Source organism: Dyadobacter psychrophilus, from assembly GCF_900167945.1.
GTDB classification, from domain to species: domain Bacteria; phylum Bacteroidota; class Bacteroidia; order Cytophagales; family Spirosomataceae; genus Dyadobacter; species Dyadobacter psychrophilus.
Window position 1 is genome coordinate 1 of the sequence record NZ_FUZA01000006.1, and the last position, 57,671, is coordinate 57,671.

The 57,671-nt window shown below is 44.7% G+C and carries 52 protein-coding genes, 1 tRNA gene and 1 riboswitch (1 of these 54 running past the window's edge); of the genes, 33 read left to right on the forward strand and 20 right to left on the reverse strand.

The features are described 5' to 3' along the window. From B5X68_RS19995 to B5X68_RS20060, 15 genes are all read left to right on the forward strand, one after another. On the forward strand, positions 1–287 hold a 287-nt coding region (locus B5X68_RS19995), incomplete at its 5' end, for an integrase core domain-containing protein (RefSeq protein WP_141110366.1). Positions 288–290: 3 nt separating this feature from the next. Next, positions 291–1,859, forward strand: a complete 1,569-nt coding sequence (locus B5X68_RS20000; protein WP_082216562.1) for a hypothetical protein — start codon at positions 291–293, stop codon at positions 1,857–1,859. A 22-nt stretch (positions 1,860–1,881) separates the two neighbouring features. After that, entirely contained in the window at positions 1,882–2,979 is a 1,098-nt protein-coding gene (locus B5X68_RS20005) for a T9SS type A sorting domain-containing protein (protein ID WP_082216563.1), read from the forward strand. A gap of 123 nt (positions 2,980–3,102) precedes the next feature. After that, entirely contained in the window at positions 3,103–3,486 is a 384-nt protein-coding gene (locus tag B5X68_RS20010; RefSeq protein WP_141110367.1) for a hypothetical protein, read from the forward strand. 326 nt (positions 3,487–3,812) lie between these two features. Continuing rightward, positions 3,813–5,627 (forward strand): translational GTPase TypA, encoded by a 1,815-nt coding sequence (typA, locus tag B5X68_RS20015; RefSeq protein WP_082216565.1) that lies wholly within the window; start codon positions 3,813–3,815, stop codon positions 5,625–5,627. A 293-nt stretch (positions 5,628–5,920) separates the two neighbouring features. After that, positions 5,921–7,195: a Glu/Leu/Phe/Val family dehydrogenase gene (locus B5X68_RS20020; protein ID WP_082216566.1), complete on the forward strand. Its 1,275-nt coding sequence runs from the start codon at positions 5,921–5,923 to the stop codon at positions 7,193–7,195. A gap of 203 nt (positions 7,196–7,398) precedes the next feature. Beyond that, complete coding sequence (locus B5X68_RS20025) at positions 7,399–8,490, forward strand: sensor histidine kinase (RefSeq protein WP_082216871.1); 1,092 nt, start codon at positions 7,399–7,401, stop codon at positions 8,488–8,490. A gap of 28 nt (positions 8,491–8,518) precedes the next feature. Continuing rightward, the gene (locus B5X68_RS20030) at positions 8,519–8,818 is read left to right on the forward strand and encodes a Dabb family protein (RefSeq protein WP_082216567.1); all 300 of its coding nucleotides are present in this window, start codon (positions 8,519–8,521) and stop codon (positions 8,816–8,818) included. A 218-nt stretch (positions 8,819–9,036) separates the two neighbouring features. Continuing rightward, complete coding sequence (locus B5X68_RS28685) at positions 9,037–9,351, forward strand: hypothetical protein (RefSeq protein WP_141110368.1); 315 nt, start codon at positions 9,037–9,039, stop codon at positions 9,349–9,351. 78 nt (positions 9,352–9,429) lie between these two features. Beyond that, positions 9,430–11,070, forward strand: coding sequence for a fatty acyl-AMP ligase (locus B5X68_RS20035; protein ID WP_082216568.1), 1,641 nt, complete (start codon positions 9,430–9,432; stop codon positions 11,068–11,070). 107 nt (positions 11,071–11,177) lie between these two features. Beyond that, positions 11,178–11,426 (forward strand): acyl carrier protein, encoded by a 249-nt coding sequence (locus B5X68_RS20040; protein ID WP_082216569.1) that lies wholly within the window; start codon positions 11,178–11,180, stop codon positions 11,424–11,426. Positions 11,427–11,474: 48 nt separating this feature from the next. Next, a complete protein-coding gene (locus B5X68_RS20045) occupies positions 11,475–12,668 on the forward strand; it encodes a cytochrome P450 (RefSeq protein WP_082216570.1) in 1,194 nt (397 codons plus the stop codon). Positions 12,669–12,675: 7 nt separating this feature from the next. Further along, positions 12,676–14,085, forward strand: a complete 1,410-nt coding sequence (locus B5X68_RS20050) for an MBOAT family O-acyltransferase (RefSeq protein WP_082216571.1) — start codon at positions 12,676–12,678, stop codon at positions 14,083–14,085. Between the two features lie 33 nt (positions 14,086–14,118). Next, the gene (locus B5X68_RS20055; RefSeq protein ID WP_082216572.1) at positions 14,119–15,090 is read left to right on the forward strand and encodes a hypothetical protein; all 972 of its coding nucleotides are present in this window, start codon (positions 14,119–14,121) and stop codon (positions 15,088–15,090) included. A 10-nt stretch (positions 15,091–15,100) separates the two neighbouring features. Continuing rightward, on the forward strand, positions 15,101–16,483 hold the full coding sequence (locus B5X68_RS20060) for a high affinity choline transporter 1 (RefSeq protein WP_082216573.1): 1,383 nt from the start codon (positions 15,101–15,103) through the stop codon (positions 16,481–16,483). A 5-nt stretch (positions 16,484–16,488) separates the two neighbouring features. On the opposite strand, the gene B5X68_RS20065 is transcribed toward B5X68_RS20060, so the two are convergent. The 3 genes from B5X68_RS20065 to B5X68_RS20075 all read right to left on the reverse strand — a co-directional run bounded on the left by B5X68_RS20065 (position 16,489) and on the right by B5X68_RS20075 (position 19,000). Beyond that, positions 16,489–17,490, reverse strand: a complete 1,002-nt coding sequence (locus B5X68_RS20065; protein ID WP_082216574.1) for a quinone oxidoreductase family protein — start codon at positions 17,488–17,490, stop codon at positions 16,489–16,491. 52 nt (positions 17,491–17,542) lie between these two features. Beyond that, on the reverse strand, positions 17,543–18,121 hold the full coding sequence (locus B5X68_RS20070; protein ID WP_082216575.1) for a TetR/AcrR family transcriptional regulator: 579 nt from the start codon (positions 18,119–18,121) through the stop codon (positions 17,543–17,545). A gap of 84 nt (positions 18,122–18,205) precedes the next feature. Then, positions 18,206–19,000 carry an SDR family NAD(P)-dependent oxidoreductase gene (locus tag B5X68_RS20075; protein ID WP_082216576.1) on the reverse strand — a complete coding sequence of 265 codons (795 nt, stop codon included), beginning with the start codon at positions 18,998–19,000 and terminating at the stop codon, positions 18,206–18,208. A 56-nt stretch (positions 19,001–19,056) separates the two neighbouring features. On the opposite strand from B5X68_RS20075, the gene B5X68_RS20080 reads away from it, so the two are divergent. Next, positions 19,057–19,935: a PIG-L family deacetylase gene (locus B5X68_RS20080; protein WP_082216577.1), complete on the forward strand. Its 879-nt coding sequence runs from the start codon at positions 19,057–19,059 to the stop codon at positions 19,933–19,935. A 13-nt stretch (positions 19,936–19,948) separates the two neighbouring features. Here B5X68_RS20080 and B5X68_RS20085 read toward each other — a convergent pair whose 3' ends face one another. The 5 genes from B5X68_RS20085 to B5X68_RS20105 form a co-directional block, all read right to left on the reverse strand. Further along, entirely contained in the window at positions 19,949–20,719 is a 771-nt protein-coding gene (locus B5X68_RS20085; protein ID WP_082216578.1) for a class I SAM-dependent methyltransferase, read from the reverse strand. Next, positions 20,716–21,636, reverse strand: a complete 921-nt coding sequence (locus B5X68_RS20090; protein WP_082216579.1) for a glycosyltransferase family 2 protein — start codon at positions 21,634–21,636, stop codon at positions 20,716–20,718. The genes B5X68_RS20085 and B5X68_RS20090 overlap by 4 nt, the downstream gene beginning before the upstream one ends. Then, positions 21,633–22,730 carry a DegT/DnrJ/EryC1/StrS family aminotransferase gene (locus tag B5X68_RS20095; protein ID WP_082216580.1) on the reverse strand — a complete coding sequence of 366 codons (1,098 nt, stop codon included), beginning with the start codon at positions 22,728–22,730 and terminating at the stop codon, positions 21,633–21,635. Before B5X68_RS20095 ends, B5X68_RS20090 begins: the two co-directional genes overlap by 4 nt. Beyond that, the gene (locus tag B5X68_RS20100) at positions 22,727–23,113 is read right to left on the reverse strand and encodes a sugar 3,4-ketoisomerase (protein ID WP_082216581.1); all 387 of its coding nucleotides are present in this window, start codon (positions 23,111–23,113) and stop codon (positions 22,727–22,729) included. Before B5X68_RS20100 ends, B5X68_RS20095 begins: the two co-directional genes overlap by 4 nt. Positions 23,114–23,361: 248 nt before the next feature. After that, positions 23,362–24,561 (reverse strand): hypothetical protein, encoded by a 1,200-nt coding sequence (locus tag B5X68_RS20105; RefSeq protein ID WP_082216582.1) that lies wholly within the window; start codon positions 24,559–24,561, stop codon positions 23,362–23,364. Between the two features lie 150 nt (positions 24,562–24,711). Here B5X68_RS20105 and B5X68_RS20110 point away from each other — a divergent pair, with 150 nt between their 5' ends. Both B5X68_RS20110 and B5X68_RS20115 read left to right on the forward strand, forming a co-directional pair. Beyond that, the gene (locus tag B5X68_RS20110; RefSeq protein WP_141110369.1) at positions 24,712–25,257 is read left to right on the forward strand and encodes a hypothetical protein; all 546 of its coding nucleotides are present in this window, start codon (positions 24,712–24,714) and stop codon (positions 25,255–25,257) included. A 92-nt stretch (positions 25,258–25,349) separates the two neighbouring features. After that, positions 25,350–26,459: a hypothetical protein gene (locus B5X68_RS20115; protein ID WP_082216584.1), complete on the forward strand. Its 1,110-nt coding sequence runs from the start codon at positions 25,350–25,352 to the stop codon at positions 26,457–26,459. 108 nt (positions 26,460–26,567) lie between these two features. Here B5X68_RS20115 and B5X68_RS20120 read toward each other — a convergent pair whose 3' ends face one another. From B5X68_RS20120 to rocD, 5 genes are all read right to left on the reverse strand, one after another. Then, positions 26,568–29,666 (reverse strand): AAA family ATPase, encoded by a 3,099-nt coding sequence (locus B5X68_RS20120; protein ID WP_082216585.1) that lies wholly within the window; start codon positions 29,664–29,666, stop codon positions 26,568–26,570. 3 nt (positions 29,667–29,669) lie between these two features. Then, complete coding sequence (locus tag B5X68_RS20125) at positions 29,670–31,184, reverse strand: GH3 auxin-responsive promoter family protein (RefSeq protein WP_082216586.1); 1,515 nt, start codon at positions 31,182–31,184, stop codon at positions 29,670–29,672. A gap of 109 nt (positions 31,185–31,293) precedes the next feature. Further along, positions 31,294–31,548: a GlsB/YeaQ/YmgE family stress response membrane protein gene (locus B5X68_RS20130; protein ID WP_082216587.1), complete on the reverse strand. Its 255-nt coding sequence runs from the start codon at positions 31,546–31,548 to the stop codon at positions 31,294–31,296. Between the two features lie 64 nt (positions 31,549–31,612). Further along, positions 31,613–33,007, reverse strand: coding sequence for a S41 family peptidase (locus B5X68_RS20135; protein WP_082216588.1), 1,395 nt, complete (start codon positions 33,005–33,007; stop codon positions 31,613–31,615). A gap of 6 nt (positions 33,008–33,013) precedes the next feature. After that, positions 33,014–34,267: an ornithine--oxo-acid transaminase gene (rocD, locus tag B5X68_RS20140; RefSeq protein WP_082216589.1), complete on the reverse strand. Its 1,254-nt coding sequence runs from the start codon at positions 34,265–34,267 to the stop codon at positions 33,014–33,016. A gap of 174 nt (positions 34,268–34,441) precedes the next feature. Between rocD and B5X68_RS20145 the strand changes: the two genes are divergently transcribed. From B5X68_RS20145 to B5X68_RS20165, 5 genes are all read left to right on the forward strand, one after another. Continuing rightward, complete coding sequence (locus B5X68_RS20145; RefSeq protein ID WP_082216590.1) at positions 34,442–34,675, forward strand: addiction module protein; 234 nt, start codon at positions 34,442–34,444, stop codon at positions 34,673–34,675. Then, positions 34,675–34,977 carry a type II toxin-antitoxin system RelE/ParE family toxin gene (locus B5X68_RS20150; protein WP_082216591.1) on the forward strand — a complete coding sequence of 101 codons (303 nt, stop codon included), beginning with the start codon at positions 34,675–34,677 and terminating at the stop codon, positions 34,975–34,977. Before B5X68_RS20145 ends, B5X68_RS20150 begins: the two co-directional genes overlap by 1 nt. Before the next feature lie 45 nt (positions 34,978–35,022). Beyond that, positions 35,023–35,119, forward strand: a riboswitch (TPP riboswitch). A 37-nt stretch (positions 35,120–35,156) separates the two neighbouring features. Further along, positions 35,157–37,607 (forward strand): TonB-dependent receptor, encoded by a 2,451-nt coding sequence (locus B5X68_RS20155; protein WP_082216592.1) that lies wholly within the window; start codon positions 35,157–35,159, stop codon positions 37,605–37,607. A 28-nt stretch (positions 37,608–37,635) separates the two neighbouring features. Continuing rightward, complete coding sequence (gene hemE, locus B5X68_RS20160) at positions 37,636–38,661, forward strand: uroporphyrinogen decarboxylase (RefSeq protein WP_082216593.1); 1,026 nt, start codon at positions 37,636–37,638, stop codon at positions 38,659–38,661. 12 nt (positions 38,662–38,673) lie between these two features. Further along, the gene (locus tag B5X68_RS20165; RefSeq protein WP_082216594.1) at positions 38,674–39,204 is read left to right on the forward strand and encodes a D-glycero-alpha-D-manno-heptose-1,7-bisphosphate 7-phosphatase; all 531 of its coding nucleotides are present in this window, start codon (positions 38,674–38,676) and stop codon (positions 39,202–39,204) included. Here B5X68_RS20165 and B5X68_RS29370 read toward each other — a convergent pair. Continuing rightward, a complete protein-coding gene (locus B5X68_RS29370; RefSeq protein WP_262485877.1) occupies positions 39,201–39,329 on the reverse strand; it encodes a hypothetical protein in 129 nt (42 codons plus the stop codon). The two genes, B5X68_RS20165 and B5X68_RS29370, sit on opposite strands and share 4 nt — an antisense overlap. A gap of 111 nt (positions 39,330–39,440) precedes the next feature. Beyond that, complete coding sequence (locus B5X68_RS20175) at positions 39,441–40,922, reverse strand: type III PLP-dependent enzyme domain-containing protein (protein WP_082216596.1); 1,482 nt, start codon at positions 40,920–40,922, stop codon at positions 39,441–39,443. A 455-nt stretch (positions 40,923–41,377) separates the two neighbouring features. Between B5X68_RS20175 and B5X68_RS20180 the strand changes: the two genes are divergently transcribed. The 5 genes from B5X68_RS20180 to B5X68_RS20200 all read left to right on the forward strand — a co-directional run bounded on the left by B5X68_RS20180 (position 41,378) and on the right by B5X68_RS20200 (position 48,197). Next, positions 41,378–42,004, forward strand: coding sequence for a TetR/AcrR family transcriptional regulator (locus B5X68_RS20180; RefSeq protein WP_229208498.1), 627 nt, complete (start codon positions 41,378–41,380; stop codon positions 42,002–42,004). Beyond that, the gene (locus tag B5X68_RS20185) at positions 41,994–43,361 is read left to right on the forward strand and encodes a TolC family protein (protein WP_229208499.1); all 1,368 of its coding nucleotides are present in this window, start codon (positions 41,994–41,996) and stop codon (positions 43,359–43,361) included. Before B5X68_RS20180 ends, B5X68_RS20185 begins: the two co-directional genes overlap by 11 nt. Positions 43,362–43,411: 50 nt before the next feature. Then, the gene (locus tag B5X68_RS20190; protein ID WP_082216598.1) at positions 43,412–44,548 is read left to right on the forward strand and encodes an efflux RND transporter periplasmic adaptor subunit; all 1,137 of its coding nucleotides are present in this window, start codon (positions 43,412–43,414) and stop codon (positions 44,546–44,548) included. A 55-nt stretch (positions 44,549–44,603) separates the two neighbouring features. Further along, a complete protein-coding gene (locus B5X68_RS20195) occupies positions 44,604–48,035 on the forward strand; it encodes an efflux RND transporter permease subunit (RefSeq protein ID WP_082216599.1) in 3,432 nt (1,143 codons plus the stop codon). 88 nt (positions 48,036–48,123) lie between these two features. Further along, positions 48,124–48,197 (forward strand) — tRNA-Pro (locus B5X68_RS20200). 230 nt (positions 48,198–48,427) lie between these two features. Here the strand turns inward: B5X68_RS20200 and B5X68_RS20205 are convergent. The 4 genes from B5X68_RS20205 to B5X68_RS20220 all read right to left on the reverse strand — a co-directional run bounded on the left by B5X68_RS20205 (position 48,428) and on the right by B5X68_RS20220 (position 51,225). Continuing rightward, on the reverse strand, positions 48,428–49,297 hold the full coding sequence (locus tag B5X68_RS20205) for a DUF4595 domain-containing protein (protein ID WP_082216600.1): 870 nt from the start codon (positions 49,295–49,297) through the stop codon (positions 48,428–48,430). A gap of 277 nt (positions 49,298–49,574) precedes the next feature. After that, positions 49,575–49,781, reverse strand: coding sequence for a hypothetical protein (locus B5X68_RS20210; protein WP_082216601.1), 207 nt, complete (start codon positions 49,779–49,781; stop codon positions 49,575–49,577). A gap of 242 nt (positions 49,782–50,023) precedes the next feature. After that, a complete protein-coding gene (locus B5X68_RS20215) occupies positions 50,024–50,515 on the reverse strand; it encodes a globin domain-containing protein (RefSeq protein ID WP_082216602.1) in 492 nt (163 codons plus the stop codon). A gap of 203 nt (positions 50,516–50,718) precedes the next feature. Further along, complete coding sequence (locus tag B5X68_RS20220; protein WP_229208500.1) at positions 50,719–51,225, reverse strand: globin domain-containing protein; 507 nt, start codon at positions 51,223–51,225, stop codon at positions 50,719–50,721. 174 nt (positions 51,226–51,399) lie between these two features. Between B5X68_RS20220 and B5X68_RS20225 the strand changes: the two genes are divergently transcribed. The 4 genes from B5X68_RS20225 to B5X68_RS20240 all read left to right on the forward strand — a co-directional run bounded on the left by B5X68_RS20225 (position 51,400) and on the right by B5X68_RS20240 (position 56,754). Beyond that, complete coding sequence (locus B5X68_RS20225; RefSeq protein ID WP_082216603.1) at positions 51,400–52,173, forward strand: LytR/AlgR family response regulator transcription factor; 774 nt, start codon at positions 51,400–51,402, stop codon at positions 52,171–52,173. Further along, entirely contained in the window at positions 52,158–55,196 is a 3,039-nt protein-coding gene (locus B5X68_RS20230; RefSeq protein ID WP_082216604.1) for a ligand-binding sensor domain-containing protein, read from the forward strand. Before B5X68_RS20225 ends, B5X68_RS20230 begins: the two co-directional genes overlap by 16 nt. A gap of 495 nt (positions 55,197–55,691) precedes the next feature. Next, positions 55,692–55,937 carry a hypothetical protein gene (locus B5X68_RS20235; RefSeq protein WP_082216605.1) on the forward strand — a complete coding sequence of 82 codons (246 nt, stop codon included), beginning with the start codon at positions 55,692–55,694 and terminating at the stop codon, positions 55,935–55,937. 115 nt (positions 55,938–56,052) lie between these two features. After that, entirely contained in the window at positions 56,053–56,754 is a 702-nt protein-coding gene (locus B5X68_RS20240; protein WP_082216606.1) for a WD40/YVTN/BNR-like repeat-containing protein, read from the forward strand. Positions 56,755–57,011: 257 nt separating this feature from the next. Here the strand turns inward: B5X68_RS20240 and B5X68_RS20245 are convergent, their stop codons facing one another. Continuing rightward, entirely contained in the window at positions 57,012–57,413 is a 402-nt protein-coding gene (locus tag B5X68_RS20245; RefSeq protein ID WP_082216874.1) for a DoxX family protein, read from the reverse strand. A gap of 117 nt (positions 57,414–57,530) precedes the next feature. Here B5X68_RS20245 and B5X68_RS20250 point away from each other — a divergent pair, with 117 nt between their 5' ends. Continuing rightward, positions 57,531–57,671 carry the beginning of a winged helix-turn-helix transcriptional regulator gene (locus tag B5X68_RS20250; protein WP_082216607.1) on the forward strand. The gene runs 198 nt beyond the window's last position, so the window shows 141 of its 339 coding nt (coding positions 1–141); it begins with the start codon at positions 57,531–57,533; the stop codon falls past the right edge of the window.

Consider the following 57,671-nt stretch of genomic DNA (forward strand, 5'->3'; position numbering starts at 1 on the left):
CGAAGGATTTTGCAATTTGGTGTGCAGCTAGGAATATCGAAACTCGGTTTATCCAACCAGGAAAACCCACGCAGAATGGGTTCATTGAACGGTTTAATAGGCTTTACAGAGAAGCAGTATTGGACGCCTATTTATTTTTCGACCTTGACCAGGTCAGACAATTAACAGCGGAGTGGATCGAAGAGTATAACCAGCGAAGACCTCATGAAGGACTCGGCAATATGACCCCTTTTGAATGGAAAGAATTGCTGCTGAAAAAAGAAATACAACAACAAATGGCTGTCTGAAAAATGGGGTACATACATGACATTGATAAATATGCCTTCAACTGCATTCTGCCCACAGATCAGGTTGTTCTAAAAAGAAATGTTGTAACAACTCGGTACGCCTGTGAATCGGTTGCGTTAAATGCAATTGTCGCCAGTATAACACCACCAAAAGCCGCGCCAGTTTGGCAGAAGGCATCACAAGCTGGCTCTGGAGGCGCTAATCTGTCCGTTGGAAAAGCGAGTGTTAATCCATACTACGCATTTTACTATGCCGAAGACATGAAATGCTACAACACTACGAATTCTACCGCATCACTCTTGATATCGAAGGTTGATGCTCAGGTTTCTATAAAGCAATCGTCCATAACAAATAAGTGCCCCTATGCTTATGCTGAATTAATAAGCGCTGTAAACCTGGAAAACTCTCCCTATAATAGCTATAAAGAAGAAATTCGATGGTTTAATAATAATAGCCATCAAGGTTTGCCGGTAGATCTTTCCCAGGCAACGACTCCTGGAGATTACTATGCCTTCTTTTATAACTATATAGATAATTGCTATTCTGTTGATATTTCGACTGCAAAAGTCAATGTATCTTTTAAAAGCTGCCCAGCAGGCACTGCCCAGGTTGCTTTGTCAAGTACAACTGCCGTAAACACTTGCCCAGCTACGACAGTTAACCTAAATAACATACCAGTTACGAATCAGCCTCCACTTACGTCGCTTGTATGGTACACCGATACCGAGCACAAATACGAAGTTGCTGATCCAACGAAAGCAGGCGCGGGCACTTACTATGCTTTTTTCAAAGATAACGCAACAGGCGATTTCAACACCCATTTTTCCACGTCAGCATTAACCGTATCGATCAATCCGTGCGAGACCAAAGTCAATTTAAACCTGAAAGTCTTCCTCCAAGGCGCAACGACACAAGAAAACGGTGTGGCAACGATGCGGAATGATTTGCAGAAATTCCCAACAAGCCCTTCAACTTACGGGCTGCTTCCAACCCAAGATCCTTACGGCGGAGGGGAAGTGTTTGCAGATATCAACAGTCTTCCTGGCGAAAATAAGATTGTTGACTGGGTGAAAGTAGAGATTCGAAGCATGCAAAATCCATCATCGATCTTTGAATCTAAGAGTCTTTTGCTCAGATCAGACGGAAGTGTAGTAGATAAGGATGGTCTTGCTCCAAAGTTTAATCCACAGCTTGGAGGTGTACGAATAGCAGTCAAACATAGGAACCATTTGGCTGTCATTGGATTAGGGATAGTTTCCTTCAATGCTGGCACTATTAACTATGATTTTTCTGCGGATTTATCTAAGGCTTACCAAGTTGTAGCAAAACCACAAATGATTTTGAAAAGCGGCGTATGGTGTATGATTGGCGCTGACACTAACTCTGACTTCTTCGTAGACTCGGGAGATGTTCCTTTCTTCAAGAATGCCTTTAAAGCAAATCTAACGAAGACTTATCACAATACTGACTTGAATATGGATGGTGTCGTTGACAGCGCAGATGTAACCATCTTTAATAACAACTTCAAGACAGGCTACTATTCAAGCATGACAAAATATTTAACGAATTAACAACCTATAACACTATTAAGATATGAATTTGACTTTTAAAAGATCATCATTACTATTTGCACTGATCCTTTTTGCAAACATGCTCAGGGCTCAAACAATTGATCTTCAATTCCAAAATACGTCCTTGTCTCCTGATGGATTGACTTACAAATTCGATGTATGGGCATTTCAAGGTCAGGGATACAACACTGCCAACCCCGATGAAAGCAACTGGCAAGGAATGAACATTCGCGCAGATATCAATGTGCCCGCTGGCGTTACAATTACTACTGCGACAATTGCTAGAAATTTCACATACACTTCGTTAGGAGGAGTGTCTTTTCCTGCACCAGGTGACGTTGTGGTTGACAAAAACAGTTTCAGCATTAATCTTTTGCGAGACGAGGATCAAAGTGATATTCCAGCCGGGACTGGATGCATGCTGGGAACTGTAACCATAAATTTCTCTGGTGCAGTGCCTGCTTCAAATACGATAACGGTTCGTCCTTTTGACATTAGCGAGTTACAGGGTGCATATACTTCATTCTGGGCGAATCTTGATGGATCTGTAATTAGAAGAATTTTCCAAACATTCCCAGTCGGTCAAAGCCTCCCAGTTAATCTTACCTCATTTGACTTGAACACGGAAGGTTCAGCGGTTAATTTGATCTGGGCTACTACAACAGAGACGAATAGTGACCGATTTGATGTTCAGCGTAGTTCTGACGGCAAAGAATGGAGCATCATTCAAAGCGTTCTGGCAAAGGGTGAGAGCAATTCTAAAGCGGAGTATTCAGCTATTGATGCTAATCCGATTGATGGCGATAACTTATATCGCTTGCACATGATTGATAAGGATGGAACAAGTGCATACAGCCGCGTTAGGAGTGTAAAGTTTGAGGGTGTCGCTACATATATGTATCCTAACCCGGTTTCAGAAGAGTTAATTATCAAAGCGGCCGATTGGACCAAAGTTGCAAATGTTCAGATTATTGCGGCAAATGGCAAAGCTATTTACCAATCTTCTGGCAAGCCATCGCCAAATGTTAACGTCAAGAATTTACTGAATGGAATTTACTTGGTGCGTTTAACAAACACAAACGGTTCTGAAACAACTCATAAGATCGTGGTAAACAATTAGTAAATGAGCTAATGTTTACACTGGCCAGACTCGATGAATTTAACAACGAAACGAGTTTGGCCTTTATAAAGCTCTTAGAACCTGAGATTAGCGGAATTAACTATACTTGTAAACCAGATTGTTATGGTAAAGCGAATCCTGTTGTTTTGCATGGCACTCTTTGTCACTACATCTTGCGATAAAGACAAAGACCAGCTTTGCGTTGCTCCTGCTTTCAACAAAAATATAATTGGAACCTGGACAGGCAATTTTGAATCTAATCCAAAGATAAAGCAAGACGTTTCCTTTTCAAACACCGGCGTATTCGAAGATACGGGCGGATTGCTTTTTGGGAATCAGAATGAATCTGCACTAGCCTGGATATCCAAGGGAGATTCTCTTAAAATCACGGGTAAGTTTAAAAATAAGGGAACTAAGGTCTATTCTTTTTTATCTCTTACCAACACCTGCGACTCCATTGTGCTGGACGTCGAAGGAATCGACAAAATATTTCTTAAAAGGAAATAAGATAATGCAGGTTTTTCATTAAGTGTGTTGAAGTTAAAAGGAGGCGCCATTTTGGCGTCTCTTTTCTTTGTGTTATACCCGGTAACGCGAAAATTAGGAATTGTAACCATCCAATAATTAAAATAACTTTTTGCACTTCTCTCATTATGAACTGCCTTTTTCGGCAGGTAACAATAAATTAATTGTAAAATACTGTTATTCAGCAGAAAAAGTCCGTACATTTGCACCCTATTTGACAAAAAATCAGTCAAACTAAAAGCAAAACGGTTCACTGCCGGTTTTAAGCCACCGAAAAGAAAAGCCGTAAACAATTGATCTATAAAACAATGCAAGCCATTCGTAACATCGCAATCATTGCGCACGTTGACCACGGTAAAACTACATTGGTTGACAAAATCATTCACGCTTCAAAGTTATTTCGCGATAACCAGGAGTTTGATGACCTAATCCTTGATAATAATGATCTTGAAAGGGAGCGTGGAATCACTATCACTTCTAAGAACGTATCGGTGCGTTACAAAGACGTAAAAATCAATGTAATTGATACACCAGGTCACGCAGACTTTGGTGGTGAAGTGGAGCGCGTACTTAAAATGGCGGATGGCGTTTTGTTGCTTGTTGATGCATTCGAAGGCCCAATGCCACAAACACGTTTCGTATTGGGTAAGGCAATCGGCCTTGGTTTGAAGCCAATCGTGGTTGTAAATAAAGTAGATAAAGAAAACTGCCGCCCGGAAGAAGTTCAGGAGAATGTATTCGACCTGATGTTTAACCTCGGTGCAACCGAAGATCAGCTTGATTTCGTAACGGTTTATGGTTCGTCGAAACAAGGTTGGATGGGTCCGGATTGGCAAAAACCAACAGATAACATTACTTTCCTTCTTGATACGATTATCGAATCGATTCCCGCTCCGGTAATTGATGAAGGAAATGCACAAATGCAAATTACCTCTCTTGACTACAATGCATTCGTTGGTCGTATCGCAATCGGTCGTGTAAAACGCGGCACTTTGAAAGAAGGCGCGAACATGATGCTTTGCAAAGCTGATGGTGTTTTCAAGAAAGTTAAAATCAAAGAACTACAAATATTTGAAGGCCTTGGCCGTGTGAAAGTTGCGGAAGTTACTGCTGGTGATATTTGCGCAGTTACGGGTATTGAAGATTTCGAAATCGGTGATACGCTCGCAGACGCAGAAAATCCGGAGCCACTTCCAAGAATCGCGGTGGATGAGCCTACAATGAATATGCTTTTCACGATTAACAACTCTCCTTTCTTTGGTAAAGAAGGCAAGTTTGTAACATCACGTCACCTTCGTGATCGTCTGATGAAAGAGACTGAAAAGAACCTTGCACTTCGCGTGGAAGCAACAGATACAGAAGATAAATTCCTTGTTTTTGGACGCGGTATCCTTCACTTGTCTGTATTGATTGAAACAATGCGCCGCGAAGGTTATGAATTGCAACTTGGTCAGCCTCAGGTTCTTTTCAAAGAAGACGAAAAAGGCGAGCGCCTTGAACCAATCGAAACATTGGTTGTAGACGTGCCAGAATCAACAGCTGGTAAAGTGATCGAGTTGGCAACACAGCGTAAAGGTGAATTGCTGATCATGGAACCGAAAGGCGATTTACAACATCTTGAATTCGAAATTCCTTCAAGAGGTTTGATCGGTTTGCGCTCGAATGTCTTGACTGCAACGCAGGGTGAAGCTGTTATGACACACCGTTTTAAAGAATTCGGAACATTCCGAGGACCAATTCCAGGGCGTATCAGCGGTTCGATCATTTCTAAAAATACAGGTCCTGCAACAGGATATACCATTGATAAATTGCAGGATCGCGGACGTTTCTTCGTTGAGCCGGGTGATGAAATCTACGGTGGTCAGGTAATCGGTGAGCACAATCGTCCAAATGACATTGTTGTTAACTTGCAGGAAGCGAAAAAACTGACAAACATGCGTGCATCAGGAACAGATGATGGTTTGCGGATTGCTCCAAAAATCAATTTCTCTCTTGAAGAATCGATGGAATATATCCAGAAGGATGAGTATCTGGAAGTTACGCCTCAGAGCATGCGTATGCGCAAAATATATCTGGAAGAAAACGATCGTAAACGTAATTCCGGAAAGATGGAAATGGCTTAACAACCATTTAGCATTATATTGAAAGGAGGCATAAATTTTATGCCTCCTTTTTTATTTTTTGCGAATTCAGATTTTGAAGAAACCCTTTCAGGAAATTTGGAATAATCGGTGAAAGTAAGGCCATAATTTTAAAGATCGCTTTGTGCATAAAACATTCTACTTATTTGCATTTTTTATACTATTTCAAGATTAATTGGTTTTTTATTTTTATAAAATATAATCAATTATGTTTGTAGTAGCTAATAGATATTATTCATTAACATACTTAATATCAATACTTTAAATAAATAAAAATGTCATATATAGAACCGGCTCCAATTAAGGATAAGGAAAATCCATTGGAATCAATGATGCAAAGGTTTGATAAGGCTGTCGACCTTTTGGGAATTTCGGAAGAGATGTACCATATTTTAAAAGTCCCTCGTAAGCAAGTCATTGTAGGACTGCCAGTTATGATGGACTCAGGGCAAATCAAAACCTTTGAAGGTTACCGCGTTATACATTCAACGATCCTGGGCCCGAGCAAGGGCGGTATCCGTTTTGATCCGGACGTAAACCTGGATGAAGTACGCGCACTGGCAGCTTGGATGACCTGGAAATGTGCAGTTGTGGATATTCCTTATGGCGGCGCCAAAGGCGGGGTCGCGTGTAATCCGCGGGAAATGTCGGCAGGAGAGATTGAACGTTTGATGCGTGCTTATACTACTGCGCTTTTGGATGTATTTGGCCCAGATCAGGACATTCCTGCGCCGGACATGGGAACAGGCCCGAGAGAAATGGCGTGGTTAATGGATGAATATTCCAAATCAAAAGGAATGACCATCCCAGCGGTTGTAACGGGCAAACCGCTTGTATTGGGCGGCTCATTGGGCCGGACTGAGGCAACCGGGCGCGGCGTAATGGTTTCGGCATTAGCGGGAATGGAAAAATTGCGCATTAATCCTTACCGCGCAACGGCTGTGGTTCAGGGTTTTGGAAATGTGGGTTCACATGCAGCATTGCTCTTACGCGAAAGAGGCGTTGCCATCCATGCCATCAGTGATATTTCGGGTGCTTATTATAATGATAAAGGCATAGACATCGCGGCAGCAGTTGCATATCGCGATGCAAACAAAGGTTCGCTGGAAGGCTTCTCAGGTGCTGAGCCTATTCCCGGAGATGATCTCCTGACATTGCCTGTGGACGTACTCGTTCCTGCTGCAAAAGAAGACGTTATTACGCGGAAAAATGTTGCCGGAATCCAGGCTAAAATGATCGTTGAAGGTGCAAACGGCCCTACTTCGTTCAAAGCGGATGACATTATTAATGAAAAAGGCATTATGGTTGTGCCCGACATCCTTGCCAATGCAGGAGGCGTAACAGTTTCCTATTTCGAATGGGTTCAAAACCGGATTGGCTATAAATGGACATTAGAACGCATTAATCGCCGCACAGACCGCATTATGCAGGATTCGTTCGATAAAGTGTATGAAACTTCGTTGAAATACAAAGTTTCCCTACGCATTGCGGCTTACATCGTCGCGATAGATAAGGTGTCAAGCACATACAAGTTCCGCGGCGGATTTTAATATTAGTAAACTCGGTGAAGAGGCAGCTTTCTTAAATGAAGGCTGCCTTTTTTACATAAAAATCCCGGCATCCACATTAACGTAATATTATTAAAGCAAAGGCCCAGTCGCTCGATAGAGTTTTCTTGCAAACAGAATGTTAACTTTATAGCTAAAATCAAATGGTTGTAAGCTGAATGCTGACAGCCCTTTTCAAGAAAATCATGTCACTAAGTCCTCGTTTTATTGCCTTCATACTCGCGATCCTGATATCACTTATCACCACTTCTTTTTTGGCTTTTGTGGAAGGTGTATCGAGGGGAATGCTCTTCGTTTCGGCTATTTCTGCTTTCATCTCTTCATTTTTTCTGGTGTTGTATACCGTTGACATTTTGGTTTTCCGGGAAGTGAACAAGATGTACAGAACGATCCATAAGCTTAAAATGAAGGATTTTAACCTCGCTCCAAGGAAGAAATTGATTACAGAGTCGAATCCGTTGAAGACCATTAATGATGAAATTTTTGTTTACGTAACAAAAAAACAAAAGGAAATCGACGAGCTGAAAAAGTTGGAATTATTTCGTCGTGAGTTTCTTGCAGATGTCTCGCACGAGTTTAAAACACCGATTTTTGCAGCGCAGGGCTTCATTCACACATTGCTCGATGGTGCTATGGAAGATGAAAACGTAAGAGAGCGGTTTTTGATCAAAGCTGCAAAAAACCTGGATAGCCTGGATGTGCTGGTTAAAGATCTCCTCGTGCTCTCTCAAATGGAAACCGGCGACATTAAGATGAACATTGCGCCTATGGACATTCATTTGCTGGCCACAAACATTTTCAGCAGGCTGGAAAACATTGCAAAAGACAGGGACGTCACATTCAAAGTGAAGCCTGATGAGTTGGCTGAGGTCTGGGTTCTTGCAGATGCTGATCGTATGGAACAGGTCATGCTTAATCTGATTGAAAATGCTGTCAAGTATGGTAATGAGGGCGGAAAAGTGATCGTACATTTTAGTGAGGGCAGAAAATTTGTAGAAGTTTCTGTCCGGGACAACGGGCCGGGCATTCCGCACGAACATTTGAACCGCATTTTCGAGCGCTTCTATCGGATCGATAAAAGCCGTAGCAAAGAAATTGGCGGAACAGGCCTTGGATTGGCGATTGTTAAGCACATTCTGAATGCGCACGACACGAAAATTGCGGTCATGTCCAAGCCAGATAAGGGCACTACTTTTTCATTTAAGCTTGAAAAGGCATACATTAGTCCAATCACTGAAAATCTGCCCGAAGCGGCTGTTACACAAGCGAATCCTTAATATATTTTTAACTTATAAATGGTTACCCATGTTTGTTCACAACGTATTTTTTTGGCTAAAAGAAAAAGACAATGAAGAAGCCAGGCAGGCACTTCTCGCTGGCATCAAGTCCCTCGAAGCCATAGAATCCATCGAATCTGTATTCATAGGCCCTCCTGCTGCTACACGCCGCCCGGTTATTGACGCTACATACGATTTTGCTGAAATCCTGGTTTTTGCGGATGAAGCAGCGCATGATGTATACCAGGTTCACCCTTTGCACAAGAAATTTGTTGACGAATGCGCGCATCTGTGGGAGCGCGTTTTAATTTATGACGTGGAAGCTTAATTCCTAATGATTGTTAACAAGTTATCCACATGAGGCATGTGGATAACTTGTTAATAAATCTGTATTAACTGTATTTTGAGGCATTTAACGCTCATTTACGCCTAACTATATATGTGGATAACTTTTGTGGACAGGGTTTAAACAAGTCGCAAAATCTCGAAAACGCACTATTAAGCGGTGAAAATCGTTTTATATTTAGTACAAAACGACATAAAGCCGTGAGAACAAATAGAATCGTGCTGTCAGTTATCGTTACGATTATTGCAGCTATAAGCATATCTTCCTGTACATACAGGTCACATGGTCCGGGTTACGGGTATGATTACGGCTACGGCCCTGCATACGGTTATGGTTACAGATACCATCGCGTGCCGCCTCCGCCACCAAGAGTTGTGGTTGTAAGACCGTCTCATCCAAGAGTAGTTCACGCAGACCGTTACAGGTCAAGCCGTTATGATAATAAGGCCTACCGACGCCAACAAAATAATGGCAACCATTACGGTCAGCGAAACAGAACCCGCGGTCCCAGGTAATTTGATAATAAAATATTGAGAAGCAGTACGGTTAAGATCATTTCTTAGTCGTACTGCTTTTTTTATACCTTTGGTTTCATGGATCTATTTACGAGACTGGAACTATTTGCCGGACAATTTCCGGACAAGCTTGCTTATGGATTTGTTGAAAAAGAGGGAGGACTTTCAGAGGAGCTAAGCTACCAAACATTAATGGAGGCCATTTTGGGGGCTTCTGATCAATTACAGTGCATTTGCAAGCCCCATTCACGGGTCATCATCCTCTTACCAGCCGAGGCGGCTTTTATAAAAATTTTCCTGGGTTCATTACATGCCGGTCTGATTGCCGTGCCCTGTCCCATAGGTTATTCCGAACCTGCTATTCAAAGGATCCTGAATATCATTGAAGATTGTAAAGCGTCCATGATCATTACGAACAGGAAAACCCTTAAAATGCTTTCGCAAAGGCAAACGGAGGCGTCGAAACATCTTAGAGACTTGCCCATTGGTTGGTTCTTCACAGACGATCTTAACAATGAAATTTCCGGTCAGACTCCAAAACACACCACATTGCCGGACGAACCTGCCTATCTCCAATATACGTCAGGGTCTACGGGATCGCCGAAAGGTGTGATGGTAAGCCATGCTAATCTTACAGCTAACCTGAATGCCATCAACAATTGCTTTGGCAGAACTTCTTTGGACACTTCACTCACATGGCTTCCGCATTATCACGATATGGGACTTGTGGACGGGTTGCTCTCTCCCATATTCACAGGCGGAACGGGCCTTGTGATTTCGCCTATTTTATTCATTACAAAGCCAGTTTTGCTGCTCGAAACCATTTCGCGGCATAAGGCAGGATTTTGTGGTGGACCTGGTTTCGGGCTGGATCATTGCGTTGCCAGGATAAAGCCTGAGCAGTTACAGAGCTTGGACCTTAGCTCCTTGCGCGTCTTGTACGTGGGCGCAGAACCCATCCGGATTGCAAGTTTGGAACAATTCGCCGAAACAATGCAGGTTACAGGCTTTAAACCCGACAGCCTAGTGCCTGCTTACGGCTTGGCGGAAGCGACATTGGCGGTCAGTTTGCATTTGCATGCAACGCCAATGATTTTCAGGCCCATTTCAGAAACGAATCCCAAAATGGTTGTAGCGTGCGGCCCGCCGGTAGAATTTACAAATGTTGTCATTGCTGAACCAGAACAAGGGTTGATCTTGGAAGATGGCCAGATTGGAGAAATTTGGGTCAAGAATGATGGAGTTGCGTTGGGTTACTGGGAAAAGCCCGCTGCCACAGCCGCTACTTTCCAGGCATTTACTGTCTGCGGAAAAGGCCCGTTCCTCCGGACTGGCGACTTGGGATTTCTTGCCGATGGCCAACTGTTTATAACAGGCAGGAAAAAGGAACTGATCATTATCAGGGGAACCAACTATTACCCTCAGGATATCGAAGAGGTGGTTGTTTCGTGCCATGAACACATTCAGCCGCATGGCACGGCTGCGTTTTCAATAGAAACGGATCAGGGTGAGGAGCTTATGATCGTTAGCGAGGTTAAGAATAACGCCCTGAATGAAGCGGACGAGCATTCGATTAAGACCAATATTGCTAATAGTGTGGGATTAGCGTTCGGATTGGTGCCACATAAAATAGTGCTGGCGCCGGTTGGGAAGCTGCCGAAAACGTCGAGCGGGAAAATTCAAAGACTAAAAGCGCGATCGGTTTTTCATATTACTTGACATGATTTGTGCCCGCTGGATCATTTAAGCGACTGTTTTCTTTAAAAAGCAGATAAAATCCTTATTTTCACAGCACTAAACTGTACTAACGCTCCCTTTTCATAATAATGAATAAAACTTATACTGAAATCTCTGGCTGGATCATTGAACGCATAGCCCATCATGCGGAACTGGAATCCGAACAAATAAAACTGGATACCGAAATCGTTAATTTCCGCCTCGACTCCCTTTTAATGGTAAACATTACTTCCGAGCTGGAAGAATGGCTCGGAATGGAGCTTAGCCCGTCTATTTTTTGGGAAATGGGCACAATAGGAGCTACAACAAACTGGATTTTGGAAAATCAGGAAGCCTGATCCGTCCCGATTTTGCCATTTACTCAACTTTCACTTAACGAATTTTACATGTCAGCAGCGGCTATCTGGTCTTCTCAAAACAAAATCAGTCAAAATTATGCTGAACTGATAGACGATGTACGCAAAAACAACCCCGTTCATCTGAATGTTTTTGGCGACCTCGTTGTCATGGATTACAAGCATGTGAAGAAGATTTTTGCAGACTCTGATAATTTCCAGAATTTCGATTTTACTGAGCGGTTCAAAGTCGTTTCGGCCATAGCCAATAATGATCCTGCGCTGCTGGAGTTTGGTGAAAGCCTGCGGCACTGGCTGCTCTTTATGAATGGACAAGCACACGCTGAACATCGCAAAATGGTTAATCGGAAGTTTTATGAGGCTAATTATGAAACCATTACCATGGACGCGATCCGTGAAGTGATCCACAGCTATCAGGATAAGGACGAAGCAGATTTGGTTGAGATCACCAGGAAATTCAGCTTTCTGATCATTAGCAAAATCATCGGCTTGAAAAGTGAGGACTACGATTTTATTCAAAAATTCTCCTACGTAATCACACTTATTTTTGAAAAAACACTCAATGTTAAGGACTTGCTGGAATGCGCAAATATGTCAGGACAATTCCGGAGTTACCTGGGCGAGACGCTTTCAAGACAGGAAAAGCAAGCAACAAACAGCCTTCTGCTTGAAATGAAGGAGGTTATGGGAAGTCCAAGAGTAAACGAACTGATTGGAACCTGGGAATTTCTGGTAAATGCAGCCACAGAAACCACCACATTGCTGCTCACAAGAAGCATTGCCACATTGATTGAAAACAAGGAAAAACGCATTAACTGGGATTCACACGATGGCTGCGCAATTGCAGTTGAAGAGCTAATTCGCTATGTTAGCCCGGTTAACTGGATTCCCCGACAAGTGAGGGAGGACATGGAATTTGAAGGTTTGCAACTCAAAAAGGGAAAAACCGTCCTGCTTGGAATTGCTTCCGCCAACCGCGATCCGGAAATTTTTCAAAATCCTGAAACGTTTATACCCACACGTAAACCCAACCCACACATTGGTTTCGGTTTTGGCATCCACCATTGCATGGGTGCCCGGCTTTCCCGCTTTGAAATGCAGAAGTTTTTGCCCCGGTTCATGGCAGCATTTCCAAACATCCGCCTTCATCCTGAAAAACCCGGTGAATGGGATTCAAAAGTGTTTTTCAGAGGTCATAAGAATTTGCCTGTCCTTCTAAAATAAAGGCAAAATGGTCAAATTTACTGATTTTACATATTTTCTGCTCCTGTTCATCATCGTTGCGGCATACTACAACACGCCTCAAAGCCGAAAATGGATTTTGCTCCTTGTCCTCAGTGTACTTTTCAACATTAGTTGGAGCGGCTATTATGTGCTAGTCTGGTTTGCGCTCACAACGGTCTGTTTTTTCGGTGGCAGGTATTTAGCGAACCCGGAACATTCGAAAAAGCAGCGCAAAACACTTTTAGCATTTTTAGTAATCTTCTGCTTAGCTCCGTTGGTGTTTTTTAAATATCTTGTCCCCATCAATAATTCGTTTTCACCGGTCATTTTGAATTGGTTAGCGCCGATCGGGATCTCTTATTACACATTCCTGATCATCGGTTACCTGACGGACGTGCATCGGAAATATATTAAGCCAGAACCGCATTTCGGTTATCTCGCGCTATATCTCGGATTTTTCCCAACGATGCTCGCCGGTCCGCTGGAACGTGCGCGGCAGCTGATCCCGCAACTAAAAACGCCAGTTGGTTACGATCCGGAGAACATTAAAGCAGGCATTTTCTTCATTGTCTGGGGCCTGTTTAAGAAAATGGTCTTGGCAGCAAGATTTGCAGATCACGTCAATCCGGTATTTGATCAGCCTGAAAAATATACCGCATTTTCTGTAACATTGGCCATCTTGCTTTTCTCCATCCAACTGTATTGTGACTTTTCAGGATATTGCGATATTGCCACGGGATCGGCCCGGTTACTGGGCATCAGACTAAGCAAAAACTTCGCAAACCGGTACTATTTTACCCCTTCCCGAACCGAATCCTGGAACTCCTGGAACATTACCGTCACCTCCTGGTTCCGCGATTACGTATTTTTCAACATTAGCAAAGGCGTTACTAATAAAGCACGACTGGAATTTAACCGGCTGCTGACTTTCATCATCACGGGATTATGGCACGGGCCAAGCTTGTCGTTCGTGATCTGGGGATTTTTGCAATGGGCTTACATTAATTTTGAGATCAGGACTAAACGTTTCTGGGAGCGATTTTACGGAGGTTTGGGTCTCCGGATCGGCTCAAATTCACACACTGTTATGCGCATTATCGTGCGCCTGCTCACCGGAACGCTCATTATGGGCTGGTTCAGAGCAGCGGAGCTGGAAAACGGTCTGAGGTTGTACAGCGCAATGTTTGGTTTCCAATCCGGCGCACTGTCCATTTTAACATCCGGTTTCGGACTTACACTTGTTCTGTTCTTAATATTGGATTTGATTAATTATCAAATGGGTGAGAAAGAGGACATTGCCTCCTTTTTATTGAAAAAAAGTCCCTTACAACGAAACCTGTCATTTCTGATCTTAGCCCAACTGGTGCTGATATTCGGACAGATTACCGTCGCCAACTTTTATTACATCCAGTTTTAATATTCTAACCATTTATGTATATCCAGACACACAATGGTTAAAAAAATATTGCTTTGGATCGTACTGTTCCTTGCTTTCAAACTAACCCTCGTTTCGCTGGTTGGTTTGCTTGCCGTGGATCCCAGAAGGGACATTGCAACGCGGAAACAGCATTGTGACGCATTTCATCCCAATGCTGTTTTCATAGGAACCAGCCGGACGCTTTACGGAGTTGATCCTGAGGTTTTTGATTCGTTAAATGCTGGAAAAACCAACAGTTACAATATGGGATTGTTCAGCCTCTCATTCGCTAATTCGCTTCATATAGCAAGAGATTTCATTCAAAATAATCCTGAAACCAAGACAATTTTTGTAGAATTGAGCGCGCTGGATTACAGCACAATCCATCTAACCCCCGGCCAGGTCTTCAACGATGTTTATTTTAGAATGCGGGTTATGCAAGCGGCTGCAAATATCGATAAGCACGAAAAATGGAATGATTTTCTGACTGGATTGAATACGACAATCTTTCAAACATTCTCCATTGCCCCCCAGATTGCCGCTGTTAAGAAAACGTTTAAACCCGTAAATGATCCCATTGAAGGACCGCCAAACCTCGCTAAAAACGGCATGCAGCGCGTAGCATTAAGGATTTCGGGTTTAAATTCGGTGGTGATTAACAATCGTTTTTACACAAAAAAATTAATGTCATCCGAAGAAAAATCCCCGCCGAACATTTATTTTCTTTCCAGGATAAAAGAAGTCATTACAATTGCCAGGACAAGCGGGAAGCAAGTCATTTTTTATATGCCTAACAACATTACGAAGACTGAATTTGAAATTTTGTCACAAGTTGCACGTCACATTCCGCCGGCGAATTTCATCGCATTGCCAAAGGATTCAGGTTTGGACGCTATCTTCAAACCGGAGAATTTGTTTGATTCACACCATCTTAATGCAAAAGGATCAGCTATTTACACGCGCTATTTACAGGAGCAGTTTACCAAAAAATCTGACAATTTCTAACTGATTTTCAATGCTTGCTTTTTCTATTCTTGCATATTTGCTGGCTAACCTGGGCATTGGACTTTGGGCTTCCCGCAGGATTTCAACCACACAGGATTTCGTTTTAGCAGGGCGGAGACTGCCGCTCGTGTTGGCAGCATCTGCAACTTTTGCCACATGGTTTGGCTCAGAAACCATTATGGGCGCTCCCACAGAATTTGTTGAACATGGTATTCTTGGTGTCATAGAAGATCCTTTTGGAGCTTCTTTATGCCTTTTGCTGGTCGGATTATTTTTTGCGCGGCGGTTTTACAAGATGAACATTATCACATTCTGTGACTTTTTCAGGATCCGGTATGGGCGTCAGGCGGAGCTGCTCTCGGCGATTCTGATCATTCCATCCTATTTCAGCTGGATAGCAGCACAGTTGCTAGCGATGGGCATCGTGCTGAAAGTTGTGCTCGGATGGTCGTTAATGACCTGTATTTTAGGCAGTTCTGTCATCGTCGTTTTTTATACGATCTGGGGCGGCATGTGGTCGATCTCCATTACAGATTTCGTACAAACCATCATGATCATAGTCGGTCTGATCATTGTTGCCGCTGTGCTTTATGAAAAAGTAGGCGGGTTCACGCCGCTTATCGAAGCAGCACCAAAAGGTTTTTTTAGATTTTATCCTGATTTTACATTTAAGGCATCAGTCGAATACTTCGCCGCGTGGATCACCATCGGGCTTGGTTCCATTCCACAGCAGGACGTTTTTCAGCGGGTAATGTCGGCAAAATCTGCCAGTGTTTCTGTAAAAGCAACATTGCTGTCTTCGCTCATGTATCTCACTGTTGCGTTGTTACCGCTGTTTATTGGGTTATGCGGCCATCACCTTTACCCGGAAACAGATAAAGACGGCCAACTGATCATCCCCAATATGGTTTTGCAGCATATGAGCCTCCCGCTGCAAATTATATTTTTCGGCGCGCTGGTTTCCGCAATTTTAAGCACAACCAGCAGTGCCATTATGGCTCCGGCGGCTGTTTTGGGAGAAAATATTTTCAAATTTTTCAACCCGGCATTAACCGATCAGCAGTTGCTCCGGATCATCCGCTGGGGAGTCGTGGTCATCACAGGCATTTGCATTTTTATGGCTGTGAGAGGCGATAGCATCTTCGATCTCGTTGCAGAATCGTCCGCTTTCAGCCTTGTTTCACTATTTGTGCCGCTCGCCGCAGGGCTTTACTGGAAAGCCACCAATGAAATAGGATGCATCATTTCAATGATCGCTGGTTTGGTCGCATGGCTTCTCTGCGCTTACATTGAAACAGAATATCCACCGCTGGTTTATGGCCTTCTGGCGAGCCTTGGCGGCATGATCGTTGGCATACTCTGGGAGCGGATCTTCCTACAAAAAATAGTTTAAAGTGACTACGGAATCATAATGACAGACCCGACTGTTTCCCGGGATTCCATGTCTTTATGCGCCTTTGCAGCCTCTGAAAGCAGATATTTAGTAATATTAAGTTTTCCAAATATGCCCGACTGCAATGCGGCAAAAGTGTCCCTGGCGAATAAATGTAAACTATCGTAATCAGAAATATATGCATTTAAAACCGGTGTCAGCATGTTAATCGACTTCGCGCGCAAAGCCGCATGGTCAATGTGCTCGGGCTGGCCGGAAGACGAACCGTATAAAACGATTTTCCCACCTTTCTTGATCACGCCAATGGATTCAGTAAAAGTATCCTTCCCAACACCATCATAAACCACATCTACTCCACGGCCCCCGGTAATTTCCTGAACCGACTTGGCAAATCCTTCGCAATGTGTGAGAAAAACATGGTCCGCTCCGTTCTCAAAGGCGATCTGCTTCTTTCCCTCCGAACCAACTGTTCCGATCACCGTCGCACCCAGCGCTTTCGCCCATTTTGAAACAAGCGATCCGACACCGCCGGCCGCCGCATGGACAAGCACCACGTCACCCGGTTTAACCTTATACGTTTCCTTGACAAGCATTCTGGCAGTAAATCCCTTGACCATGATTGCAGCAGCTTCTTCCAGGCTTACATCGTCAGGGACGTGGACAAGCTGATGCGTCCCTACGATACGAGCTTCTGCGTAAGCACCCGGAATAAAATGATAAGCTACGCGGTCACCCACTTTGAAATCAGTAACCCAGGGACCTGTTGCTTCGATAACGCCGGCCGCCTCAATGCCAGGAACATATGGGAATGTTTTAACGGGGAACATTCCGCTTCGGAAATACGTATCCACAAAATTTAAGCCAATGGCCTCCTGCCTGATCTTCACTTCGCCCGGTCCCGGTTCGCCCAGCACTTCGTGGCTGTATGTGAGTACAGAAGAATCTCCTTGCCTGCTTATATTGATAGAGCTCGTTTTATATTGTATTTCTATTATTTTATCTAACATGGCTTTTGTATTCAAAAATTACAGAACAAACGTTCTACAATTTGTCATAACACTACTTTTTTATTGATCTGATCACGAAGTCGGCCTGCTGCTTTACCAGCTCCACATCTCCATATACAAGGAAGAGCTGCCAAAATCCTGTAAAGTTGGAAACAATGAAGTGGGCTAACATGGCCGGATCCCGCTTTGCACTGATTTCATCCGCCTTTTGCGCTTTTTTAATGAGGTCTTTGAGCACGGTAACAATGCTATCCGTATTCTCCTTCAAAATTGAATGCACTTCCTCGTCTTCCGAAGCCAGCTCAAAGGCCGATTTTACGCCCAGGCACGTCTTACCCTCTTCAATTGTCCGTGAAACAGCTCTTTTTATAATTTTTTCAATCGCCTTAACGGGTGACTTCGCGAGGTCAGTGGCTTGCACGTAGTCAATAAGCAATCCATCCGAATAACTTTTCAGGCACATTAAAAACAGACTGTGTTTGTCTCCATATGTGTCATAAATACTTCCTCGGTTCAGGCCCATTGTGTCAACCAGGTCCTGCATAGAGGTGCCCTGATATCCCTTTTGCCAAAAGACGTCTTTCGCCTTTTCCAGCTTTTCCCCCGGTTCGAATGCTTTGTTACGTGCCATGATTATCAGACAATTATTACAGAACGATTGTTCCAAAATAACCCATTTTCTTAATCAGCCGAGTCGACACAAGGGAGTCAAATGCTAAATTATAAATTTAGCAACCCCGCCGTCCACTTTCAATGCCGCACCATTCGTCCCGGATGATAAGGGACTTGATACGTAAGTAACCAGATTAGCAATTTCTTCAACCGATGTAAACCGTTGCAGCAACGACGTGGGCCTCGCATCTTTGAAGAAATCCTTTTCCGCCTGTTCCGATGAAACCTGATTTGCTGCTCCCAGCTGCTTCACAAATTCGGCCACACCTTCTGACTTTGTAGGGCCTGGCAAAACCGAATTCACAGTAACATTTGTGCCTTTCGTTAATTCCGACAATCCTCTGCTCACAGCCAACTGCGCTGTTTTAGTCATCCCGTAATGGATCATTTCTTCCGGAATATTTACCGCAGATTCACTCGAAATGAAGATGATCCTTCCCCAATCTTTGGCAATCATTTTAGGAAAATAATGTCTTGATAACCTCACGCCACTGAGCACATTCACCTCGAAAAACTTAAACCAGCTATCGTCTGTGATGTCTGTAAACGCCTGAGGTTCAAATATTCCCGCATTATTAATCAATATGTCAATGTGGGGAAGACTTTCCAGCAATGCGTTCACTTCCTCCACTTTCGAAAAATCTGCGGCTATGCCGGATACATTTCCACCCGGATTATCATTTTGGAGCCGCTGAACCGCGTCAGCTACTTTCGATTGCGTCCTGCCGTTGATCACGACGTCCGCGCCTTCTTTTAATAAATTTTGAGCAATTGCAAAACCTATACCCTGGGTAGAACCGCTGATAAATGCCGTTTTCCCTTTCAGTTGTAAATCCATATAATCTAAATGTTGTAAATTAACTTCATAACACGTCACTTTAAGAAAACGTCCGCATGAAAAACATTTATCTTCTCATTTTTTTCATCATCACATTTACTGTCCGGGCGCAAAGCCCTCGTGTATTGATCGTTACGGCACATCCCGACGATGAAACTACTTTTCCCGTGACTATTTTCAAAATCACCCACGAGTTAAAAGGATCGGCAGACCTTGCACTGCTTACCGATGCGTCCGGCGGGTATAACGGGCTGGTAGCGTCGTCCTATTATGGAATGAACCTCGTAGATTCTGTTATTGGGAGGAAACATTTGCCTTTGATCCGTAAAAAAGAAATCCTGGCTGCTGGTGAAGTCCTCGGCATTGGTAATTTCTTTTTTCTCGACCAACTTGATGATTATTATAACCGCAACGAAAAGCCTTATCTGGAAGGCAAAAACTGGAACATTAAGTATGTGGAAAGCCGGTTGGATGAGATTTTGGCAAAGGGAAACTACGATTTCGTTTTCTGCCTGGTTCCAGGCGAAGGGCAGCACGCACATCATAAAACCGCTTCTATCAGCACAATAAGGGCCGTTCAACGTTATAAAGGTGATAAAAAACCGATTGTTTTGGGAGGACAAACGCAAAATAAGGGCGCCATTTCAAAATTCACCAGACTGGATGGCTATCCCGAAACAGCGATCAGCTTAACAGCTCCAATCTTTGAGTTTGACAGGACCTATGGCTTTGGGGAAGACAAAAAACATAGCTATATGATTGTTGCGGATTGGGTGAAAGCGGCTCACAAGTCGCAGAGTGGTGATATGAACCAAGCCATGCATCGGGGCGATCTGGAAACATTTCTGTATTTTGAGATCAACGGCGCTGCCCGGATTGACGAAGTGAAGCAGTTATTTGAGAAGATCAATAATGCAGGATTTTCAAAAAAATAACTTTGTCCCCAGATCAATTTCCGGCAGTCATTGTCATAAACAGGGAACTGCCGAAAGGTGCTTTCGGGATAAGAAATTGTTCCGTTTTGGTGATGGCTTTTAATATTGAGTTAACTGCTTCCCCCGGGAATTTCACATCTGAATCCAAATGTTGAACATCGATCTTCTGCTTACGGATTTGATAATTTTGCCATTGACGGACGGCCAAAATAGGCAATGATAATGCGAATGGCCAGTAGGTGTTATGCGTAATGTTTAAACCAGCAGCCTTAGCGTAGTGTTTGAACTGGCCGAGCTCGAATCTCCTGAAACTGCCAACGGCGATATCGTGTGTCCCCGAAAATGCTTCAAACGCATGTATATTAATAATTATCAGTCCTTTGTTGCTTAGCTTTTTCTTAAATGCATTCAAAGCATGAATAATTTCTTCATCAGAAAGGAAATAAAGCGCATCGTTGCAGGATATCACGTCAAATGTTTCGCCTGGCCGAAATGCATCAACGTTTTTAAGATCACTGAAACCAACATTCAGGTTCCGCTCGCGGGAAAATTCGATAGCGTGTTGTGAATAATCAAATCCGGTAACATTGGCATAGCCGGCTTCCCGCAAAAACGACAGTAAACCGCCCGTTCCACAAGCTGCATCGAGAATACGAAGATCGGTATTCTCTTTTCCGAAATGCTGCTTTATTTTATCTAAGACCTTTCCATGCAGCACCTGATACCACCAGAGCGCACGCTCTGTTTCATACATGCGCTGATATTCCAGCCTGTTCCCGATCATACGACTTCCGCGCTATTATATTTTATAACATACTGTGGCTGACCACTCTGCGCCATAAAGCTCTTACCAATATATTCACCAAGAACGCTCAGTAATGTACATTGAATGCCTCCGATCGAGATTAATGTTGCGGTTACGACTTGCCAGCCTTTCGGGTCCGGCCCAATAACCCATTGCACTGTGAGATAGAAAAGCAAGACAAATCCAAAGAGGAACAAACCAAGGCCTATTGGCAAAAAAATACGGATAGGAAGAGATGAATAGCAGAATAATATGTTGAGAAACAGCGAAATAAGCTTCTGCCAAGTGTAATTTGAAATGCCCTCTTCGCGCTTCAAATGCGTAACCTGAACTGTCCCAATGTTTCTGGTTATCCTGAAAATGAGTCCGTCAATATAAGGATACGGGCCTTTATATTTTGTAATTTCCTGAACAACCTCCTGCCTTATCAGCTTGAAACTGGATAGATAAAGGTCCTTTGGTTTGTTCAGCAAATAACTTGTAAGCCAATTGACCAGCTTGCTTCCCAGGTTCCTCCCTACTGAATGTTCTTTTTTAGAATAATAAGTGTAAACCACATCATTATCACCACTTTCTGCGACTTTGATCAGTTTAAGGATTTCTTCGGGCGGATTTTGAAAATCGTCGTCGATCATGACGCAATAATCGCCGTATGCCCAGTTAAGCCCACACATTACAGCATTAAATTCGCCATAATTCCGTCGTAAAGAAATGAAGCGAACATTAGAATAAATTTCGGCAAGCTGCCTGCAAACTCTTTCCGAGCCGTCCCTGCTGCCATCATTCACCATCACGATCTCAAAACTCACTTCCGACAATGCTGATTGCAAGGTTTCGACGAGTGGCCTGATCGTTTTCTCGCTGTTGTATACCGGAATGACAACGGATAATTTCATTGCTGATAATCGAATTGATTAACGGTTTGAATGATGTAGATGACCTCCTCGTCCGTCAGCACGCCATTTAACGGCAAACTGATTACTTCTTCATGAATTCGTTCTGTAATTGGCAAGTGCATGTCATAAAATTCCCGAAAAGCCTGTTGCTTATGAATAGGCAGTGGATAGTGTACATTCGTCTGAATTCCATTGGCGTCCAGATAAGCAATTAAGCCCGAACGATTGGGATGCCTGATCACAAACAGATGCCAGGCGTCGTCGTTAATCCGGTCGGCTGGCGGCAAAATAAGATTTTCAAGTTGAATCTCACTGAGATAGCGCGCTGCAATTGCTCTTCTCCGATCATTTTCCAGGTCTAAAAAAGGAAGCTTCACATTCAGTATAGCAGCCTGAATTTCATCTAATCGGCTATTAACGCCTTGATAATCATTTTTATAGCGAACAAGCGATCCGTAATTTCGCAAATAACGAATTTTTTCGGCAAGCGCTTCGTCCGAAGTTGTGATGGCGCCTGCGTCACCAAGCGCGCCGAGATTTTTTGTAGGATAAAAACTAAATGCTGTCGCGTCAGCAATGCTGCCTGTCTTTTTGTTATTATAAATCGCCCCGTGTGCCTGCGCAGCATCGGTAATTACTTTCAGGCCGTGTTGCCTGGCCAGCTTCATAATGGGTTCCATTTCACAACTGCGCCCGTAAAGATCTACGGCAATGACGGCTCTGGTTTTTGAACTGATTTTTTCAGCAATCCTTTCCGGATCCAAAAGCATTGTAAAGGGATCGGGCTCGACGAAAATTGGCCTGAAACCCAGATAAGCAACGGGTAAAACCGAAGCAATGTAAGTATTTGCAGGAACGATCACCTCGCTGTCTTCGGGAAATTCGTAAGCCATCAGAATTAATGTAATTGCGTCGAGCCCATTGGCGACGCCTACACAATATGCTGCATTACAGTAATTTGCAAATGCATTCTCAAACGATTTCAATTCATTTCCCAGAATATACCATCCCGAACGGACAACCCGAAGCGAAGCTTCCTCAATGGCTTTGAGATACGGCGCATTAACTTCGTTTAAATCCAGGAAAGGGATCATTGAGATACGATCTGTTTCATCAGGTACGGCTCGTCGATGTAGTCGGCAATGTCATAGTATTCATTGGAAAGCACCAGCAGGATCGCGTCTTCAGAAAATGAATCCATGATGTGCCAGTCTTTCGGTTCAAGGATCAGGCAGGAAATGGGATTATCGAGAATAAAATATTCCTCGCTTTCCCCATCATTGGAATAAACCCGACAGCTTCCGTGAATACAGATTAATGCATTCCAGGTCTTGTGATGCCTGTGTCCGCCACGCTGGGTCTCACCGGCTCCATAAATATAAAACACACGTTTGATTGTGCCCGGGATAATCTTTTCGAATACGGTCAGATTGCCGGCACCGGTGTTAAAGGTGTTTAATTCAACTAATAGGGGCATATAGAAGTTTGCAAAAAAGCATATTTATGTTTTATATATCGTTGAGAAACCCTTAGCTGACAATCCGTTTAGTAAAGTACAGATATTTTTTTTTGAAAATACTAAAATACCATTCAGTAAAAACGACATATTTCAGTAAAAATATTCAAATAACTATTAGCCAAACTTTTACAATCATTGTCAAACACATTGGTCTTCTTTGATTAAAATTTATTATTCCTTTCGTCATGTATTCACCGCAATTTGTATCAACTGAACATATTCCAGGACATTATCTTATCCAGCAACATTAATGCTTTCACCGGAAGCGGTTCCAGCCACAAAATCTTGTTGTATCCCATATAAAAGACCTGCGGGTGCACCACGCAAATGATCATGGTAAAGAAAAGGATAAGCCTTAATGAGGACTCTGATGCGGTTTGATATAAAATAAAAAAAGCCGCCAGAATAAATGGGAACCCGTAAGACAGCGCTCGGTCGATATCATGCACATAAATACCGGTCGCGAGGAGCACCGCGAAACCGATAAAAAGCGCGGCAATCAGCCAGTAACGCCTGGTAAGAATAAGCGCAAGCAATGCACTTCCCATTAAAAGCCAGGTTCCTTCGAATGCCGACCAGATGCTGCTTCCCAGCCCATTCCTATGCGCATTGGCAAACAAAACAGGCGTTCCGATGGTGGAGTAACTATGGTTGGGAAAATAGGTTGCCAGAACATAGTTTCGCACACCGAAATAACATAGCCAGGCGATCCAAACCACAGCGCTTTCACCAAGTAATCCAGCTCTGATCATCCCCAGCAGGCTAAAATCCTGCCTTTCATAAGCTTTAACAACAATCCACCAAAGCAGTAAATACCCTCCTGCGACAACCGCGCGCTCATCCGTAAAAAAAGCGATTTGTAGCGAGATGAAGATGACGAATACATTGCGGCTCAGCAATGCGGTTAACAGGAAGAAATACGCGAAACCATCGCCATATCCGTGAATGTCCGCAAATGTCCATACGCTGACGAAAATGTTGGCGATGGCCAAAACGAAAAAACCAGTAATGACCTTATCCGCCGAAATGCGGTAAACGTATCTGCCAATATTATAAAGGAAAAATATACCGCACAAAGCCTGAGCAAGTAGAATCAGCACAACATTATGGTTCGTGATGAACGACAGGAACGGCAGTGTCCACCTAAGGATCATGTTTTCACGCCGGACATCGTAGTCCATGTCTTTTGGATGAAACAAATCCTGCGCCTGATTTTGAATAAAAACCCACGCATCCAGCTTAACCCCATTGGTTTTCAAGTGGTCAACGAGCAATGAATAGGGCGGAAATGCCAGAACAAGAGAAATTACTACCGCAAAAAATGTTAACTTCAATAACCAATTCCTGTCTGATAATTTATCTTCGGACCAGGAACAAAAAGACTCGTAGAAATTTTCTAAAAGCATAAACTTTGTAAAGAGCAAATTGTACCCAAATATACATTTTAATGTCACATTCAATGACAGGCTGCGTTTAGTGGGTATCGCGAGATTTTAATGGCCCCGCATACGGGTAAATTGGAAATACTATACTATTTTTGGAAAAAATTAGACTTTTTGAAAAGACTTTTATCCATAGCACTTCTAGGCCTGCTCTTGTACAACACGTTTGGACTTGCAGTTGCCGTGCTATGTTTTGAAAAGGAATTTGAAACCGCCCAAACGTCCGAAATCGCTTCCAAACGCAAAATTTTGGCCCTTCCTGCTCCTTCACTCCCTTACACAACCTCCTGGGAAAATGAAGATGGAACGGCCGGTCTTATCAAAAAAGATGGTGAGTTTTATAACGTTGTTCACCAGAAAATTGAGAACGATACACTCTTCGTAACAATCCAGTCCAACACTTCGGCGCGTGAACGGTTCTTTGAGCTAGCGGGCAGTATGAATGATTTGTCGGACAGCGAAAAAAGTAAAAAGTCCCCTTCAGAGCGTGCTTTAAAATTGCTTAACGACCTGGTGAAAAGTTATTTGCCTGTCGAAACCCGATCTGAACTAGCTTGCGAATTCTTTCCGCCAGCAAATCTGGTCACCTTTCGGGACCACGAAATTTCACTCAGCTCTTCTCCCCGTTCATTCGAATCTCCGCCACCCGAATTGTCTTAGTTTTTCAAGATCACTGACTAACTCTGGCTCAGCTTCCTTTACGGAAATGCTGCTGCCATGTTCCATTTTACAATCTGAAAAATCTAAGAACAATGAAAAACATATTTACGCTTCTATTTTTGGTGTGCCTTTGCATCACACAACTTACAGACAATGCTTTTGCACAAGGATGCGTGGCGATTCGCGGCATGAGCCACGCAGGCGCAACTTCGGCTGATTTCTTCAAACAACAAGACGGCAAATTCCAGGTTAATGCGGGATATCGTTTTTTCAGGTCATACAAACATTTTCGTGGCGATCATGAGGAAAAAGAACGCGTGGAACAAGGAACAGAAGTGATCAATGTGGCTCATGCGTTGGATCTGGGACTAACTTACCAGCCCAACATGCGCTGGTCCATTTCGGTAACATTACCCGTTCAGCACAATGACCGCTCGTCCCTATACGAACATTATGGCAACGCGATAACAGCCAATCCAGAGCAAAAACGCTTCCATACAAGCTCAAAAGGAATCGGTGATTTGCGCATTTCGACAAGTTACTGGTTAAGAGATCCGTTAAAAATGCCGAAATTCAACATTGCCATTGGCGGCGGCATTAAGCTTCCTACCGGCGATAAGGCTGTGGAAGGTGAATTTCACAAACTCGACAAAGAAGGCAATGATTATACCATCGTAAAACCAGTTGACCAGTCGATTCAGCTTGGCGACGGTGCAGTGGGATTTTTCCTGGAAACGCAGGGATATGTTTCTTTCACACCAAAAACGGCGCTTTATTTCAATGGTTTTTATTTGTCCAATCCAAAAGAGCATAATGGTGTAAACCGCAATCCGCAAGCGGCAACAATTGATCCTATTGTTGGCTATTTCGCTGCTGTGGATCAGTTTGCAGCCCGACTGGGTGTAAGCCAGGCACTTGGCGGCGGATTTTCCGTGCTGCTGGGAGGCCGCGCAGAAGGCGTTCCTTCTGACGATCTGATCGGCAGCAGCAAAGGTTATCGTCGTCCGGGATATGTAATTTCCGGTGAGCCTGGTGTGGCTTATATTAAAAATAAATTCTCTGCATCGCTTTCCGTTCCTGTCGCGCTGTATCGCAATCGGACGAAAAGCTATGCTGACAAGCAGGATGTTACAGGCAAATCGCACGGCGACGCCGCGTTTGCGGATTATTTGATATCGTTTAGTGTAAGTCGCTGGTTTTAAGAACAATGTTGTCACATTGAGCGGAGTCGAAATGTCGCTACAGACGTAGGATAACGTCCTACCTTCGCTTCGACTCCGCTCAGCGTGACAAGGCAGTTATCTCCCTCCTTACTTCCAACTCGGAATGATCCTACTGCCTTCTTCCGTTTCTTCAATGCTCAAGTATGTCTGGATTTCCTGTTGCAGATCCTCAACGTGGCTGATAATGCCGACTATGCGGTTCTCTTTTCGCAACGATTTCAATGTTTCGAACACAGTCTGCAATGCATTTTTGTCCAGTGAACCGAAACCTTCGTCAAGGAAAAAGAAGTTGTGTTTCGATCCGTTCCTGACGTGAATATGATCCGCCAGCGCCAATGCTAAGGACAATGCGGCCTGAAATTTCTGCCCGCCGGATAATGTTTTAAGCAAACGCAAATGCCCGCCGTTCAGCAAATCCCTCACCCAAAAACTGTTGCCCTCTCCCAATTCCAAATGCAGCTGTTGATGTGTCATTTGATGAAAACGATGATTGGCCGCCTGAATCAGGTTTTGCAGATAAATGCTCGAAGCGTAATCCACAAAACCACTGGAACGGAATAACTTGGCCAGATCGTCCAAATGTTCTTTTCGCAACTGCAAACGTGCCTTTTCCGTTAGTAATGCCGCTTTCTTCGCCAGATCTTCGGCCATTTTTTTCAATAACCGGTCTAATCCGCCTTCTTCCTTGCGAAATGCATTAAGGCTTTCCGTTAAAGTTTCTTTGGCTTTGATGGCCTTTTCGTGCTGCTCGGGATCGTATTGCTGTTCTGCATTTTCCTTCAAAAGATTTCCCAAATCCCGTGACGTCGTATCCAAAGCGTATTTGAACGTTTCAATCGCCTTTCTTTCGGCATCAATCGAAATGGAATTTTGGAGAATTTCCTTCACCTGCTCCTCAGACTTAAAATCGAATGCTTTTAACTGCGCTTCGACACTGATTTGAAGATTAGCAAGGTCGCGATGGTTCGAATCTAATGTTGTTTTCAATGTTCCCTGGGAACCGGAAAGCATGTCTTTCTCTTTCTGGACCGCGTCCAGATCCTTTTCCGATTGTTCAAAAAGCGTTGTAATTTCCTTATAGCTGGTTTTAAAAGCTGTGATTTTCTCCAAAATCGCTGCTTTGGGCTGATCTTCGAACTCAGTCAGATTTACTTTTTGTAATTGCCCCGCTAATGTCAAAACTGTATTCTCAAATCGCAGGACTTCATCTTTCAAGCTCTGCAAAGGCTTTTCGATCTTCTCTGTTTTTTCCAGATTTTCGGTCTCAATTTTCAAAGACAATGCTTTAATCTCCGCTTCTGCTTCCTTTATTTCCGACTGATTTTTTGTGATTTCTGCAAAATGCTTTTCAAAACCATTTCGGTCATTTTTATCAAATTTATTCCAAATGAAAGATTTCTCATGCGTTTCAAGTTGCGCTTTTGTCTCCATCCAACGCTGCTTAATGGTCGCTTTAAGCTTTTCAAGATTCTCTATCTGATTTAAAATCCTTTCAATTGGCGCTTGCGAAGCGCGGATGGCTTTTTCTTTTGCGGCCAATGTTGTAAGAGCGCTTTCCGCAACCTTAATGTGCTCACTAACAGCATTATCCGCATGTAAAACAGACGGATGATGTGCTGAACCGCATAATGGGCAAGGCTCTCCGTCCACAATTGCGCCCGCATATTGATGCAATGCGAGTTTTGTGTGAAGCGATAGAAGTTCGCGGTTTTTTTGTCTGGATTCCGCTTCTGATTTGGTTAGAAAAAGTTGAATAGCATTCGTAAAAGACTCTAACGAAGTATTTTCTGTTAATTCAAGCGCAAAGCCGGTATTCACAGCATTGATTTTCGCTGTAAGCAATTGTTGTTGCGCTGCAATGTCAGCTTGCAATGTTTCCGCTTCGATTTTTACAGACTGCCGCTTTTCAACCAATGCATCACAAGTTGTGAACCAAGCCTTGATCTCACTGATCTCCTGAATGTCGGAAAGCCCATTTTTGCGCTGCTCATTCTCAGATTCTTTCTCTTGCTTTTGCTTCGTTAAGCGTGCAATCGATGCCTCTTTTTCCTTTAACTGCTCATTTCCGCGTCCTAATGCATCTTTCCTTTTCGCAGCAGAAACTCTGTTATCAATGATTTGAATGATCTTTTCCAATTCATCCGCCGTATCGAGCAACTCTTCGCGCTTTTCATATTGCGGTTGCAGGCGGGTTAACAATTCAAGCTGCTTCTCGGACAGCTTCGTCAACTCATCCAGCCGGATCTTGTTGTTTTCAAATATTTTCTGATCTCGGGCAATGCTCGCATTCAGGGTATTTTTTTGATCTAAAATAGATTTAAAATGAATCGAGCAGGTTTCAAAAATCTTCAACATTGCTTCGCGTTCCTGCATTTGCGGACGCTCGGTTTCCAATGTTTGCAATTGCATTTGTAGTAACCTGACTTTTTCGGCTGTTAATTTCAATTTCTGAAATGCTGCTTCCAGTTCGGTTTGTATGCGCAATTCTTCGCTAACCTTCTTGATTTCAATTCTTACTTCTTCCCGCCGCTTTTCCTCTGCCGCCACCATTTCGCCAGTCACTTCACCTAAACCTGTTAACTGGCCGTCGACATTGGAAATGGCGAGATCATTTCGCTTGATTAATGATCCCACATTGCGGCTCAGATCATACTTTTCGAGCTGAAAAAGCTCTTTCATCATCCGCGTCCGCTCTGCGTCCCGCAGCTCAATGAACTCCTGAAACCGGCCCTGAGGAATGATGATCGTCCTGCGGAAATTGTCGTAACTCAGCCCTATAATGCTTTCGGCATTTTCAAATTCGGCCAGCGGCACCCAGTTTTCATCCTGCCATATATAACCACGACGGTCAAATGTCTTTACATCCTTGAAATTCTTGCTATTGCGCTTGCCCCGGACAGTGAATCTGTAACGGTCTCCGTTTTTCCCTGCAATGCATTCAAAATCAATGAGTAGTTCATCCGAACGCAGGTTCATCATGTTATAAGTACGATCATCGCCCTTGCTGTTGAGCCGCTCGGTGTCGCCGTATAATGCAAATGTAATTGCTTCTAGAATAGAAGATTTTCCGCTTCCTACCGCACCAAAGATTCCGAACAATGACGCATCCGTCAATGCATTGAAATGAATCTCCTGCTCGGTCTGGTAAGAATACAGACCTTTGATTTTAAGATAAATTGGGATCATGTGCTATAAACTTGCCAGCAGATCATCCAGATATTCCCGGCTGTTGCTTAGTCTTGGAACCTTGTTTTGTCCGCCCAGCTTGTGAAGTTTCCCCATCCAGGCGTAGAACGTGCCCGATGGGACGAAATGGACTTTGGGCATTAGCAGCGCCATATCTTTATAACGTTTGGCGTCGTAATCAGAATTCACTTCACGGAGTGCTTCATCCAGCAAAGCAATAAAATGTTCGCGATCGTCAGGCTCTTTGGTGAATTCTATGATCCACTCATGCCGTCCCCGCGAGCCATCACCCATATAAACGGGCCCGGCTGTATAATTCGCAACCAGCGAATCAGTTTTCTGTGTTGCAATTTTCACGGCATAATCCGCATTCTCCACAATCACTTCCTCTCCAAATGCATTGATAAAATGTTTCGTCCTGCCGCTTACTTTGAGCCTGAACGGATATTTCGAAGTGAACTTAACCGTGTCACCGATCAGATAACGCCATAGGCCGGCGTTTGTAGAAATGACCAGCGCATAATTTTTACCAATCTCAACTTCGTCCAAAAGCAATGCTTTCGGATGCGGCTTCCCCACTTCTTCAACGGGGACAAATTCATAAAAAATGCCGTAATCCAACATTAACAGCATTTCTCCCACCCTATTCACATCATCCTGAATGGCGAAAAACCCTTCGGAGGCGCTGTAAGTTTCGAGATACAAAACCTGGTCTGACGGGAAATATTTAGTCATGAACAGGTCCCGGTAAGGCTCGAAGGAAACTGCCCCATGCACAAAAACCTCAAAATCCGGCCAAACTTCCAGCATATTCTTTTTGCCGGTGAGTTCGAGGATTTGGTCCAGCAAAACAATAGTCCAGGTTGGCACGCCCAGAATGCTTGTTACATTCTCCTGCGAACAGATGGAAGCCATTTTTTCCAGCTTACTTTCCCAATGGTCCATTAATGCCACGTCCAGGGGCGGCGTGCGCATGAATTCTGCCCAGGAAGGCAGGTTTTGCATAATTACTGCTGAAACGTCGCCTATCTGGGTATAATCATCAAAAGGATTGGCATGTAAAGTTCCGCCTATGGACAAACCTTTGCCATCAAAGACCCGCGTATCCGGGCGGTTATTAATGAGCAGTGTCATCATATCTTTCCCGCCTTCATAATGACACTCTTCCAATGCTTCGGGAGAAACCGGTAAAAATTTGCTCCGCGCATTGGTCGTTCCCGACGATTTTGAAAACCAGTCGATCTGGGAAGGCCACATCACATTGGGTTCCCCGCGCAGTACGCGTTCGATGTATGGATAAATTTCTTCGTAGGTGGAAACAGGCACCTGATCCTGGAATTCCCTGATCGTCCGGATCTGGCCATAATTATATTTACTTCCCCATTCGGTATATCGCGCCGTCTCGATCAGTTCAGAAAAAATGCGCTCCTGGGTCTCAATAGGGTATTTCATAAACTGCTCTATCCTTTCGAAGCGCCGCTTCAAAAACCAGACAGTCATATCGTTAACCAGCTTCATGAGTAAATCAGTTAGGAACTTAGCATTGGAATTTGTAAAAATAGCAATAAAAAATGGTGAGAGAACAGTTTACACACGTTCCCTCACCATACATTTTAACATTGATCCGTTAAGACCTCGTACTAAACTTTCTATAAATAAAGAGCAGAATAACCGCTCCTAAAATGGCGATGAAAAGACTGCCGAAATTGAAACCATCAACCGTTCCGTAACCAAGCATTGAAGAAATCCAGCCACCAACGACGGCGCCCGCGATACCGATCAGAATTGTTACAATAAAGCCGCCCGGATCTTTTCCCGGATGAATGGCTTTGGCAATTGCGCCTGCGATCAGGCCGACGATGATCCATGTGATGATTCCCATAATGCTTAGTTTAGATTAATGTTCGTTTGAAACCATTAATTACAAAAACTATGCCCTTAAAAGCCTATTTGTCATAGAACATATTGCTGCGTCCCGCTTTCCGCTGAATCGTAGATGTAATTTCCTGACTATCTTCCTCTTGCAATGTGCGGGCATTTTTTATCTGCCGGGTAAGGCGTGTTCCCGTAATTTTAAAAAGTGCTTCGCTGAGTAAAGGATCTTTGGGATTTCCATATGGATAAAGAATGTTGCCTTCGCTGGCCGCGATATCCGGCGTGAACCCCACATTATAATCGGATTTTTTGTCTTTGTTCAAAGATTTTGAAACAATAGGCTGCAACCCCCACTTTACTTTCTTTTTGGAATCGGTTAATGTTACTGATCCGACGTTTTTGCCAACAGTTTTACCACCCACAAGCGTCACGTTCATGTAGGGTTTTAACCCATTAATCAGCAGCTCACTAGCCGAGGCCGAACGGGAAGAAACCAGGAAAACCACGTTGCTTAGCTGGGAACCAATGTTCTGACTTTTGCTGGCAAACTTGTCGTAAAAGTAGGTTTCGCCATATTTCTTCATGTTCGTCTCTGTTACTTCCGTGTTGTATTCTTTGTAATAAAAAATATCGTTAGAAGTCGCTTTGGCGATCAAGCTCGCAAGATTCGTCGCAGAACTTACATAACCACCCGGATTGTAACGCAAATCGACAATTAGTGCATTGACATTCGCATTCTTGAACGAGTTGAAAATGTCATCCAGCTTTTTGTCGTACTGCTTGTTGCTAGCTTGATAAGGCTCTGGAATAAACTGATGGTAAACCACATAGCCAATTTTATTCGCCCCAATGCTATAAAGTGTATCGAAGTAAACAGGATCTTCCTGCAAAACAACCGGCGTAATGTCCCGTGTCGTTGTGCCTTCCATTAATGCGCCTTCTGCATTGATTGTAGCAAGCGTGTAAGTTAGTTTTTCGTCCGAATTGAGTAATTGGCTGTAATTAGCGCCAGTCATTTTCTGGCCATTTACGCTGCTGAAAATGTCCCCTCTTGCAAATCCTGCTTTGGCCGCAGGCGAATCTGGAAGAACGTAGAGCACAACGCCGATCACATTACTGCTGCCCGTTGGGAAATAGGTAAGCTTATATTCCATCCCGGAAGCCTTCGACTGGCCTGCCAGCGATGCTTCCAGCTCCTCAGCACTTTCCTGGATCCAGGAAAACCGGTCGCCATCCGGCCGCAATGTGGCGTCATATCGATAAAGCAGTGATTCGAAAAACGACGCGGGATCTTTGGAATAATCCGGCGAAGTAGTCATGTTATCATTCCAGTAATACCAGTATTTCATGTTTTCGTAGATCCACTCGTTCGTCTCTCTTTCAGTTGCCGGATCTACATTTTTTTCTTTGCATGAAAGCACTGCCGCGCTGATGGAAAGAATGGCCAGTAATAGTTTTAATTTCATAAATGGCTACGCATTTGCTAAAAATACCTGCTCAATAATGTCACATGCCTGGTTCATTTGTTCTTCGTTAATGACCAAAGGAGGCGCAAACCGGATCTTATTTCCATGCGTTGGCTTACAAAGCAGTCCTTTTTCCATCATTTTATAACAAAGGTCCATTGCAGTGTGGCTGTCCTCCGTATCATTGATCACGATCGCGTTCAGCAAACCCTTTCCTCTAACGACTTCAATCAGAGAACATTGCTTTTGCAAATCAACAATTCTGCTTCTAAAAAGCTGACCCATTTTTTCGGCGTTTTCAGCCAGGTTTTCGTCGATAACAACCTGCAATGCAGGAACTGTGACCGCGCACGCCAGCGGATTTCCACCATAAGTCGAACCGTGCTCGCCCGGTGCGATCGTCAGCATCACCTCATCATCCGCAAATGCAGCCGAAACCGGCATCACGCCACCGGAAAGCGCTTTTCCCAAAACCAGAATGTCCGGTTTCACACCTTCCCAGTCGCACGCAAGACGTTTTCCTGTTCGTCCGATGCCTGTTTGCACTTCGTCGGCAATGAAGAGAACATTGTATTTGGTACAAAGCTCACGAACACCTTTGAGATAACCGTCACCGGGGACCACGACGCCCGCCTCGCCCTGGATCGGCTCTACCATAAAACCCGCAATATTCGGATCCGATCTGAATGCATTTTCCAATGCTTCCAGATCATCAAAAGGGATTATTTCAAAACCGGGCAAAAACGGCCCGTAATCATTCGTGCTGGAGGGATCGGTCGAGGCAGAGATCGCTGCCAATGTTCGTCCCCAAAAATTGCCCGATGCATAAATGGTTTTAGCTTTGTTCGGCTCGATTCCCTTTACTTTGTATGCCCATTTTCGTGTAAGTTTTAACGCCGTTTCGCCTCCTTCTACGCCGGAATTCATCATCAGCACTTTATCAAAACCGAAATACTCACAAAGGAATTTCTCACATTCCCCGAGCTTGTCATTGTAAAAAGCCCGCGAAGTCAATGTCAGTTTTTGTGCCTGCGCAACCATTGCATCGATAATCCGCGGATGACAGTGACCCTGACTCACAGCACTATATGCAGACAAAAAATCCAGATATTGCTTCCCTTCCACATCCCAGACATGCACGCCCAGCCCCCGTTCCAAAACCACCGGCATAGGCTTATAATTATGCGCTCCGTAACGATATTCAAGTTCCATCGCCTGCTGCGAAGCATTCATTTCAATTGTGTCTGTATAGCTCGCCATTATTGATTATTGAGTAAGTCAGGTTGATTTTATATGTTATGTAAAAATAAGGAAAAGAAGACGAATGTTTAGGATATTTAGCCAATCGCTCCTTCACTTTTAAATGTTTATATTTGTATAAGAGCAGAGTCTTTCTTCCGAACAAAAGATGATCCTTTTAAATAAAGCAATCTTATGAAACTTCAATATATCTCGGACAGTCAAGGTGTCACAACCGGTGTTTACATTCCGATTACCGAATGGAATGCGTTGAAAACCAAGTATGCAGAAATTGAGCAAGAGGAAACCGACAACATTCCGCAATGGCATAAAGACGTTGTATTAGACCGGTTAGCAAGCTTTAAAAAAAATCCTGAGCAAGCAATCGACTTTGATACAGCCATGAACGATATCGAAAAGGGCCTTTAATGTATAAAATTTCAATCCTCCCATTAGCTAAACAAGACATTCAGGAAGCTGCGATTTGGTATAATGAGCAGCAAGCAGACTTGGGAAAGCGATTCACTAAATTCATCAGAAGCAAAGTCAAACGAATTTCCGAAAATCCACAGCTCTATCCGGTTCGCTATCTTTCGGTGCGCACTGCAGTTGTTGATGTATTTCCATTCATGATACATTTTGTAGTGAACGAGTCTGATAGGACAATTTTGATAACTGCTGTACTTCATACAAGTCAGAGCCCGGAAAAGTGGCTTGAAAGACAACAATAAGTTAACAAAGCTTGAATCATCCGCTGTTCCGGCGTAGCTTTGCGTTATAATCTCAAGGGGTGCCCTACCGAACGGGCTGAGATCAAACCCATATGACCTGATCCGGGTAATGCCGGCGTAGGGAGAGAAAAGCAACCATTTGATAGGTGGCCCCTGCCTGTTGTAACCAAATCATCGCCATGCGAAACGTTACTACCTATCTGTTTATACTCATAATCAGCACATTATCATTCCGTTCTGCGTTTGCACAACGATCTATTTCCGGCCGTGTCACCGACGCCGAAGATGGAAAAGCATTGCCCGGAGCCACCATTAAAGCCAGCGACATTCGTGGCACGCAAACCGACGGCGCGGGAAATTTCAGTTTGCGGAACATTTCTGACAACATTTCAACATTGGAAGTCTCCTACATTGGTTACCAAACTCAAAAACTGCCCTTAACCACTGATAATCCACTGGAAATTAAGCTGAGTAAAAGCACTTATCAAGCCGATGAAGTGATCATTAATGCCACGCGCGCCAATGATAAATCGGCAATGGCTTATAGCACAGTCACAGCAGAAGCCATTGATAAACAAAACCTTGGACAAGATTTGCCTGTTCTGCTCAACTTCACGCCTTCGCTCGTGAGCACGAGTGATGCAGGCGCGGGCGTAGGTTACTCGGGCATTCGCATACGCGGCTCGGATGCGACGCGCATTAATGTGACGGTGAACGGAATTCCTTATAATGATGCCGAAAGCCAGGGCGTCTTTTGGGTCAATATGCCGGACTTTGCGTCTTCGGTGAGCAGTATTCAGATTCAACGTGGCGTGGGAACATCAACGAATGGCTCCGGGGCTTTTGGGGCGACGGTCAACATTAACACGAATGCATTTCAGGAAAAGCCTTATGCGGAACTGAACAATTCCTATGGTTCTTTTAACACGTTCAAAAACACATTGAAGGTTGGTTCCGGGCTGATTAAGGAGAAATTCACTTTTGATGCAAGGCTGTCGCGCGTTTCGTCAGATGGCTATGTGGACCGGGCTTCTTCGGAGCTGCATTCTTATTATTTGTCGGGTGGTTATTTTGGTAAAAAAAGTTTTGTGCGGGTGAATGTGTTTTCCGGAAACGAGCGGACTTACCAATCGTGGAACGGCGTCCCGGAAGCGAAGTTGCGCGGTGATCGGGAAGGGATTTTGAGCTATATTGATCGTAATGGTTTGAGCGAAAAAGATGCGCAGAATTTGCTGGAATCGGATAACCGGACTTACAATTCTTACACTTACAAAAACGAGGTCGATAACTATCGTCAGGATCATTACCAGATCGTTTCTTCGCACAATCTGAGCGATAAATTGATTTTTAACCTCAATGCATTCCTTGTACGCGGGCTGGGTTATTATGAGCAATCGCGGATTGGTGATGATTACAGTAATTATAATTTGCCCAATGTCGTAGTGGGCCAGGATACACTTACCAGCACAGATCTGATCCGTCGCCGTTGGCTGGACAATTACTTTTACGGCTCCACTTTTTCATTGGAATACAATAGTTTCAAAAAGCTGACTGCCAGCTTCGGCGGAGGATATAACTATTACGACGGCGACCATTACGGCCGCATTATATGGGCGCGCAATGCGGGTAACATTGAAAACGACCATCAATATTATTACAGCAAAGGCATTAAGAAGGATTTTAACATTTACGGAAAGGTTTATTACCAGCTGACGCCGAAACTGAATGCGTTTGCAGATTTGCAATTCAGAAGCGTTAATCATAACATTCAAGGCACTGACAATGATCAGATTGCGCTGGCATTTGATGAGTCTTATTCATTCTTTAATCCGAAAGCCGGACTTACTTACCAATTAGCTGATCAAAGCTCGGTTTACGCATCTTACAGTGTGGGAAATCGCGAGCCGAACCGTGATGACTTCACTTCATCGACGGCTGGTTTATTCCCAAAAAGCGAACAATTACAGAATGTGGAAGCTGGTTTTAAAACGCAGCGCGGCATCTGGGCTTTTTCGGCTAATTATTATCTGATGGCTTACAAAAATCAACTTGTTCTGACAGGCCAGATTAATGATGTCGGAAATTCCATACGCGTGAATGTTCCTAAAAGTTACCGCACCGGCGTTGAATTGGAAGGCGCGATTGCGCTCAGCAAATCCCTGAAATGGAATGTCAATGCAACTTTTAGCCAGAATAAGATCAATGATTTCACTGAGTATGTAATCAATTACGACACCGGCGATTATAACACGATCAGTCACGGAAAATCGGACATATCTTTCTCGCCTAACGCGATTGCCGGAAGCCAGTTGACTTACATTTTGAGAAAAGATCTCGAATTAGCATTACTCAGCAAATACGTTGGAAAGCAATATTTAGACAACACATCTTCCGAGACGCGCAAGCTGGACGCCTATTTCACCAACGACCTGCGACTTTCCTGGACGATCAGACCAAGCTGGGCAAGAGAAATTTCTTTCAATTTGCTGGTCAATAATGTGCTCGAAGAGCAATATGAATCAAACGGGTACACGTACGGATATTTCGCTGGCGGCGCATTGACGCAGGAGAATTTTTACTTCCCACAAGCAGGCAGGAATTTTTTGGTTGGGGTGAATTTTAGGTTTTGATATGCCGCTTTCTGCCTAACTTTGCCGCATGGAATTGAAAAATGATCTTTTGCTCCGGGCGGCGCGTGGTGAGAAAACAGAACGTACGCCGGTTTGGATGATGCGGCAGGCTGGCCGGATCTTGGCTGAATACAGGGCCGTTCGTGAGAAAGCGGGAAGCTTTATTAAGTTAGCTACAACGCCCGAAATGGCTGCCGAAGTCACATTACAACCCGTTGATTTGCTGGGTGTTGACGCGGCCATTATATTCTCCGACATTCTGGTGATTCCCGAAGCAATGGGTTTGCCCTATGAAATGGCTGAGCAACGCGGACCTGTTTTTCCCGCAACTGTTCACACCATTCAGGATCTGGAAAAACTGCATATTGCCGAGCCGGAAACGGATTTGAAATATGTGCTGGACGCGATTAAGCTGACGAAAGATGGCTTGGCGGGCCGTGTCCCGTTAATCGGTTTTGCAGGAGCGCCTTTCACGATTTTCTGTTACATGACAGAAGGTAAAGGCTCAAAGACATTTTCGGTTGCTAAAAAGCATCTTTACGCCGACCCTGAATTCTCGCATTTACTGCTTCAAAAAATAACGGATAGCACCATTGCTTACCTGAAAGCACAAATTGCGGCCGGCGCTAACCTCGTTCAAATATTCGATTCCTGGGCCGGAATCTTGTCTCCTGAGCAATACAGCACTTTTTCTTTGCCCTATATCAAACAGATCTGCGACGCCATTGATGAAGTTCCGGTGACCGTTTTTGCCAAAGGCGCATTCTTCGCGCGCAAAGCCATTAGCGAGCTTAGCTGCTCAGTAGTAGGCCTTGACTGGAACATGGACATTGCCGAATCGCGTGCGCTTATTCCTGATAAAACACTTCAGGGAAATCTTGATCCTTGCGTGCTGTATGCTTCCTATGATCAGATCAGAAAAGAAGTGAAGAACATGGTGCAACAATTTGGCACACAGCGCTATATTGCCAACCTGGGCCACGGCGTTTATCCCGACACAGATCCCGATAAAGTGCGTTGTTTCATCGAATCCGTTAAAGAATTTTCCTCCTAGCAACTCCTTTTTATGTCTTTACCCAAAACCAAATGCATCTTCCTCGACCGCGACGGAGTGCTGAATGAGGATTGCCCGGATTATTTATACGAGCTGGAAAAGCTGGTTATTCCCGAAGGCGTTGTAGAAGCACTGCAAGCTTTAAAAAAGGCTGGTTATTTGTTGGTTGTCATTACAAATCAGGCTGGGATTGCGAAAGGGCTTTACACAGCGGACAATGTGTATGCCATTCATGAAGCGATGCAACGGGCATCGGGAAATGCGTTGGACGATCTTTATTTCTCGCCCTATCACCCTAATGTTTCAGGTGTTTCGCTTTCCAGAAAGCCTGGTTCGCTCATGCTCGAAAAGGCGATTGCAAAATATAATATAAATGTTAAACAATCCTGGATGATCGGCGATCGGGACCGTGATATGGAGGCAGGAAGAAATGCAGGGGTCAGAACAATTCAGATTGTTCCGGAAACAGAAACTTCAACAGGCGATTTTGCTGCGGCCAGTTTGTTCGAGGCAGCTAAAATTATCCTGGAAGGTGAAATTTAAACTCTCTCAGCGGGCGATGCCTGAGTTGCTTTTTGCGTAGAACCGTAAGCAGGACAAGCGTGCTTTGTGCAAGATGCAAATGCGAGCGAGCCGCAAATCGTAAGGAGAAGTAATAATTTTTTCATCTTCTTGTTCGTATAAATATTTGTCACCGCAAAAATATAAAAAATAATTCTTTGAATGAGCGTTTTAGTTTGACTAATAACGAACTCATTCAAAGAACTTTATATCAAAGGTCAGATTTTTGTTTCGACCAATTCTTCCTCTTCTTCAATCGGCTCCATTTCTGTTCCGACATTCTTTTCGGGAACGGTAAATGATTCCTCCTTGAAGCCTAAGATTTTAAGCATAGAATCGCTGTTCTGCTCTTCGGCAAAGACACGTGTAATGATCTTGCCGTCTTCGTCTTTGTCGACCAACACGTGTTTCGGTGCAGGGATAAGGCAATGCTGGATGCCGCCATATCCGCCGAGAGACTCCTGGTAAGCGCCCGTATGGAAAAATCCAATGTATTGTTTCTCCGAATCTTCTTCAAAAATCGGCATATACAGGTCGGCGCTGTGCATTTCGCTGTTATAAAAATCCTGCGAATCGCACGTTAATCCACCGAGATTCACTTTTTGATAAGGACTATCCCAGTTGTTAATCGGGAGCATGATATATTTCTGGTTCATGCCCCAGGAATCAGGAAGCTGCGTAATGAACGAGCCGTTGATCATGTACCAAAGCTCCTTGTCGTTTTGAAGCTTTTTATCAATGATCTCATAAATAACCGCTCCGCTCTCTCCCACCGTATAACTTCCGAATTCCGTAAAAATATGCGGAACCGGCACATTGTTCTTGTTGCAGATCCACTGGATGTTTTCAATGATCTCGTCGATCATTTGCTGGTAATCATATCCCGCCTGCAATGAGGTTTGGATTGGCAAACCGCCACCAATGTCGATAGAATCGAGTTCTGGACAAATTTTCTGCATTTCGCAGTATTTGAACATAAACCTTGTAAGCTCGCTCCAATAATAAGCACTGTCCTTAATCCCCGTATTAATGAAGAAATGCAGCATTTTCAGCTTAAACTTCGGATTAGACTCGATCTTTTCCTTATAAAGCTGCTGCACATCGTTATACCGGATTCCTAACCGCGACGTATAAAAAGCAAAATTTGGCTCTTCATCCGTCGCAATACGCATCCCGAAATTGACCGTATCTGCTGTAACCTGCTGTTCGTATGATTCAATTTCTTTGAGGTTATCCAGAATTGGAATAACATTGAACCCTTCGTTGATCAACTCGCTGAGATACTGCGTGTAGCGCGGCAGTTTGTAACCGTTTGCCAAAATAAAGGTGTTTTTGGTTACCTTGCCCCGGCGATACAATTCGCGGATAATGGGTATATCAAAAGACGAAGAAGTTTCAAGGTGTATATTATGCTTCAAAGCCTCTTCCAGCACAAAACTGAAATGGGAAGACTTTGTGCAATAACAATAGGTGTAGCTTCCTTTGTAATTATGTCTTTTGAAGGCATTCCGAAAAAACATATTTGCATTTTCGATATGCTCCCCTATTTTAGGCAAATAATTGATTTTTAACGGCGTACCATGTTCTTTGATGATATCCATCAGTGGTACATTGTTGAACAGCAATTCGTTATTATCGACGTTAAACTCCATCGTGGGAAATTCGAACGTCTGCTGAATCAGGTCAATGTAGCTTTTCATTGATTTGTTTGTCGCGATAGCAATTAGTGAATTGGAAGTTAATAACTAAGACAAAAGACCCGAAAATTGGTCAGAATATGTGTCATTTCCAAACACCAGTTGTATGTAAATCATTCCCGTAACAACGCATTTTATCTCCCGATTTGCCAAGTTCATACCCTAAATTATCCGTTTAATAAATTTTTGATTGATCTTAATGTCCGGGCCGACCTACTTTTGGCGCGTTAGTTTTCTAAACTTTCATCAACTTAAACCATCAGCCATGCAAATTTTGAAATTTCCCTACTTCCCTAACAAGCCGGACAGGCACGATATTTCCGAATCAAGTTGTCCCGCAGCCTTTCGTAATCGTGCCATTACTGTCTGAGCATCAGCGTTTATCTGACACCAGAAAACTTTAAACATTTTGAAAGTTTTCTTAGTTTATTTCAGTTGATTATTTCAAATTTGCTCTCGTGAAAGAGCGAATTATTAAATCAGCCCTAAATCTGTTCTGGCGCTATGGGATCAAGAGCGTTACCATGGATGATATTGCCAAAGACCTGGGGATTTCGAAGCGGACCATTTACCAGCATTATTCCGACAAAGAAGCTATCCTGGCACTGGTGATCCAGAACGAGATTATGGATCAAAAGTGCGAAATGGAGAAACTGGATGAGAAAGCAGCCAACCCCATTGAGCAAATGATGTATGCGTCGGCCCAAATGCGGGATACACTTTCCAACATGAATCCGGCATTGTTGTACGACCTGAAAAAATACTATCCGGCAGCCTGGGAGCAATTTGAAACGTATAAGCATGAATTTCTGCTCAAAAGCATTCGCGAAAACCTGGTTACCGGCATTGAACAAGGTCTTTACAGGCCAGATATTGACGTAGATGTTCTCGCGTTACTCCGCATAGAACAGATCGTTATGGCTTTTGACCCGACTATATTTCCGCAGAAAAAGTTCAGTATGATGCATACCCAAATGCAGTTCCTCCTACACTTTTTAAGAGGGGTTTTATCGGAAAAAGGATTTGAATATTACAACACCATAAAAGACAGATCAGCAATTGAAATCAATACCCATGAAAAATGAACAAATAATACGCCGCAGTCTGATGCTACTGGCGATCTTACTCAGCTTTGGTCCGCTTTACGCACAGGACGGGAATTTCTCGCTGGAACAGGCCGTGGATTATGCGATCAAGCATAACCTGAATATTAAAAATGCACAGTTGGATGCCACTTCTGCCGAAGCGCGCATTGGTGAGATCCGGGCAGCTGGGTTGCCGCAAGTAAGCGCAACGGTTTCAGTAACCAATAACATTATTATACCGCGGTTTTTCCTTCCCGGAGGCAGCCTGGATCCCAACACGCCGGCCGACGCACCACCCGCCGCGCTTGAATTCGGGATTCCGTGGCAGGGCGCAGCATCCGCTAATTTAAACCAGCTTATTTTCAACGGTTCCTATTTTATCGGGTTAAAAGCCGCTGCAACTTATCGTGAATTGGCCCAGAAAAGCACAACTTCATCGAAAGTATCCGTGGCGGAGGCGGTTACAAAAGCTTATTACTCTGCCCAAGTTGCAGAAGAACGAGCCAAACTACTCGATCTCAACATTTCCCGCGTAGACTCGCTCATGCGTGAGACTAAGGCAATGAATGCCAGCGGTTTCGTAGAGCTTTTGGATGTAAACCGTTTGGAAGTGCAGATCAACAACCTGCAAACGGAACGTCAAAAGGTTCAAAACCTCATTGAGCTTAGCTATGCCCTGCTAAAATTTCAGATGGGAATGCCTGCTAATGAAACTGTTAAGCTTACCGATGACATTAATGCAGTGAATGTGGATTCGCTGAGAACAGAATCGGCAAACGCAGACCTTAACTATGAAAACCGCATTGAATACTCGTTGCTGAATACACAGGAAAAATTGGCAGGCCTCGATCTGCGCAACGTAAGAAGCGGCTACCTGCCCAGTGTATCGGCTTCATTAGGCTACGGATACAATGCTGGTGCGGACAAGTTTTCGCAATTGTTTACCAACAACTGGTTTCCCAACATGGTGCTCGCCATCAACCTTAACATTCCGATTTTCGACGGTTTTTCCAAAAAATACCAGATTAACCAGAAAAAGATCGCTATTGATAAGGTTAAGAACAACCAGACATTGTTGAAACAGTCAATCGATCTGGAAAATAATCAGGCAAGCATTAATATCAAGAATGCATTTGCAACGCTTGAAACGCAAAAGCGCAACCTGACGCTCGCCGAAGAAATTGTTCGCGTATCGAAGATCAAATACAAGGAAGGAGTTGGTTCTAATATCGAGGTAATCAATGCAGAATCTTCACTGAAAGAGGCGCAAACGAACTATTTCACAGCATTATATGATCTGATGATCGCCAAGGTTGACCTCAGCCGCGCCAAAGGAGAACTTTATACAGAAAAATAAGCATCACATTAACACAAAAACAAAATTTGAAACCGCTATTTACCTATATCATGAAAAGACATATTTTAATACTAACAGCCATGACAATCCTGCTTGCAGCGTGCGGCGGGGGAGAAAAGAAAGAAGGCCTGGCCGGTAAAAAAGAAGAATTGGCCAAGCTGAAATCAGAGCGTGCAGAGAACGAGAAGAAAATCAAAGCGCTTGAAATTGAAATTACAAAACTGGATCCTAATAAAGCTGCGGAAGCAAAAGTAAAACCGGTAACTATCGATACGCTTGATGCTGCGACATTCCGCCATTATGTGGAATTGCAGGGAACAGTGGATGCCAAAAACAATGTCCTGGTAACGCCCAAATCAGCCGGGGTCATCGTTGCGATGAATGTGCGTGAAGGCGATTACGTGAATGCGGGAAGTGTGATCGGCAAAATTGATAACAGCATTCTGACAGAATCCATTGAGGAATTGAAAACGCAAATGTCGCTGGCTAACACCATTTATGAAAAGCAAAAAAACCTTTGGGACCAGAAGATCGGGACCGAAGTTCAATTTCTGCAGGCGAAGAACAACAAAGAGGCTTTGGATAGAAAGCTGAGCACCTTAAATGCACAATTATCTCAGACAAACATTGTGTCTCCGATGGCAGGTGTGGTCGATATGGTGAATGTAAAAGTAGGCGAAATGGCTTCTCCGGGTGTGGGCGTCGTACGGGTTGTTAACTTGAGCAACCTGAAAGTAACTGCAAAAGTATCTGATACTTATGCTGCCAGTGTGAAAAAAGGCGATGAAGTGATTGTCAAATTCCCGGACTTGAAAAAGGAATATAAAGCGAGAATTACATTCGTTAGCACAGCAGTGGATCCGTTGTCACGGACATTTACGATTGAAGCCAATCTTCCTACCAACAAAGACATCAAGCCTAATATGATGGCGCAGGTGCAGATCAATGATGCGATCAGCAAAAATGCCCTGGCCATTGATCAGAATTATGTTCAAAGCACAGAGAAAGGCAATGTTGTGTATGTGGCCGTAACTGAGGGCAATAAAAAAGTGGCCAAGGCAAAAGAAGTGAAAACCGGTTTGAGCTATAACGGAAAAGTAGAAATTCTTTCCGGCCTGGCAGCAGGCGACCAGCTGATCACATTGGGTTACCAGGAAGTTTCCGACGGCCAGCCGATTAGCTATTGAAAAAGAGAGTGATCCATTCAATCATTCACTCATTCACTCATTCAAAATTGCTCCCATGAAATTTAACGAATATAAAACCCTAGGCTTTACCAACTGGTGCGTAGAGAATCGGACGACGATTTACATCTTTACGTTCATCATTACGCTTGCCGGGTTTATGGTCTATAATAACCTGCCCAAAGAGCAGTTTCCCGATATCAAGATCCCGCAGATCTATATCAACACGATTTACTTCGGAACGGCGCCTGCGGATATTGAAAACACGATCAACAAACCCATTGAAAAGCAGCTTAAATCGCTGAATGGGGTTAAAAAGATTAAGTCCAATGCATTGCAGGACGTTTCGGTGATCCTGGTGGAATTTACGCCGGACGTGGCTGTGGAAGTTGCACTCCAGCGAGTCAGAGATGCGATTGACAAGGCAAAAACAGACTTGCCGCAAAACCTCGACTCAGGCCCCACGGCCCAGGATGTTAACTTCTCGGAATTTCCGATCATGAACGTGAACATTGCCGGTAACTTTTCCCTGAAACAGTTAAAGCAATATGCCGAAGACTTGCAGGATGGAATTGAAGCATTGCCGGAAATTACCCGTGTGGATATTTTGGGTGCCCTGAACCGCGAAATCCAGATTAATGTGAACCTGGACCGCATGAAATCAACAGGTTTGACATTCTATGATGTGCAAACGGCGATCCAGAGTGAAAACATCAACGTTTCGGGTGGCGAGCTCAATGTGGAAGGTGTGCGCAGAACGCTTCGTGTAAAAGGTGAGTATACCAATGTTGCAGACATGGCGAATATCCGCATTCGCACAGCAACTGGCGCAACCGTACGTTTGGGCGATGTGGCCGAAGTGTCTGATAATTTTGAAGAACAACAGGATTTTGCCCGTTTGGCCAATAAAACGGTAATCACGCTGAACGTAATCAAGCGTTCCGGTGAAAACCTTGTGGAAGCAGCCGACAAGATTGAAAACGTAATTGCTGACTTCAAAGAAAACCGTTTTCCTCCGGGATTGGACGTAAAAATCACTGCGGATCAATCGATTCAGACAAGAGCTGACTTGCATGACCTTATCAACACCGTTGTACTCGGCTTTATTTTCGTGGTAATGGTGCTTATGTTCTTCATGGGTGTGCGTGACGCGATTTTCGTAGGACTTTCCGTTCCGCTTTCGGCACTCGTTGCCTTTGTGATGATGCCTATTATCGGACCATTGGTAGGAACAGAATTTACATTAAACACCATTGTACTTTTTGCCTTCCTGCTGGGTATAGGGCTTGTGGTGGATGACGCGATTGTGGTAATCGAAAACACGCACCGGTTATTCAACCAGCACAAGGACTGGACGATCCAGCAAGCTGTAAAAGCGGCGGCAGGTGAAGTTTTCATTCCTGTACTTTCGGGAACATTAACGACCATTGCACCATTCTTCCCGTTGCTTTTCTGGACAGGTATAGTAGGGGAATTTATGAAGTTCATGCCGCTGACGCTCATTATCACGCTGGGAGCATCGCTTTTTGTGGCTTATGTAATGAACCCGGTGTTCGCGGTATCATTCATGGGACGTCATGATGACGAAAAAGAAGCGCACGACACGAGTTTTAAAGCCATCCGCAGACCATTAATTATTCTCGTTGTTGCAGCTGCAATCGGTTATCTGATCGATCGCGGTGTTGGTAACTTCTTCGTATTCATCTTGTTGCTTTGGATTTTTAACCATTACATTCTGACACCAAGAATTCTGGTCCCATTCCAGGACCGTTTATTACCATCCTTGAAAAACGGCTATCGCAAATTGATCGACTGGCTTTTGAGAGGCTGGAGACCTGTTGTTGCAATCATGATCGTATTTGGTTTACTGATTTTCACATTCGTGCTGACGGGCATTGTGCAACCCAAAGTGCTCTTCTTCCCAAGTGGTGATCCGGATTACGTGTACGTTTATAATAAACTGCCGATCGGGACAGATGCACGGGTGACAGACTCTGTGACCAAGATCATTGAGAAGCGTGTTTTTGATGTTTTGGAAAAAGAAAAGGCCATGGATATGGTGAATTCGGTGATTGCCAATGTTGGTAAAAACGCCGGTGACCCCTATAACCCAGACCGTTCCGCAACGCCGCACAAATCCAAGGTAACCGTAGCCTTTGTTTATGGAACAGAAAGAGGCGGCCGATCATCAGAAGCGATTCTCCGAAAGATCCGTGAGGCTGTGAAAGGCATTCCGGGAGCAGAGATTTCGGTTGAACGCGAAGCGGTAGGACCTCCCACTGGTAAGCCGATCTCCATTGAAATTTCCGGGGATGATTTTGAAGTGCTTCAAAAACTTGAAAAAAGTGTCTTGCAAAAAGTACAGCAATCAGGTATTGAAGGGATAGATCAGTTGCGTTCGGATTTGGTAACAAATAAGCCTGAGATCGTTATTGATATCGACCGTGAAAAAGCGCAGCGTGAAGGCATCAGTTCTCAACAAATTGCATTGGCTGTCAGAACAGCTTTGTTCGGTTTGGAAGTTTCCAAATTCAGAGACGACAAGGACGAGTATCCGATCATGGTAAGGCTTGAAAAAGATGACCGCGAGCAAATTGAGAAGCTGTTGAGCCTTAATGTGGTTTACCGCGACATGAATATGGGCGGTGCGCTGCGTCAGGTTCCGATCACTTCTGTTGCCAACATTCATTATTCAACGACTTTCAGCCAGATCAACCGTCAGGACCAAAGCCGGATCGTAACATTAGGCTCCGACGTGTTGCCGGGTTACAATGCCAACGAAATCGTGGCTCAGATCGAAGCATTGATTCAGGATATGGAAGTTCCTAATGGTTATATTATCAAAATGGGCGGTGAACAGGAAGAGCAGAATGAGTCCATGGCATTCCTTGGAACTGCATTTGGCGCTGCGATATTGCTGATTTATCTGATCCTGGCGACCCAGTTCAACTCGGTTGTGAAGCCATTCATTATCTTCTTTACCATCCTTTTGTCGTTGATTGGGGTATTACTTGGCTTCATCATCTTCAATAAAGATTTCTCAATTATCATGTCAGGTGTCGGAATTATCGCGCTTGCCGGTATTGTGGTAAAAAATGGTATCCTGCTCATTGAGTTCATTGAAGAGCTCCGGGGGCGCGGCTACCCAATGCGGGAAGCAATCATTGAAGGTGGTGCGATCAGGTTAACGCCTGTATTGCTGACAGCCTCAGCAGCCGTTCTTGGCCTTGTTCCGCTGGCTCTGGGTATAACCGTAGACTTCGTCGGGCTTTTCAGAAACCTGGAACCGCACTTGATTGTTGGCGGACCTAGCTCAATTTTCTGGAACATTCTCGCCTGGACCATCATTTTCGGATTAACATTCTCGACATTGCTTACATTGATCATGGTTCCGTGTATGTATTACGTCAACGAGCGTGTCCGCGACAAGTGGTTTAGAAAAGGAAAACAGGAAGTAGTCAACCCGAATTGGCAAAACGAAACCATCTAACAAATATAAAATACTGCCTGTCTCAATTTTTTTTAAATTGGAATAGGCAGTATTCCAAAAATTCCTAGATTTGCAACCCCAAAGAGTTCGGGATGTAGCGCAGCCCGGTAGCGCACTAGCATGGGGTGCTAGGGGTCGCAAGTTCGAATCTTGTCATCCCGACATTGATTATCAGACACTTATGACGAAAGCTGTAAGTGTCTTTTTTTGCGTCGAACATAGGTCGAACATTTTTTGTCACTAACATAGAGTTATTGTTGGTTTTGATTGAGACTGAGGTTATATCTGGGCTAAATTCAAAAAGCCCGCCGGCATGAACGCCGGAGGGCTTTTGTCGCAATAACCTTTCCCTAAGTTGGTGTAGCCCGCCCAGGGTTTCACCAGCGGTCAGCTCAGAACGGCATCCCGATGTTGGCTGTCACGTAGGCGTACGACTTGGTATCGACCAGGCTGCTACCAATCAGTTTGTACTGCTTCCGTTGGGTCACGTAGCCATCCGCGTCCAGTGTGTAATTGTAATAATCGCCATCGAGTGAACCCGGCTTGGTTACGAGCGTGACCAGGTGCTTACCCGGCTTACCGAAAATCCGCAGGTAAGCATCGTGTTCGTTCACTCCTATCACATTTAAAGGATATTTATCGTTCATGATCGGGTCGCCTCCTGCTGGAGTATAGCCAATATTCGTAACAATACTGTTTCCTATTCCGGTAATTTCACCCGCCGAGGTCACATCGCCGTCAGCATTGTACATGTACCCATATCCACCAACGCAGCTGTTTTTGTTTTGGAAATGCCATAACTGACCTTTCTGATTATAGTCATACTTCCACTCCCTAAGGTAAGTTAAAGGAACATTGTTGTTGACAACGGTAATCACTTCTGCTGATTCCTTGCAGCGCCCGCTGGCATCCAGCATAAAGGATTCATCCCGGAGCTTGACCTTTCCCTGATGCGTAAACGCTCTGATCTTACCGGGGCTGTAGGTATAATCGGTCTCGATAGCCAGACCGCCACGTGCGGGGGTGATCACTTTCAGGAGTCGGCCATCGTTGTCGTAAGACAGGGTTGCCTGACCATGTTTAGTGAGTTTGTGCACCTGGGGAAAGTTGGGTGAATCAATCTCACTTCCGAGCCGCGCTGCGGATACTGAGGCTGCGTCAGAAGGCATGGGATCCACCGGGTTGTCGTTCTGGCAGGCAAGTGAGCCAATCGCTAAGGAAAGAAAAAGGGTAGTTTTGAAAAAATGTGTTTTGTTTAACATGGCTTTGTTAGTTTAAAAAATTATTATTGACTTTTCATTTTTGCCTACTCTATTTCAGGTTTTCGGCGTACCCCTGCTTTTCTATGTTACAAAGGTGGGGGGAGTGTGGGAGGGCGTCAAAAGTTTCGTCCCGAGCGGCGGTAATCCGGGCGTTGAACCGTTGGTCAATGACGATGAGTCGTTTATGTGCTTCTCTTTACGACTGGTTCACGATGAAAACTTTAATAGATTTGGCGGTCAATTGGACGAGGAACTTCCGACCGACTTGACAACCATTTTAAAGCTTATGTTTAGCCCAAAGGTACCCTCCGATGAACGCGAGGATGAAGCCAATCGGGCCGAAAACAAAAGCGCTGGTCATGCTGGATTCGACACTCCGGTCGTGCACGTTGGAAGAAAACTTGCCCGTCAGGTAGTAGCTGAAAAACGCCGCCAGGACGTAGCCTGCCAAGCCTGTGAGGAATCCGATTCCGAAGTTTTTCATAAGAATAATTTTAGTTTGGACAAGGCGAGTTGGCGATAATTGCGTCGCGGGGAAACAGGCTTTCATTTGACTTATTAAATAGGTTGAGACGACGATCCCGCTCCAGTCTATACGTAAGACTCAACGAGTCACCAGTTATCTCCGTTTGTGCTGTTGTCATTGTCCCTGCTGAGCAGCCTCCAAATGCAAGAAAACTGGTTCGTAGTGCCATGATCCATAGTCGGGAAGATTGTAGGGACATTTTAGGAAGCCATCTGGTGCATAGGGCAGCCCGACGGAGGTAAAGACAGGTCAGACTTTTCAGCCTGTGCCGCGTACAGGTTAGCCTCGATGCCAATCATCAGAGTTGCTAATTGTGCGTAGGCGGCCGCCCAGGCATCCAAAAGCATTGGCGTGGCGGCTTCGCCCAGCACCTCGCTAATGGAAGCCAATAACTGCTCGCCCACAATGGGATAATGCTCGGGGCGAATGTTCAGGCTGGTGTGTTTATGACCGATGCGGGTCAGGGCCGGCTCCAGTACCAGCGGATTGTCGATGTGCTGGGCGTAGGCCAGTACGGCAGAGGCCAACGCTATGGGTTGACGACCGCTTTGCTGATGGTCCATATTGAACACGGCTGTCAGGTCGGGATAATGCGTGAACAGACGCTGATAGAAATGCGTCGTCAGCAACACCCCGTGTTCTTTAAGCACCGGAACGGTGTCTTTTATTAGTTGTTTTTGTTCGGAAGTCATCTGGATACGGAATTGATTAGAGAGTGGAGATTTTGAAAAACGACAAATAGTAAAATGCGGTAAAGCACTTACAAAGTCACCGGCAAAGGTGCAGGTAACATGAGCCTCGATTCAAAAATTTTGTCGCGAGTGGCTGTAATTCGGCTATGATTTACCGCTAATCAATCGTGAGTCGTTATGGCAGCCAAACATCCTCCCTTACCTCACTCCTGCGCCAGCATCAGATGCGCCAAACCATCATAGCAGGCTTCCCAAGCTTGTCCGACCGTCTCATTCCAGTCATTGCTCAGCCCCACTTCCAGCGTCCAGAGCAGGGCGGCTTTCACGTCCTCGTAATGGGAGGGCTGCACACCGTAGCCGCGATGGCTCCGGCCCAAGGCGGCAATTTCCGGCCCCAGGTTATCGGGCAGGTCTATGCGGGCAACGATGATGCTGAGCATGTCGAAGAATTTCCGGTACTGCTCATCCATTGGCCCTTTGAAAAGCGGGCGGAGAAAAGGATATTTAATAAAAAGCCGTCCGTAAAACACATCGCCAAGCACAATGGGGCTTATTTCGCGCAGCAATTTCCAGGATTGCTTGACGAGTCGGACTTGTTGTTGGGTCATTGGAACAGGCATAGCGAGTGTTAATGGATGATAGTATAGTAAAGTAAGCGGAAGTGGAGTCTTAAACCCAGTATTTTTGCATGAATCGTTAATTTTAAGCAATAAGTCGTTTTAAGGCAGGTTTCGACGCGACTGTTGAACAGGGGCATTACGACTTAAATCTAGTTAAGCGTCATTAATCGTCTGTTTTCGACGGCTCATACCCAAAAATGTGCAGGATTCTGCTGAAAATGGAAGATTTACAAGTACATTCAATTTCCTTTTCCAGCCTTTATCATGAATGCTCTGATTATTGAAGATGAAAAATTGGTAGCGCAGGAACTGGCGGCCAGTATTGCTGAGGTCGATGCAACTATTAACCTTGTTGGCACCGTCGGTAGTGTAAAAACGGCGTTGACTTGGTTTTCGGAGCACGCCGAACCAGATGTGATATTTGCCGATATTCAGCTGGCCGACGGCGTTAGCTTCACCATTTTCAGTAAATATCAGATTTCGTGTCCGGTCATTTTCACGACCGCATACAACGAATACGCCATTCAGGCCTTCAAAGTTAATGGCATCGATTATTTGCTTAAGCCAGTCGACCATGACGAACTGAAACAGGCCATTGGTAAAGCCCGTAAGTTCGCCAAACCAATGGCACATACAGGGCTCGACGTGCAAAAACTGATGGATGCACTTAACCTGCCTTCACCTTTCAAACCGACATTCAAAGAGCATTTCCTGGGCAGTGCCCGCAATAGCTGGGTACCCATTAAAATTAGTGAAATCGCCTATTTCGTCCGTGACCAGCTGATCTTTTTGGTGACCAACACCGGCGAACGCTACATTCTGGATTATGACTCTCTCGACGAGATCGAACAATTGCTCGACCCGTCCATATTCTATCGCGCCAGCCGACAATGCATCATTCACATCAATGCCGTACATACACTGAAAGGGTTGGCCAACCTCAAATTGCAACTCGTCCTGAAAGCACCCAATAAATCATTTGGCATCGACATTAGCCGGGATAAAGCACCCACCTTCCGGAAATGGCTGGAAAAATGAGTGCTTATATTCCTGGATATGTGTTTTTGCTGTTTAGCCTGCTGATTGGACTGGGCAGTCGCTCGGCGGCTCAGGAGCTCTCCCCACGCTTTGAATTTGGACATATTCAGGAGCAGGATAGGCTTTCGTCCTCCAAAATTCATTATCTGCTTCACGACAAGGACGGATACCTTTGGATTGCTACTAACACAGGCCTGAACCGCTTCGACGGCACTCATTTCGTCCAGTTCCGCCACCAGCGCAATAACCCTCACTCGCTGCTTAACAATCAGGTGTATGCCCTGTGTGAGGATCATCAGGGCCGTATCTGGGCAGCCTTCGAAAACGGGGTCAGTCGCTACGATAAAGCAACAGGTCTGTTTGAGCACATCACTACTGTGCGAAACAAGGCATTAGGTATTTGCAAGAATATCCGCTGCGACCGGGCGGGAAACATCTGGTTCACCAGCCGTAATCTAGGCCTGTTTGGCTACACCACTCAAACCGGGGTGGTTCAATACTACCCAGCCTACTCGTCCGACAGCACCGGGGGCGTGCGTACGCTGCCCAACGGGTTTGTGGAGGACCCTTACCGGGCGGGTTTTTGGATGGCGGAAGCACATGGCTTGCGCTATTTCGATACGGTCCGGCGACAGTTTACCACCCACAGTAATAACCCCAGGCATAGTCCGGTGCTGAACCCTAATGATGTGTCTGCCCTGGCCGTGGATGGGAATAACCTGCTGATTGCTGACCATACAGACAGTTGTATTGTGGTATATGACCTGCGCAGCCAGCAGATATTAAAGCGGATCAGGCCCGAGACCGCGCAGGACCGGGCCCGGTTTTTCGTAGCAACTATTTTCGTGGACCGGCGGCACAACCTCTGGGTGAGTACATGGGGGGCCAAAACGTTTTACATCGACTCTAAAACGGACCGGGTAACGCCACTTGGCCACGCCAAATCTCAACCCGCTTCGTTAGGTGGCGATTTTATCTTATCTGGCTGGCAGCAATCCGACGGGACCGTCTGGCTGGGTACGGCCAATGGACTTGCTTACACCAATCCGGAAAGAACACTGTACGATGTATATGACCTGGAAGCGTTGTTCCCAGCCCTAACCGATGAGCGGGGCATCATCTCCTTCGCAGAAGACGCGGACGGGTCGTGGTGGCTGGGCACATCTATACGGGGACTGCTGCACTATGTACCAGCTACTAACCGGCTCGATGTTTATCCTCTGCCTGACAAAACAAGTCAATATCCTTGGGGAATGCTCGTTGTGGGCATCGAGCAGCGTAAAAACGAATTGCTGATAGGAACTGGAAGAGCGGTTTATCGCTTCAATACGCTGACGCACCAATTCAAGACGTTAGAGCTGCCCCCAGCGGCCAAGTTGGTTGAGCTACGAACATTTCGCCTTGTTGGCAATCAGTATTGGGCTTTTGGCGATGGCAAACAGGCGTTCGCCTACGACCTGGCCCGGCAGGAGTGGAAAACTTACCCAATTCGATCGACAAGTACCGATCCTCGGTTTCTGGTACGTCAAACCCTGCTCGACAGGCGAGGCAATTTGTGGCTGGACATTTTTCCCGAAGGGTTTGCGCGGTTCTCTCAGCAGCGAAAAGAATTCATTGTGACCGATACCCACCAAGCTGATTACGAAAATACGATAAACTCACTAACGGAAGACCGGGACGGTTCCTTTTTGATGGCAACAGATATGAGTGGGTTGGTAACCTACGACCCGGTGCGCGGTCAGGATATAATTCGGGCCGAAAACGATGCCATGACGCTGAGTCAGAGCACTGCTGCCCGACCCGACCGGTTCGGTAATACCTGGGTGGCTAACCAGAATCTGATGTCGGTGATCAAAGCGGGCGAAAAACAACAGGTTCTCAACTTCCGGCTACCTATCAACGAGTACACGACAGTGTACAGCACATGGCTGTTTCCGATGCGGAATGGCCACCTGTTATCGGCCCAGAAAGGTCACCTCGTCGAGTTTAAGCCCGAAAATCTGCGCCCTGTCCGCCGACCTGAACCTGTACTGCTCAACCGGCTTCGGCTGAATGATACCACCCTGATGCTGCACGGCCGAATGTCCCCCATCCGGCTAAAATCCGACGATAACTCATTTATGATCGAGTTTAGTATGCTGGCGGTTTCGGTCAATCAACAGTACCGGTACAAACTCGAAGGCTACGACGATGACTGGAAGGAGTCAGGTAACCAAACCAACGCTGTTTACACCAAACTACCGGGCGGGGATTATATTTTTAGGGTTGAAGCCATAGCAGGCGACTTGAAAAGCCGGGAAACCACACTGCGCATTCATGTGGATACGGCTTTTTACAATACCCGCTGGTTTAAGGCCCTACTAATCGCCATCTCTCTGGTTCTACTGTATAGCTTATATCGGTATCGGCTCCGGCAATCGGCGAGGTTGCATCACTTCCAAATCCAGATGACAAGGCTGGAACGCGACAAAGCCGAAATCCAGTATCACAACCTGATCAACCACCTCAATCCTCACTTCCTGTTCAACAGCCTGACCTCGCTCAACAGCCTCATTCTTACCAAACCCAAAGAAGCTTCAACATTTCTGCGGAAACTGTCGGTGATTTACCGGTATATTCTGCAGAACAAAGACTCGGAACTCGTAAGCCTGGAGGCCGAGCTTGCGTTTGCCCAAAATTACATCGACCTGCAATCCACCCGGTTCGGCGACGGTTTGCGCATTAGCATCGACGTCACCCCCGATTCATTGACCCGGAAGATTGTACCCGTAACCCTGCAAAATCTGCTGGAAAACGCAATCAAGCACAACATCGTCAGCGACGATTGTCCCCTGACGATTCTGATTTACGCAAAAAACGATACGCTTTTCGTGCAGAATAGCCTACAGCGGAAAAGCTTCGTTGAAACGTCCAACAAGCAGGGATTAAACAGCCTGAAATCGCTGTACCGTTACCTAAGCTCCCGCGAAGTCAGCGTGGATGAAACGGCTACTGAGTTCAGGGTTTCGGTGCCGCTGCTTTGATTCGGTAGTGCTGGTGATGGTTCCATAGCTAGATCTGCCACAGTGTCACTCAATTCTAATTGGACACGCCTCAGATCCAAATAACTGCGCTTCATGCAGTTAAAATTTCAAACAGGAAAGGAGTGCCATACTTTTGAAGAAGCTCTCCAGGTGGTGCTAACAAAGACAAGTGATACGGATAAATGCTTTCCAATAGTAAACTAGAAGACCTTCAATGAAGCCAAATCCATATAACATTGCTTCTAGTTGCGACTGCTGAGAAGCCGATGTCCAAGAGTTACGTTTGCACACTACCGTTTGTTAAAATCAAAAAAGTTACCCCTATTTCGAAGTCGTTCGGGAAAACTACCTTACTGAATATCATGAAGTTTCACAAGAATTGGGGTTATGGCGGGGATAAAACCCTTGAAGCGGCGCGAGAAATTTTGCGTAAAACACATTAAGACTCCCTACCTCATAAATTGTTGCTGCCATTTTTCTCCCTTAGCTCTTAGTATGAAAGTTTTAATAAAATGCTCTCTCCTGTTAACTATCGTGCTTACTTCCTGCAACCAAACGGGCATCAATGTTCCATTCGGTCCGCTGGATGGGCAGGCTACCGATTTGCAGGAAATAGTTATGCCGGCCAGTCCCACTGATTGTGAACTGGCAAAGCATAACAGCCAGGAACATCCGCAATTGCAGGAAACCAAAAGCGGGAACGCACCCCTTACAGCGAACCAGTTTAGGGTAGTCCTATAACCAGCTGGTTCATTTCAAAAATCATTATACTTCGCCAGACGGCGAAACTTGGACAACACAACAGTCCGGCCTGGGCAGCACCGGCACTTTATACGGTATCGTTTTTGCCAACAATATGTTTATCGCAGTCGGCAGTCCGGGTGTGATTCTCACTTCGCAGGACGGGATCTCGTGGAGCAAAAAATCGCTGGGTACCACACAAAAACTTAAAAGTATTGCTCATGGTTACGGAACATTTGTAATCGTTGGCTCAGCAGGCGCATTACTGACATCCACAGACGGACAAAACTGGACACAACGGCCAAATGGCCTGGATGACCTGAACGATGTTGCTTATGTAAATTACGGCTTCATTGCTGTGGGATCGAACGGGGTGATCAAAACTTCTTCTGAAACTGGCATCGACTGGTCAGTGCGGGGATCGGGCACCATTAACGAGTTACGGTCTGTAAAGGGTGGCTTTAACGGAAGGTCTGTGATCGTAGGCAACCAGGGAACCATTTTGTCCTCAAAGGACAGTAAATACTGGTATCAAGCGCCATTCCAAGACCAAACATTGTCCCTGAGTAGTGTCGACTGCAATCTCTCAAATGGCCGGTTTGTGGCCGTTTGCTCCAATAAAAGCGTGGCACTGGTATCTCCCGACGGTGAGGGCTGGGTTGATGCAGCGAAGCCAACCGGATCGGCCTGGTTTTTCAACCGCATCCGATTTTTAGGAAATTCATTTCTGGCCGTCGGCGGAAAAGGAACGTTCCGTTCGTCGTACAACAATCCCGATGGCCCAAAAGCACAACGGAATGTATCTTCTTCGGGTTAACACCGCCACACACACTCAAACTTTGAAGATTTTAAAACAATCGTTTAAGTAAATGACCCCAATGTTGACCCACCTTTATGTAGGGCTGCCGCGCGGTTCGAATCTTGTCATCCTGACATTGGTTATCAGCAACTTGCAAATCAAACTGTACGTTGCATTTTTTTAAGGTCGAACATGGGTCGAACATTTTCGAGTTAATGATTGAATTTTTGTTCGTTCTGAATGAAGCCAATGCTGTTATACGTACTATCTTTTAACTAACGGCCTTTCATTAAATATTTCCAAAGAATTATGGCGACCGCAGCCATTATTGTTACTGCTACATTAATCCCAAGCTGCGAAACTTCACCTCTTGATACATGGAAAATAATTGCAGCGAGCATTAAAGAAATAATGCCATAGCAGGCATAAAGTGTTAAGACCGGCCGTATACGGAGTAACCTCGGAATGATTATACCTGTTCCGGCAAGCGTGTCTGCTACGCCCGCAATTTTAACTAATACAGCATTTTCAGCAGTCCACGGCCACATCCTAGCAAGCTCTTCCGTCGGCATAAAAAGTTTGACATATGCCCCCCATAAAAACGTTAAGGCCAAAAGGGCCTGCAGTAACCATAACGTCGTATTTACAGCATTAAATTTGACTAGCTTTTTTTCCATTTTGCTTTGCTTTAAATCCATAAGCAAAACTACCTACCTTTACTATCCACACGATAGCGCTTCCTGATCGGATAGCACTATCCAATCAGGAAGTAACGGATGTAAACAAAAATTAAGATGTTAACCAATGGCGGTTGCCCAAAAACGGCACTCTCAATCAAAGATGCATTAGAAGCCGTCGAGGGAAGATGGAAATTACTGATACTGTTCTCGTTATCAGGTGGAAGCAAGCGATTTAAGCAGCTTTCAAAGGAGGTG

Bases quoted from the DNA above. Each gene is read 5' to 3' on its own strand.
- B5X68_RS20090 (WP_082216579.1), bottom strand. From the start codon at position 21,636: ATGAAATTATCCGTTGTCATTCCGGTATACAACAGCGAGAAAACGATC.
- B5X68_RS20195 (WP_082216599.1), top strand. From the start codon at position 44,604: ATGAAATTTAACGAATATAAAACCCTAGGCTTTACCAACTGGTGCGTA.
- B5X68_RS20115 (WP_082216584.1), top strand. From the start codon at position 25,350: ATGAAAAACATATTTACGCTTCTATTTTTGGTGTGCCTTTGCATCACA.
- B5X68_RS20065 (WP_082216574.1), bottom strand. From the start codon at position 17,490: ATGTTAGATAAAATAATAGAAATACAATATAAAACGAGCTCTATCAAT.
- B5X68_RS20035 (WP_082216568.1), top strand. From the start codon at position 9,430: ATGGATCTATTTACGAGACTGGAACTATTTGCCGGACAATTTCCGGAC.
- B5X68_RS20045 (WP_082216570.1), top strand. From the start codon at position 11,475: ATGTCAGCAGCGGCTATCTGGTCTTCTCAAAACAAAATCAGTCAAAAT.
- B5X68_RS20185 (WP_229208499.1), top strand. From the start codon at position 41,994: ATGAAAAATGAACAAATAATACGCCGCAGTCTGATGCTACTGGCGATC.
- B5X68_RS20040 (WP_082216569.1), top strand. From the start codon at position 11,178: ATGAATAAAACTTATACTGAAATCTCTGGCTGGATCATTGAACGCATA.
- B5X68_RS20215 (WP_082216602.1), bottom strand. From the start codon at position 50,515: ATGACTTCCGAACAAAAACAACTAATAAAAGACACCGTTCCGGTGCTT.
- B5X68_RS20030 (WP_082216567.1), top strand. From the start codon at position 8,519: ATGTTTGTTCACAACGTATTTTTTTGGCTAAAAGAAAAAGACAATGAA.
- B5X68_RS20155 (WP_082216592.1), top strand. From the start codon at position 35,157: ATGCGAAACGTTACTACCTATCTGTTTATACTCATAATCAGCACATTA.
- B5X68_RS20050 (WP_082216571.1), top strand. From the start codon at position 12,676: ATGGTCAAATTTACTGATTTTACATATTTTCTGCTCCTGTTCATCATC.
- rocD (WP_082216589.1), bottom strand. From the start codon at position 34,267: ATGGCGAGCTATACAGACACAATTGAAATGAATGCTTCGCAGCAGGCG.
- B5X68_RS29370 (WP_262485877.1), bottom strand. From the start codon at position 39,329: ATGAAAAAATTATTACTTCTCCTTACGATTTGCGGCTCGCTCGCATTT.
- B5X68_RS20240 (WP_082216606.1), top strand. From the start codon at position 56,053: ATGTTTATCGCAGTCGGCAGTCCGGGTGTGATTCTCACTTCGCAGGAC.
- B5X68_RS20010 (WP_141110367.1), top strand. From the start codon at position 3,103: ATGGTAAAGCGAATCCTGTTGTTTTGCATGGCACTCTTTGTCACTACA.
- B5X68_RS20225 (WP_082216603.1), top strand. From the start codon at position 51,400: ATGAATGCTCTGATTATTGAAGATGAAAAATTGGTAGCGCAGGAACTG.
- B5X68_RS20165 (WP_082216594.1), top strand. From the start codon at position 38,674: ATGTCTTTACCCAAAACCAAATGCATCTTCCTCGACCGCGACGGAGTG.
- B5X68_RS20245 (WP_082216874.1), bottom strand. From the start codon at position 57,413: ATGGAAAAAAAGCTAGTCAAATTTAATGCTGTAAATACGACGTTATGG.
- B5X68_RS20100 (WP_082216581.1), bottom strand. From the start codon at position 23,113: ATGCCCCTATTAGTTGAATTAAACACCTTTAACACCGGTGCCGGCAAT.
- B5X68_RS20125 (WP_082216586.1), bottom strand. From the start codon at position 31,184: ATGAAGCTGGTTAACGATATGACTGTCTGGTTTTTGAAGCGGCGCTTC.
- B5X68_RS20020 (WP_082216566.1), top strand. From the start codon at position 5,921: ATGTCATATATAGAACCGGCTCCAATTAAGGATAAGGAAAATCCATTG.
- B5X68_RS20145 (WP_082216590.1), top strand. From the start codon at position 34,442: ATGAAACTTCAATATATCTCGGACAGTCAAGGTGTCACAACCGGTGTT.
- B5X68_RS20175 (WP_082216596.1), bottom strand. From the start codon at position 40,922: ATGAAAAGCTACATTGACCTGATTCAGCAGACGTTCGAATTTCCCACG.
- B5X68_RS20060 (WP_082216573.1), top strand. From the start codon at position 15,101: ATGCTTGCTTTTTCTATTCTTGCATATTTGCTGGCTAACCTGGGCATT.
- B5X68_RS20205 (WP_082216600.1), bottom strand. From the start codon at position 49,297: ATGTTAAACAAAACACATTTTTTCAAAACTACCCTTTTTCTTTCCTTA.
- B5X68_RS20210 (WP_082216601.1), bottom strand. From the start codon at position 49,781: ATGAAAAACTTCGGAATCGGATTCCTCACAGGCTTGGCAGGCTACGTC.
- B5X68_RS20120 (WP_082216585.1), bottom strand. From the start codon at position 29,666: ATGATCCCAATTTATCTTAAAATCAAAGGTCTGTATTCTTACCAGACC.
- B5X68_RS20085 (WP_082216578.1), bottom strand. From the start codon at position 20,719: ATGATCGGGAACAGGCTGGAATATCAGCGCATGTATGAAACAGAGCGT.
- B5X68_RS20105 (WP_082216582.1), bottom strand. From the start codon at position 24,561: ATGCTTTTAGAAAATTTCTACGAGTCTTTTTGTTCCTGGTCCGAAGAT.
- B5X68_RS20190 (WP_082216598.1), top strand. From the start codon at position 43,412: ATGAAAAGACATATTTTAATACTAACAGCCATGACAATCCTGCTTGCA.
- B5X68_RS20075 (WP_082216576.1), bottom strand. From the start codon at position 19,000: ATGGATTTACAACTGAAAGGGAAAACGGCATTTATCAGCGGTTCTACC.
- B5X68_RS20095 (WP_082216580.1), bottom strand. From the start codon at position 22,730: ATGATCCCTTTCCTGGATTTAAACGAAGTTAATGCGCCGTATCTCAAA.
- B5X68_RS20235 (WP_082216605.1), top strand. From the start codon at position 55,692: ATGAAAGTTTTAATAAAATGCTCTCTCCTGTTAACTATCGTGCTTACT.
- B5X68_RS20000 (WP_082216562.1), top strand. From the start codon at position 291: ATGGGGTACATACATGACATTGATAAATATGCCTTCAACTGCATTCTG.
- B5X68_RS20080 (WP_082216577.1), top strand. From the start codon at position 19,057: ATGAAAAACATTTATCTTCTCATTTTTTTCATCATCACATTTACTGTC.
- B5X68_RS20135 (WP_082216588.1), bottom strand. From the start codon at position 33,007: ATGAAATTAAAACTATTACTGGCCATTCTTTCCATCAGCGCGGCAGTG.
- B5X68_RS20070 (WP_082216575.1), bottom strand. From the start codon at position 18,121: ATGGCACGTAACAAAGCATTCGAACCGGGGGAAAAGCTGGAAAAGGCG.
- B5X68_RS20055 (WP_082216572.1), top strand. From the start codon at position 14,119: ATGGTTAAAAAAATATTGCTTTGGATCGTACTGTTCCTTGCTTTCAAA.
- B5X68_RS20025 (WP_082216871.1), top strand. From the start codon at position 7,399: ATGTCACTAAGTCCTCGTTTTATTGCCTTCATACTCGCGATCCTGATA.
- hemE (WP_082216593.1), top strand. From the start codon at position 37,636: ATGGAATTGAAAAATGATCTTTTGCTCCGGGCGGCGCGTGGTGAGAAA.
- B5X68_RS20005 (WP_082216563.1), top strand. From the start codon at position 1,882: ATGAATTTGACTTTTAAAAGATCATCATTACTATTTGCACTGATCCTT.
- B5X68_RS20130 (WP_082216587.1), bottom strand. From the start codon at position 31,548: ATGGGAATCATCACATGGATCATCGTCGGCCTGATCGCAGGCGCAATT.
- B5X68_RS20230 (WP_082216604.1), top strand. From the start codon at position 52,158: ATGGCTGGAAAAATGAGTGCTTATATTCCTGGATATGTGTTTTTGCTG.
- B5X68_RS20150 (WP_082216591.1), top strand. From the start codon at position 34,675: ATGTATAAAATTTCAATCCTCCCATTAGCTAAACAAGACATTCAGGAA.
- typA (WP_082216565.1), top strand. From the start codon at position 3,813: ATGCAAGCCATTCGTAACATCGCAATCATTGCGCACGTTGACCACGGT.